53 protein-coding genes and 1 pseudogene (2 of these 54 only partly in view) are annotated in these 56,806 nt (G+C 64.2%); 28 read left to right on the forward strand and 26 right to left on the reverse strand.

What is annotated here, in order from left to right; translation table 11 throughout:
- The 11 genes from A6B35_RS23410 to A6B35_RS23455 form a co-directional block, all read left to right on the forward strand.
- Positions 1–1,660: the end of an alpha-2-macroglobulin family protein gene (locus A6B35_RS23410; RefSeq protein WP_006202823.1), read on the forward strand. Its footprint begins 3,821 nt before the window's first position; the window shows 1,660 of its 5,481 coding nt (coding positions 3,822–5,481); its start codon lies off the left edge, out of view; its stop codon occupies positions 1,658–1,660.
- A 91-nt stretch (positions 1,661–1,751) separates the two neighbouring features.
- Complete coding sequence (pbpC, locus tag A6B35_RS23415) at positions 1,752–3,842, forward strand: penicillin-binding protein 1C (RefSeq protein WP_244425940.1); 2,091 nt, start codon at positions 1,752–1,754, stop codon at positions 3,840–3,842.
- Between the two features lie 18 nt (positions 3,843–3,860).
- Entirely contained in the window at positions 3,861–4,145 is a 285-nt protein-coding gene (locus A6B35_RS37220) for a M15 family metallopeptidase domain-containing protein (protein WP_280110137.1), read from the forward strand.
- Positions 4,146–4,170: 25 nt separating this feature from the next.
- Positions 4,171–4,581: a M15 family metallopeptidase gene (locus A6B35_RS37225; protein ID WP_280110136.1), complete on the forward strand. Its 411-nt coding sequence runs from the start codon at positions 4,171–4,173 to the stop codon at positions 4,579–4,581.
- A 234-nt stretch (positions 4,582–4,815) separates the two neighbouring features.
- Positions 4,816–5,844 (forward strand): sulfate ABC transporter substrate-binding protein, encoded by a 1,029-nt coding sequence (locus A6B35_RS23425; RefSeq protein ID WP_006202821.1) that lies wholly within the window; start codon positions 4,816–4,818, stop codon positions 5,842–5,844.
- 74 nt (positions 5,845–5,918) lie between these two features.
- Entirely contained in the window at positions 5,919–6,770 is an 852-nt protein-coding gene (gene cysT, locus A6B35_RS23430; protein WP_040582937.1) for a sulfate ABC transporter permease subunit CysT, read from the forward strand.
- Entirely contained in the window at positions 6,763–7,647 is an 885-nt protein-coding gene (cysW, locus tag A6B35_RS23435; RefSeq protein WP_006202819.1) for a sulfate ABC transporter permease subunit CysW, read from the forward strand. Before cysT ends, cysW begins: the two co-directional genes overlap by 8 nt.
- A gap of 13 nt (positions 7,648–7,660) precedes the next feature.
- Complete coding sequence (locus tag A6B35_RS23440; RefSeq protein ID WP_006202818.1) at positions 7,661–8,701, forward strand: sulfate/molybdate ABC transporter ATP-binding protein; 1,041 nt, start codon at positions 7,661–7,663, stop codon at positions 8,699–8,701.
- Between the two features lie 211 nt (positions 8,702–8,912).
- Positions 8,913–9,899 (forward strand): sulfate ABC transporter substrate-binding protein, encoded by a 987-nt coding sequence (locus A6B35_RS23445; RefSeq protein WP_006202817.1) that lies wholly within the window; start codon positions 8,913–8,915, stop codon positions 9,897–9,899.
- Positions 9,900–10,150: 251 nt separating this feature from the next.
- Positions 10,151–10,600 (forward strand): RrF2 family transcriptional regulator, encoded by a 450-nt coding sequence (locus A6B35_RS23450; RefSeq protein ID WP_006202816.1) that lies wholly within the window; start codon positions 10,151–10,153, stop codon positions 10,598–10,600.
- Between the two features lie 130 nt (positions 10,601–10,730).
- Complete coding sequence (locus tag A6B35_RS23455) at positions 10,731–11,882, forward strand: hypothetical protein (protein ID WP_006202815.1); 1,152 nt, start codon at positions 10,731–10,733, stop codon at positions 11,880–11,882.
- On the opposite strand, the gene A6B35_RS23460 is transcribed toward A6B35_RS23455, so the two are convergent.
- The 7 genes from A6B35_RS23460 to A6B35_RS23490 form a co-directional block, all read right to left on the reverse strand.
- Positions 11,877–12,437, reverse strand: coding sequence for a gluconokinase (locus tag A6B35_RS23460; RefSeq protein ID WP_006202814.1), 561 nt, complete (start codon positions 12,435–12,437; stop codon positions 11,877–11,879). The two genes, A6B35_RS23455 and A6B35_RS23460, sit on opposite strands and share 6 nt — an antisense overlap.
- Before the next feature lie 3 nt (positions 12,438–12,440).
- Positions 12,441–13,427, reverse strand: coding sequence for an ABC transporter permease (locus tag A6B35_RS23465; RefSeq protein WP_040582935.1), 987 nt, complete (start codon positions 13,425–13,427; stop codon positions 12,441–12,443).
- Positions 13,424–14,404: an ABC transporter permease gene (locus A6B35_RS23470; protein WP_006202812.1), complete on the reverse strand. Its 981-nt coding sequence runs from the start codon at positions 14,402–14,404 to the stop codon at positions 13,424–13,426. Before A6B35_RS23470 ends, A6B35_RS23465 begins: the two co-directional genes overlap by 4 nt.
- Positions 14,401–15,948: a sugar ABC transporter ATP-binding protein gene (locus A6B35_RS23475; protein WP_006202811.1), complete on the reverse strand. Its 1,548-nt coding sequence runs from the start codon at positions 15,946–15,948 to the stop codon at positions 14,401–14,403. Before A6B35_RS23475 ends, A6B35_RS23470 begins: the two co-directional genes overlap by 4 nt.
- Positions 15,949–16,027: 79 nt before the next feature.
- Positions 16,028–17,152, reverse strand: coding sequence for a sugar ABC transporter substrate-binding protein (locus A6B35_RS23480; RefSeq protein WP_006202810.1), 1,125 nt, complete (start codon positions 17,150–17,152; stop codon positions 16,028–16,030).
- 305 nt (positions 17,153–17,457) lie between these two features.
- Entirely contained in the window at positions 17,458–18,486 is a 1,029-nt protein-coding gene (gene gntR, locus A6B35_RS23485; protein ID WP_040582943.1) for an HTH-type transcriptional regulator GntR, read from the reverse strand.
- 152 nt (positions 18,487–18,638) lie between these two features.
- Positions 18,639–19,871, reverse strand: coding sequence for an MFS transporter (locus A6B35_RS23490; protein ID WP_006202807.1), 1,233 nt, complete (start codon positions 19,869–19,871; stop codon positions 18,639–18,641).
- A 174-nt stretch (positions 19,872–20,045) separates the two neighbouring features.
- Between A6B35_RS23490 and A6B35_RS23495 the strand changes: the two are divergent.
- Positions 20,046–20,334: pseudogene (locus tag A6B35_RS23495) on the forward strand (DUF3175 domain-containing protein).
- Positions 20,335–20,400: 66 nt separating this feature from the next.
- Here A6B35_RS23495 and A6B35_RS23500 read toward each other — a convergent pair.
- Together A6B35_RS23500 and A6B35_RS23505 are read right to left on the reverse strand one after the other, a co-directional pair.
- Positions 20,401–22,053, reverse strand: a complete 1,653-nt coding sequence (locus A6B35_RS23500) for an ABC transporter substrate-binding protein (RefSeq protein WP_006202805.1) — start codon at positions 22,051–22,053, stop codon at positions 20,401–20,403.
- Between the two features lie 155 nt (positions 22,054–22,208).
- Positions 22,209–24,206, reverse strand: coding sequence for an oxidoreductase (locus tag A6B35_RS23505; RefSeq protein WP_006202804.1), 1,998 nt, complete (start codon positions 24,204–24,206; stop codon positions 22,209–22,211).
- Positions 24,207–24,337: 131 nt separating this feature from the next.
- Here A6B35_RS23505 and A6B35_RS23510 point away from each other — a divergent pair, with 131 nt between their 5' ends.
- On the forward strand, positions 24,338–25,360 hold the full coding sequence (locus A6B35_RS23510) for a GlxA family transcriptional regulator (RefSeq protein WP_063825582.1): 1,023 nt from the start codon (positions 24,338–24,340) through the stop codon (positions 25,358–25,360).
- Between the two features lie 46 nt (positions 25,361–25,406).
- On the opposite strand, the gene A6B35_RS23515 is transcribed toward A6B35_RS23510, so the two are convergent.
- Both A6B35_RS23515 and A6B35_RS23520 read right to left on the reverse strand, forming a co-directional pair.
- A complete protein-coding gene (locus tag A6B35_RS23515) occupies positions 25,407–26,183 on the reverse strand; it encodes a FadR/GntR family transcriptional regulator (RefSeq protein WP_006202802.1) in 777 nt (258 codons plus the stop codon).
- Between the two features lie 108 nt (positions 26,184–26,291).
- A complete protein-coding gene (locus A6B35_RS23520) occupies positions 26,292–27,182 on the reverse strand; it encodes an NAD-dependent epimerase/dehydratase family protein (RefSeq protein ID WP_006202801.1) in 891 nt (296 codons plus the stop codon).
- Between the two features lie 118 nt (positions 27,183–27,300).
- Between A6B35_RS23520 and A6B35_RS23525 the strand changes: the two genes are divergently transcribed.
- Entirely contained in the window at positions 27,301–28,239 is a 939-nt protein-coding gene (locus A6B35_RS23525) for an NAD(P)-dependent oxidoreductase (protein WP_006202800.1), read from the forward strand.
- Positions 28,240–28,260: 21 nt separating this feature from the next.
- Here the strand turns inward: A6B35_RS23525 and A6B35_RS23530 are convergent, their stop codons facing one another.
- Together A6B35_RS23530 and A6B35_RS23535 are read right to left on the reverse strand one after the other, a co-directional pair.
- Entirely contained in the window at positions 28,261–29,058 is a 798-nt protein-coding gene (locus A6B35_RS23530) for a FadR/GntR family transcriptional regulator (protein ID WP_040582933.1), read from the reverse strand.
- A gap of 190 nt (positions 29,059–29,248) precedes the next feature.
- Positions 29,249–30,238: a sugar-binding protein gene (locus tag A6B35_RS23535; RefSeq protein ID WP_006202798.1), complete on the reverse strand. Its 990-nt coding sequence runs from the start codon at positions 30,236–30,238 to the stop codon at positions 29,249–29,251.
- Between the two features lie 451 nt (positions 30,239–30,689).
- Here A6B35_RS23535 and A6B35_RS23540 point away from each other — a divergent pair, with 451 nt between their 5' ends.
- The 11 genes from A6B35_RS23540 (at position 30,690) to A6B35_RS23590 (ending at position 40,882) form a co-directional block, all read left to right on the forward strand.
- Positions 30,690–31,433 carry an ATP-binding cassette domain-containing protein gene (locus A6B35_RS23540; RefSeq protein WP_006202797.1) on the forward strand — a complete coding sequence of 248 codons (744 nt, stop codon included), beginning with the start codon at positions 30,690–30,692 and terminating at the stop codon, positions 31,431–31,433.
- A 76-nt stretch (positions 31,434–31,509) separates the two neighbouring features.
- Positions 31,510–32,508, forward strand: a complete 999-nt coding sequence (locus A6B35_RS23545; RefSeq protein WP_006202796.1) for an ABC transporter permease — start codon at positions 31,510–31,512, stop codon at positions 32,506–32,508.
- Positions 32,509–32,682: 174 nt separating this feature from the next.
- Positions 32,683–33,510, forward strand: a complete 828-nt coding sequence (locus tag A6B35_RS23550) for an AraC family transcriptional regulator (protein WP_006202795.1) — start codon at positions 32,683–32,685, stop codon at positions 33,508–33,510.
- A 112-nt stretch (positions 33,511–33,622) separates the two neighbouring features.
- Positions 33,623–34,066 (forward strand): SRPBCC family protein, encoded by a 444-nt coding sequence (locus A6B35_RS23555; protein WP_006202794.1) that lies wholly within the window; start codon positions 33,623–33,625, stop codon positions 34,064–34,066.
- A gap of 17 nt (positions 34,067–34,083) precedes the next feature.
- Positions 34,084–34,878 carry an FAD binding domain-containing protein gene (locus tag A6B35_RS23560; RefSeq protein ID WP_006202793.1) on the forward strand — a complete coding sequence of 265 codons (795 nt, stop codon included), beginning with the start codon at positions 34,084–34,086 and terminating at the stop codon, positions 34,876–34,878.
- Positions 34,879–34,937: 59 nt separating this feature from the next.
- Complete coding sequence (locus A6B35_RS23565) at positions 34,938–35,420, forward strand: (2Fe-2S)-binding protein (protein ID WP_006202792.1); 483 nt, start codon at positions 34,938–34,940, stop codon at positions 35,418–35,420.
- Positions 35,421–35,430: 10 nt separating this feature from the next.
- Positions 35,431–36,798 (forward strand): xanthine dehydrogenase family protein molybdopterin-binding subunit, encoded by a 1,368-nt coding sequence (locus tag A6B35_RS37230; RefSeq protein WP_006202791.1) that lies wholly within the window; start codon positions 35,431–35,433, stop codon positions 36,796–36,798.
- Position 36,799: 1 nt separating this feature from the next.
- Positions 36,800–37,804, forward strand: coding sequence for a xanthine dehydrogenase family protein molybdopterin-binding subunit (locus tag A6B35_RS37235; protein ID WP_006202790.1), 1,005 nt, complete (start codon positions 36,800–36,802; stop codon positions 37,802–37,804).
- Between the two features lie 8 nt (positions 37,805–37,812).
- Positions 37,813–38,694, forward strand: a complete 882-nt coding sequence (locus A6B35_RS23580) for an AAA family ATPase (protein ID WP_006202789.1) — start codon at positions 37,813–37,815, stop codon at positions 38,692–38,694.
- A complete protein-coding gene (locus tag A6B35_RS23585; protein ID WP_244425939.1) occupies positions 38,691–39,995 on the forward strand; it encodes a vWA domain-containing protein in 1,305 nt (434 codons plus the stop codon). Before A6B35_RS23580 ends, A6B35_RS23585 begins: the two co-directional genes overlap by 4 nt.
- Positions 39,995–40,882 carry an amidohydrolase family protein gene (locus A6B35_RS23590; RefSeq protein ID WP_006202787.1) on the forward strand — a complete coding sequence of 296 codons (888 nt, stop codon included), beginning with the start codon at positions 39,995–39,997 and terminating at the stop codon, positions 40,880–40,882. The genes A6B35_RS23585 and A6B35_RS23590 overlap by 1 nt, the downstream gene beginning before the upstream one ends.
- A 29-nt stretch (positions 40,883–40,911) precedes the next feature.
- On the opposite strand, the gene A6B35_RS23595 is transcribed toward A6B35_RS23590, so the two are convergent.
- Positions 40,912–42,345 carry a DHA2 family efflux MFS transporter permease subunit gene (locus A6B35_RS23595; protein ID WP_040582932.1) on the reverse strand — a complete coding sequence of 478 codons (1,434 nt, stop codon included), beginning with the start codon at positions 42,343–42,345 and terminating at the stop codon, positions 40,912–40,914.
- A 115-nt stretch (positions 42,346–42,460) separates the two neighbouring features.
- Here A6B35_RS23595 and A6B35_RS23600 point away from each other — a divergent pair, with 115 nt between their 5' ends.
- Complete coding sequence (locus A6B35_RS23600) at positions 42,461–43,462, forward strand: ornithine cyclodeaminase family protein (RefSeq protein WP_006202785.1); 1,002 nt, start codon at positions 42,461–42,463, stop codon at positions 43,460–43,462.
- Positions 43,459–44,940, forward strand: coding sequence for an HAL/PAL/TAL family ammonia-lyase (locus A6B35_RS23605; protein ID WP_006202784.1), 1,482 nt, complete (start codon positions 43,459–43,461; stop codon positions 44,938–44,940). Before A6B35_RS23600 ends, A6B35_RS23605 begins: the two co-directional genes overlap by 4 nt.
- Before the next feature lie 68 nt (positions 44,941–45,008).
- Here the strand turns inward: A6B35_RS23605 and A6B35_RS23610 are convergent, their stop codons facing one another.
- From A6B35_RS23610 to A6B35_RS23665, 12 genes are all read right to left on the reverse strand, one after another.
- Positions 45,009–45,323, reverse strand: a complete 315-nt coding sequence (locus tag A6B35_RS23610) for a MocE family 2Fe-2S type ferredoxin (RefSeq protein WP_006202783.1) — start codon at positions 45,321–45,323, stop codon at positions 45,009–45,011.
- Positions 45,324–45,364: 41 nt separating this feature from the next.
- Positions 45,365–46,459 carry a fatty acid desaturase family protein gene (locus A6B35_RS23615; RefSeq protein ID WP_006202782.1) on the reverse strand — a complete coding sequence of 365 codons (1,095 nt, stop codon included), beginning with the start codon at positions 46,457–46,459 and terminating at the stop codon, positions 45,365–45,367.
- Between the two features lie 19 nt (positions 46,460–46,478).
- Positions 46,479–47,393, reverse strand: a complete 915-nt coding sequence (locus tag A6B35_RS23620; protein WP_006202781.1) for a sugar phosphate isomerase/epimerase family protein — start codon at positions 47,391–47,393, stop codon at positions 46,479–46,481.
- A gap of 57 nt (positions 47,394–47,450) precedes the next feature.
- Complete coding sequence (locus tag A6B35_RS23625) at positions 47,451–48,539, reverse strand: Gfo/Idh/MocA family protein (protein ID WP_040582930.1); 1,089 nt, start codon at positions 48,537–48,539, stop codon at positions 47,451–47,453.
- Between the two features lie 131 nt (positions 48,540–48,670).
- The gene (locus tag A6B35_RS23630) at positions 48,671–49,738 is read right to left on the reverse strand and encodes an ABC transporter ATP-binding protein (RefSeq protein ID WP_006202779.1); all 1,068 of its coding nucleotides are present in this window, start codon (positions 49,736–49,738) and stop codon (positions 48,671–48,673) included.
- Complete coding sequence (locus A6B35_RS23635; protein WP_006202778.1) at positions 49,738–50,526, reverse strand: ABC transporter permease; 789 nt, start codon at positions 50,524–50,526, stop codon at positions 49,738–49,740. Before A6B35_RS23635 ends, A6B35_RS23630 begins: the two co-directional genes overlap by 1 nt.
- Positions 50,526–51,395, reverse strand: coding sequence for an ABC transporter permease (locus A6B35_RS23640; RefSeq protein ID WP_006202777.1), 870 nt, complete (start codon positions 51,393–51,395; stop codon positions 50,526–50,528). Before A6B35_RS23640 ends, A6B35_RS23635 begins: the two co-directional genes overlap by 1 nt.
- A 68-nt stretch (positions 51,396–51,463) precedes the next feature.
- Positions 51,464–52,525: an ABC transporter substrate-binding protein gene (locus A6B35_RS23645; protein ID WP_006202776.1), complete on the reverse strand. Its 1,062-nt coding sequence runs from the start codon at positions 52,523–52,525 to the stop codon at positions 51,464–51,466.
- Positions 52,526–52,565: 40 nt separating this feature from the next.
- Entirely contained in the window at positions 52,566–53,534 is a 969-nt protein-coding gene (locus tag A6B35_RS23650) for a PfkB family carbohydrate kinase (protein ID WP_006202775.1), read from the reverse strand.
- Positions 53,531–54,571 (reverse strand): ADP-ribosylglycohydrolase family protein, encoded by a 1,041-nt coding sequence (locus tag A6B35_RS23655; protein ID WP_006202774.1) that lies wholly within the window; start codon positions 54,569–54,571, stop codon positions 53,531–53,533. Before A6B35_RS23655 ends, A6B35_RS23650 begins: the two co-directional genes overlap by 4 nt.
- 3 nt (positions 54,572–54,574) lie before the next feature.
- Entirely contained in the window at positions 54,575–55,300 is a 726-nt protein-coding gene (locus A6B35_RS23660; RefSeq protein WP_006202773.1) for a GntR family transcriptional regulator, read from the reverse strand.
- A gap of 86 nt (positions 55,301–55,386) precedes the next feature.
- The gene (locus A6B35_RS23665) at positions 55,387–56,157 is read right to left on the reverse strand and encodes an IclR family transcriptional regulator domain-containing protein (protein ID WP_006202772.1); all 771 of its coding nucleotides are present in this window, start codon (positions 56,155–56,157) and stop codon (positions 55,387–55,389) included.
- Between the two features lie 119 nt (positions 56,158–56,276).
- On the opposite strand from A6B35_RS23665, the gene A6B35_RS23670 reads away from it, so the two are divergent.
- Positions 56,277–56,806, forward strand: partial view of a CoA transferase subunit A gene (locus A6B35_RS23670; protein WP_006202771.1) — the 5' portion only. It continues 328 nt past the right edge of the window; only the first 530 of its 858 coding nucleotides appear in the window; the start codon lies at positions 56,277–56,279; its stop codon lies beyond the right edge, outside the window.

Consider the following 56,806-nt stretch of genomic DNA (forward strand, 5'->3'; position numbering starts at 1 on the left):
CAAGCGCCAGACGCTGACCGTGCCGCTGATCGCCAGGACCGCCGGCAACGCTTCACTGACCATCAAGCTCGCCCATGCCGACGGCACCAAGGTCGAGCAGACGCTCTACGTCCCGGTGCGACCACCGCAATTGCCGGTCACCACCCGCCTGGTGGTCGACCTCAAGCCCAATGTCGGGGCGCTGCGCGTCGACAATGAACTGCTGGCGGCAAGCCTGCTCGACGGCGCTTCCGTCAGCGTCGGTGTTTCGCAGGCGGCAGCCTTCGACGTGCCGTCGCTGCTGATGACGCTCGACCGCTACCCCTATGGCTGCGCCGAGCAGACGACCAGCCGCGCCCTGCCGCTGCTTTACGTCAACGAGCTGGCATCCGGCGTCGGCATGGCCAGCGACCCGGACCTGCATAAACGCGTCCAGGAGGCCATCTACAAGGTGCTGAGCTATCAGGCCTCGGCCGGCAGCTTCGGACTGTGGGGCCCGGGCTCCGGCGATCTTTGGCTGGACGCCTATGTCAGCGACTTCCTGACCCGGGCGCGCGAGCAGAAATACGACGTGCCTGCACTGGCGATGAGCCAGGCGCTAAACAATCTGCAGAACTCGCTCGGCTACGACCAGGACGTCCAGGGTCGCGGCAGCGAGATCGCCTACGCGCTCTATGTGCTCGCCCGCAACAAGGAGGCTTCGGTCGGCGACCTGCGTTACTACGCCGACACGCAGCTCGAGGCCTTCACCAGCCCGATGGCCGTCGCCCAGTTGGCGGCGAGCCTGGCGCTCTATGGCGATACGCAGCGCTCGGAAGCCACCTTCCAGGCGGCGTTCCGGCTGGCCCAGTCGGCCACCGACTACGACTACTACCGCTCGGACTACGGTTCGCCGTTGCGTGACGGCGCGGCGATGCTGGCGCTTGCCGCGGAATCGAAGCCGGTGCCGACCATCGTGCCGGCACTGACCAAGCTGGTGGCGAGGAAGCGCGCCGACGCCCGCTGGACGAGCACGCAGGACGAGTCCTGGATGCTGCTGGCGGCGCGGGCGCTGAAGGAGGGCAACGACTCGATCACGCTGACGGTCAATGGCGCCCCACATGCCGGCGGCTATTCCGACCAGCTCAGTGGCAGCGACATAGCCGACAGCCCGCTCACCATCGCCAACACCGGCAAGACGCCGCTGCAGGCGGTGGTCACCACGGTGGCCTCGCCGGTCGAGCCGCTGCCGGCCGGCGGCGACGGCTTCACCATCGAGCGCACCTACTACAAGCTCGACGGCACCGAGGCCAACGTCACCGAGGTCCAGCAGAACGAACGCTATGTGGTCGTGCTCAAGGTCTACGAGCAGAACAAGTGGCCATCGCGCCTCTTGATCACAGATCTGTTGCCGGCGGGCTTCGAGATCGACAATCCGGGTCTGGTTTCCAGCGCGCAATTGTCGAACTTCTCCTGGCTGGCGCAGACCGACGCCGCCCATCTCGAATTCCGCAACGACCGTTTCGTCGCGGCCTTCAATCCAAATGACGGTGACGGCGACCGCAGCATCGCGCTGGCCTATGTCGTGCGCGCGGTGACGCCCGGCACCTACGCCCATCCGGCGGCGACGGTCGAGGACATGTACCGGCCGCAGTATTCGGCCCGCACCGCCACCGGCATGATGGAGGTCAAGGCGCCCTAGCAATGAACAGATCGCCAGTGTTGTGGAAAGCCCCCTTCTCCCCGTCTCTATACGGGGAGAAGGTGCCGGCAGGCGGATGAGGGGCGGCACCATGCTCTCCAGAAAATTCCTGCGCCGAGCAGCGATTGCCACAGCTTCCTGCTTTGGCCTCCTTGCCCTTTCGGTCACAACCCTCTGGCATCTCGATCGCGCCTTTCCGCCACCGCTGCCTGAGAAACTCACGGTGTCGACCGAAGTGCAGGACCGCGACGGCCAGTTGCTGCGCGCCTTCGCCACGCCCGACGGCTACTGGCGGCTCGAAACCCGCCTCGACAAGGTCGACAGGCAGTTCGTCGACATGCTGGTCGCCTATGAGGACAAACGCTTCTGGGACCATGACGGCGTCGACGTGCTGGCGCTGGCCCGCGCCGCCGGCCAGTTCGTCACCAATGGCCATATCGTCTCCGGTGGCTCGACGCTGTCGATGCAGCTTGCCCGGCTGATCGAGCCGCGCGACAGCCGCAGCCTCGGCTCCAAGATCAAGCAGATGCTGCGCGCCATCCAGATCGAGCGGCGGCTCACCAAGCGCGAGATCCTCGAGCGCTATCTGACGCTGGCGCCCTATGGCGGCAATCTGGAAGGCGTGCGCGCCGCCTCGCTCGCTTACTTCGGCAAGGAGCCCAAGCGGCTCACCGTCTCGGAAGCCGCCCTGCTCGTCGCCCTGCCGCAACTGCCGGAAAGGCGCCGGCCCGACCGCAACCTCGGCATTGCGCACGCCGCCCGCGACCGCGTGCTGACCCGCATGGTTTCATCAGGCCTGCTCGGCGAACGCGAGGCCGCCCGCGCCGCGCTCGACGATGTTTCCGGTCTGCGCCGCAAATTGCCGGCACTCGCCGCTCACGCCGCCTATGCCATGCTGCCCAAGGCGGTGCCCGGCAAGCCGCTGCAGCTGACGATCCGCAAAAGCGTCCAGCAAGGGCTGGAGCAGGTGGCCAAGGAGGCGGCTGCCAAGCTCGGCCCGCGCCTGTCGGTGGCCATGGTGATGGCCGACTCCCGCACCGGCGACATCCTCGGCGAGGTCGGTTCGGCCGATTTCTTCGATGCCAGCCGGTCCGGCTGGATTGACATGACCAGGATCGTCCGCTCGCCGGGTTCGACGCTGAAGCCTTTCATCTATGGCCTCGCCTTCGAGCAGGGGCTGGTGGCGCAGGAAACCATCATCGAGGATAGCCCGGCCGACTTCTCCGGTTATAGGCCAAAGAATTTCGACATGGGCTACCAGGGCGACGTCAGCATCCGCCAGGCGCTGCAGCTGTCGCTCAACGTGCCGGCGATCCGCGTGCTCGACGCGGTCGGCCCGGCGCGGCTGACGGCGCGCTTCCGCCAGGCCGGCGTCAGCCCGGTGCTGTCGATCAACGAGGCGCCGGGCCTGGCGATCGGCCTCGGCGGCGTCGGCGTGACGCTGCGCGACCTTGTCCAGCTCTATACGGGGCTCGCCAATGGCGGCAAGGCGCACACGCTGCATGACGGCACCGAGCCGGCCAATGCCGAACGCTCCACCGCCACCATCCTCGACGACCAGGCGAATTGGCAGATCACCGACATATTGTCGGGTGTAAAGCCGCCCGAAGGCGCCTCCCAGCGCGGCATCGCCTACAAGACCGGCACCTCCTATGGCTACCGCGACGCCTGGTCGGTCGGCTTCGACGGCCGCTACGTGCTGGGTGTCTGGGTCGGCCGCGCCGATGCCGGCGCTGTGCCGGGCCTCTCCGGCTATGTTTCGGCGGCGCCGATCCTGTTCGATGGCTTCGTCCGCTCCGGGCTCGCCACCGTGCCGCTGCCGGGGCGGCCGGCCGGTGTGTTCAGCCCCAGGCGCGAGGATCTGCCGGTGACGCTGGCGCGCTTCGGCGCCGTCACCGAGGGACTGGCGCAGGCAGCACCCACCGAGCCCGCGCCGACGATCATCTTTCCGCCTGACGGCGCCCGCGTCGATCTCGGTGCGAACTCGGCCGATGCCTCGCCGCTGGTGCTGAAACTGCAAGGCGGCCGCGCGCCGTTCCGCTGGCTGGCCAACGGCAAGCCACTGACCGGCATCGACCGCCGCCGCACCGCGACCTGGCTGCCTGACGGCGCCGGCTATTCGACGCTCACCGTGATCGACGCCGCCGGACGCGCGGCAAGCGTGAAGGTGTTCGTCGAGTGAAAGTGCCCGTTGAATAGAATGCGCCAAACGATTCAGCGCATTGGGCTTTGCGCCCTGCTGCCCCTCGCCTGCACCCTTCCGGCCTCCGCCGATCCCCTCCCGGCCGGCTTCGTCCGCCTTGCCGATGTCGATCCCTCGATCCGCCAGGACATCCGCTATGCCGGCCTCGAAAATTTCCTGCATCGCAAAGCCAATGGCTATGACGCCCCGGCCTGCATCCTTACCCGGCAGGCGGCGGCGGCTTTATCCGGCGTGCAAAAGGCGCTCACCTCCGAGAAGCTGACGCTGGTCGTCTTCGACTGACCGGCCGGCGCGCGCCGTCACCGATATGAGCGAATGGACAAGAAAGGGCGGACCGCCCGATCCGCAATGGTATCCGGCGGTCAAGCGCAGAGACCTCATCGCCAAGGGTTATGTCGGCGAACTGTCCACCCATTCGCGCGGTTCGACGGTCGACGTCGCCATCGCCCATGCCGATCGCGAGAGCGCGCCGAAGCCCGCCTGCGGCGCGCCCGATGCCGACACGCTCGATTTCGGCACCGGCTTCGACTGCTTCGATCCGACGAGCGAAACCGCTCACCGCCAGCTTGCCGGCGGCGCTGCGGCAAACCGCAGAAAGCTTGTCGAGGCCATGCGTGCGGGCGGCTTCAAGAACTATGCCCGCGAATGGTGGCACTTCACGCTGGCAGACGAACCGTTTCCCAAACAGCGTTTCGACTTCCCCGTCAGGGCAGAATAACAACTGGTCGCCGCGAAGGTGAACCTCCGGCCGGCTGGCCTTGCCTTAGGCGCGACCCGTTTCTAAATAGCGTCGAACCGACGCGGAATCGACACAGGCTAATATGAGGAAAATGTTTCCTCAGGAGGCCGATCCCCGGCGAAAAATTGCTTCAAGAGGGCAAAAAAGGCAACGTTGAATGCATCTAATTTCTATCAATTCGGTAGAGTTCGGCCATCATCAACGGAGGCGGAAATGACCAACCCTCATTTCAGGAAACTGCTCGGCGCACTGGTCGCCACATCTGTCCAGTTCGGCACGCTCGGTTTCGCGTTTGCCGACACAACCCTTCTCAACGTGTCGTATGACCCGACACGCGAGCTCTACAAGGCCTATGACGAGGCGTTCGCCGCCCATTGGAAGGCCGAGACCGGCGAGACCGTGACCATCCAGCAGTCGCATGGCGGATCGGGCGCCCAGGCGCGCGCCGTGATCGACGGCCTCGATGCCGACGTGGTGACGTTGGCGCTCGAAGGCGACATCAACGCCATCGTCTCGAAATCGCAGAAGATCAATCCGGACTGGCGCACGAAATTCGAGAACAATTCCGCCCCCTACACCTCGACCATCATCTTCTTGGTCCGCAAGGGCAACCCGAAGGGCATCCACGACTGGAACGACCTGGTCAAGGAAGGCGTCCAGGTTATCACGCCGAACCCGAAAACCTCAGGCGGCGCACGCTGGAACTACCTCGCCGCCTGGTCCTATGCCAATGCCAATGATGGCGGCGACGAAGCCAAGACCAAGGAATTCGTCGGCAAGCTCTACTCCAATGTCCCGGTGCTCGACACCGGCGCGCGCGGCTCGACGGTGACCTTTGCGCAAAAAGGTCTCGGCGACGTGCTGATTGCCTGGGAGAACGAAGCCTATCTGGCGCTTGACGAATTCGGCGCCGAAAATTTCGACATCGTCTATCCGCCGACCTCGATCCTGGCCGAGCCGCCTGTCGCGGTGGTGGACGCCAATGTCGACGCCAAGGGCACGCGCAAGGTCGCTGAGGCCTATCTGGGCTGGCTCTACTCCAAGGAAGGTCAAACGCTGATCGCCAAGAACCATTACCGTCCGGCAAAGCCCGATCTGGTGCCGGCGGAAGACCTCGCCAAACTGCCCGCGATCAAGCTCGTCACCATCGACGATCCGCTTTTTGGCGGTTGGAAGAAGGCACAGCCTTACCATTTCGGCGACGGTGGTATATTCGACCAGATCTACAAGCCGGCCCAGTGAGGCGCGGCGGCCGCAAGGCCGCGATATCACCGACGGCAATCTGGTCTGAATAAGAAGGGACGAACCAGACTTCCATGACTACAGCACCCGCCCAGGCGGGGTGGCGGTTCAGACAGCCGAGTGTCATTCCGGGTTTCGGATTGACGCTCGGCTTCTCGCTTGCCTACCTCACGCTCATCATCCTTATTCCGCTCTCGGGGCTGGTCTGGCGCTCGGCAGCGCTTGGCTGGACCGATTTCTGGGCGATCGTTGCCGACCGCCGCACCATCAACGCGCTCGAAATCAGTTTCGGCACCGCCTTTGCCGCCGCCGCCGTCAACGTCGTCTTCGGCACGCTCGTCGCCTGGGTGCTGGTGCGCTACCGCTTTCCCGGCCGCCGCATCGTCGATGCCATGGTCGACCTGCCTTTCGCGCTGCCCACCGCCGTGGCCGGCATCGCGCTCACTACGCTCTACGCGCCCAATGGCTGGATCGGCAAATTGCTGATGCCGCTCGGCATCAAGGTCGCCTACACCCCGCTCGGCATTGTCATTGCGCTCGTCTTCATCGGCCTGCCTTTCGTCGTGCGCACCGTGCAGCCGATCATGGAGGAGATCGACAAGGAGGTGGAAGAGGCCGCCGCCACGCTCGGCGCCAGCCGCTTCCAGATCATCACCCGCATCCTGTTTCCCGGCCTGGCGCCGGCGATCGTCACCGGCTTCTCGCTGGCCTTCGCGCGTGGCGTCGGCGAGTACGGCTCCGTCATCTTCATCGCCGGCAATCTGCCGTTCAAGTCGGAGATTGCACCGCTTTTGATCGTCATCCGGCTGGAGGAATACAACTACCCGGCGGCGACCGCGATCGCCGCGATTATGCTGGCGCTGTCGTTCCTGATGTTGCTCGTCATCAACCTGGTGCAGTCGTGGAGCCGCAAGCGCTATGGCTGACCCCGAGATCAAATCCTACGAGCCGCATCACGAAAGCCAGTCGGCGGCGGTGACCGAAAGCCGGCCGGTGCGGGCGGTGCTGATGGCCGTGGCCTTCGCCTTCCTCGGCGTCTTCCTGCTCCTGCCGCTGATCGTCGTCTTCAACGAAGCCCTGGCCAAGGGCGTCGGTGCCTACACCGAGGCACTGTCCAGCCCCGACACGCGCTCGGCGATCCGCCTGACGCTGCTGGTGGCGGCGATCTCGGTGCCGCTCAACATCGTCTTCGGCATCTCGGCCGCTTGGGCGATTGCCAAGTTCGAGTTCAAGGGCAAGGCCTTCCTGACCACCCTTATCGACCTGCCCTTCTCGGTCTCGCCGGTCATTTCCGGCCTGGTCTATGTGTTGCTGTTCGGGGCTCAAGGGTTGCTCGGCGGCTGGCTGAAGGCGCATGGCATCGTCATCCTGTTTGCCGTGCCGGGCATCGTGCTCGCCACCGTCTTCGTCACCTTTCCCTTCGTCGCCCGCGAGTTGATCCCGCTGATGCAGGAACAGGGCAATGGCGACGAGGAGGCAGCACTTTCGCTGGGCGCCAATGGCTGGCAGACCTTCTGGTACGTCACGCTGCCCAACGTCAAATGGGGATTGCTCTACGGCGTGCTGCTGTGCAATGCCCGCGCCATGGGTGAGTTCGGCGCGGTGTCGGTGGTGTCTGGACATATACGCGGCCTGACCAACACCATGCCGCTGCATGTCGAAATCCTCTACAACGAGTACAATGCCGTCGGCGCCTTTGCCGTCGCTTCGCTGCTTGCCGGCCTTGCGCTGGTCACGCTGGTCTTGAAAACACTTCTCGAGATGCGCTACGGCGCCGAGATCGCCGCGACGCGCGGGCACTGAAAAGGGACGGTTGATGGAAGTTCGCGTTGCCAACGTACGCAAGGAGTTTGACCGTTTTCCGGCCCTCCACGACGTATCGCTCGACATCAAGTCCGGCGAACTGATCGCGTTGCTCGGGCCGTCCGGTTCCGGCAAGACCACCCTGCTCCGACTGATTGCCGGACTGGAGCGGCCGACCAAGGGGGCGATCTTCTTCGGCGACGAGGACGCTTCGCAAAAGTCGATCCAGGAGCGCAATGTCGGCTTCGTCTTCCAGCACTATGCGCTGTTCCGGCATATGACGGTCGCCGACAATATCGGCTTCGGCCTGAAAGTCCGGCACGGGCCGTCGCGCCCGCCGACACAGGAGATCCGCCGCCGTGCGTCGGAACTTCTCGATCTCGTCCAGTTGTCGGGGCTGGAAAAGCGCTATCCGGCGCAGCTTTCAGGCGGCCAGCGCCAACGCGTGGCACTCGCCCGCGCCATGGCGATCGAACCCAAGGTGCTGTTGCTCGACGAGCCGTTCGGCGCGCTCGATGCCCAGGTGCGCCGGGAACTGCGCCGCTGGCTGCGCGATATCCATGACGCCACCGGCCACACCACAGTGTTCGTCACCCACGACCAGGAAGAGGCGCTGGAGCTTGCCGACCGTGTGGTGGTGATGAGCCAGGGCCGCATCGAGCAGGTCGGCAGCGCGGACGAGATCTACGACACGCCGAACTCGCCCTTCGTCTATGGCTTCATCGGCGAATCCAGTTCGCTTCCCGTCAAGGTCGACAATGGCGATATCTGGCTCGCCGACCGGCCGATCGGGCTGTCGGCGGCGCATGCGCCTTCCGGCGAAGCGATGCTTTACTTCCGTCCGCACGATGTCGAATTGGTCGACGGCTGCAGCGGTTGCATCGCCGGCACCGTCGCCGCCAGCCGCCGCGTCGCCGGCACCAGGCGGGTGGAACTCGAAATCGGCGGCGAGCGCCAGCGGGTCGAGATCGAACTGCCCGTCGACCATCCGGCGGCGCAGAAGAGCCGCGTCGCATTCCGTCCCAGGCGCTGGAAGCTCTTTCCGGCTGCTTAGGCCAGCTTGGAAATTTCCTGATGTAAGCCTAAAGCCGCCCGTTGTGGCTGCATGGGCGGTTTGACTCTGCTTGAAAGAAAATCCTATCAAGCGGCTGTTTCAGCGGCATTTTTTCCGGCAGCGGCGTCATAGCCTCGATCGCGTCTCTCGTCTCGCCGGACCCTGTCAGGCTATGTTTGCGCCCTCGCGATATTCTCAAGGAGCCTGTTTCATGAAGCGATTTTTGCTTGGCGCCGCAGCGCTTGCCGCCCTCGTTCTCGCATCCTCCCAGGCCTGGTCGGCCGACAGGCTGCTGAATGCCTCCTACGACGTCGGCCGCGAACTGTTCGTCGAAGTCAACAAGGCCTTCATCGCCGGCCATCCGGGCGTGAGCATCGACCAGTCGCATGCCGGCACCTCCGCCCAGGCCCGCGCCATCGCCGAAGGGCTGGAGGCTGACGTCGTCACGTTCAACCAGGTCATCGATGTCGATTTCCTGGTCAAGAAGGGCCTCGTCTCCGCCGACTGGCAGAAAGACTTCCCCGACAACGCCTCGCCCTTCTATTCGCTGCCGTCCTTCCTCGTGCGCGCCGGCAACCCCAAGCACATCAAGGACTGGAACGATCTGGTGCGCGACGACGTCCAGGTGATCTTCCCCAATCCGAAGACGTCGGGCAATGCGCGCTACACCTATCTCGCCGCCACCGCCTACGCCAAGGAAGCCTTCAAGGGCGACGACGCCAAGGTGAAGGAGTTCGTCACCAAGCTGTTCAGCAACGTGCCGATCTTCGACACTGGCGGCCGCGCCGCCACCACCACCTTCGTGCAGCGCGAGATCGGCGACGTGCTGATCACCTTCGAGTCGGAAACGCGCGGCATCCGCAAGGAATATGGCGACGACAAATTCGAACAGGTTACGCCTTCGGTCAGCCTGCTGGCGGAGTTCCCGGTGGCCATCGTCGACAAGGTCGCCGACGGGCACGGCACGCGCGATCTCGCCAAGTCCTATCTCGCCTTCCTCTATACGCCAGAAGGACAGGACATCGCCGCCCGCAACGGCCTGCGAGCCCGCGACGCGGCGGTGGCCGCCAAATACAAGGCCGAATTCCCCGATGTCCGCCTGCTGACGGTGGACGATGTCTTCGGCGGCTGGGCCAAGGTGCAGGCCGAGCACTTTGCCGCCGGCGGCCTGCTCGACCAGGTCTACGGCAGCCGCTAGACCGTTGCCTCATGGACTGGGCAAAACAGCCGGCTTTGCCGGCTGTCTTCGTTTCATGCGCCGGCAATCCGTCTCCGACGAAATCCCGGCGTCATCTGTGAAGAACGTTACAAAGAATCAACGCGTTTGTGCCTAACCTGCCGCCGGGGCGGATTGTTTCGCGAAACGGCCTTGCGCGGCCAGAACGTCATGATTTGCACACAAACAACCGCCAGATGCGGGTGGTTGGGGCTTCACGGGTTGATCAGGGCATGCTGACGAAAAAGGGCAAATACGGCCTCAAGGCCCTCGTGCATCTTTCCGGCCTGCCGGTCGGCCAGCTGGCCTTCGTCAACGACATCGCCGTCGCCAACAACATCCCGAAGAAATTCCTCGACGCCATTCTGGGCGAACTGCGCAATGCCGGCTTCGTCCAGAGCCGCAAGGGCAAGGAAGGCGGCTATCGCCTCGCCCGGCCGGCCTCCGAAATCAAGATCGGCCATGTCGTGCGCGTCCTCGACGGGCCGCTGGCGCCGATCCCTTGCGCCAGCCGCACGCAATATCAGCGCTGCGAGGACTGCGACGAGGCGACCTGCCAGGTCCGGCACATGATGCTGGAGGTGCGCCAGGCGATCGCTGAGGTACTCGACAACCGCAGTCTCGCCGCCATGCGCGATGCCGACAATGACGATTTCCCGGTCGAGCTTACCTCGCAGATCTGATCTGCCCGGAACCGAAGTTCCGCCTTTGCACCTGTTCGGCTCCTGACGCTCCCACCGCCGACCGATTGCGCCGCCGCAGCGGACACAGTAGAGGCTTTTCGGACGCAACCCAGGAACAGGTTCCAATCGGATGAAGCTGCCGTGGTTCGGAAAATCCCGCAGGGCCAACCGCGCACCGTCCGCCGCCAGCTACCACACTGAAATCATCGCCGACGTGCTCGTCCCTGAGCGCGGCGAGCCGGTGCGGTTCTTCAGCCGCAAGCTGGTCAGGCCCGGCAAGCTGCGCCGCTTCTCGAACCGGGATTTTCGCGAGAGCCTGCTGCTCGGGTTCTATCTCGCTGTCGCTGCTGTGCTGCCTGTCGCCTGGTGGACATCAATCTGCGGCTGGACTTCGAAGCTCCGGTTGAAGCGGCATCTCCGCAAGGACTTTTCGCGCTACGCAGCCGCGGTCCGCGCGGTGCTTGGCAGCGGCATCGACGCTGAGGCGCTGTTCCGGGGCCTGCTTGCCGCCACCCATCGCCGGCAGCTGCTGCTTGCCGCACACCTGACCGGCTGGGGCTGGTCGCCGGCGATCCGGCTGGAGGGGCTCGAAGGCCTGGTTGCTGCGCTGAAGCGCGGCCGCGGCGCCATCATCTGGTGCGATCAGTTCACCGCCCAGACCATCATCGGCAAGCGCGCATTGCACGAAGCCGGCGTCGAAGCCCACCAGGTCAGCGTCGATTTCCACGGCTTCTCGGACACGATCTTCGGCCTGCGCTTTCTGAACCGACCGCTGGTCGTGGTGGAGAACCGCTTCCTGAAGAGCAGGGTCGTGTTCGAGCGCGGCGACGCCTATCAGGTGACCGTGCGCATGCAAAGGATCCTCAGGGAAAACGGCATCATCCTGATGACCAACACCATCCACGCCGGCACGACATTCACCGAGGCCGCCATCGGCGAAAGCGGCTGGGCCCATCTGGCCTCGGCGCCGGCGAATTTCGCCGCCAGAGGCGGCACGGCGCTGTTTGCGATGTCGACCTTCGAGATCGTCCCCTTCCGCGAATACCGGGCGGTCATCAGTCCCGAACTCGTGGCGGGGGAAAGGCCGGCATCGGCCGCGCCCGCGACGAAGGACATGGCGGCAAAGAACCTGGAGTTGCAGGCGCGCTACATCCTGCTCAAGCGCGACCGCGTCCTCGAAGCGCTGAAGCTGCATCCCGAGCAGATGATGGCATGGTCCGCCGCCCCGAGGCTCACCGAGCGCTCGGACGACGTGACGGAAAGCGAGACCGGGACCTCATAAGCTCTTGCCACCCAGCAGGCCGACGGTCCCGGTGACGATATCGGAGACTCGGCCGGTGCCTTCGAGGGTCAGGGCGCGTTCATCCGGCGCCGGCGTTTCCAGGATGGCGAACTGGCTGTCGACCAGGCTTGCCGGCATGAAATGCCCCTGGCGCTGGCCGACGCGCTGCCTGGCGGTTTCGCGGTCGATCTCCAGATAGACGAAAACGATGTCGGCGCAAAAACCGCGCAACCGGTCGCGATAGCTGCGCTTCAGCGCCGAGCAGGCGGCGACGACGCTTTGTCTGCCGGCGACGGAGCCAGCGATGCGCTGGCCGATGGCGTCGAGCCAGCCTGCGCGCAGCGTATCGGTGAGTGGTTCGCCGCTCGCCATGCGAGCGACATTTTCGGGCGGATGTAGCCTGTCGCCTTCCACGAAAACCGCGCCCAGGGCTTCGGCCAGGGCCTCGCCGACGGCCGACTTGCCGCAGCCGGCGACCCCCATCACAACGATGGCCGACAGCTGTTGGGCCTCGCCTGCTCGCGCCGGTGCCGGCGGTGTTGCCTTCTCGTCCACGGCTCAGCGGCTTGCCGGCGCGCGGCCGTAGAGCAGCAGCATGGCGACGATGACGACACCGTAGATGATCTGCCGCCCCGCTTCCGGCATCTGCATGACCGAAAGAATGGACTGCAGCAGCGTGATCAGGATCACGCCGGCCACCGTGCCAAGATAGGAACCGCGCCCGCCGAGGATCGAGGTGCCGCCGAGCACCACCGCGGCGATCGACGGCAACAGATAGGCATCGCCCATCGACTGCGCCGCCTTGGAGGCATAGCCGGCCAGAAGCACGCCGCCAAAGGCAGAGAGGCCGCCGGAAACGGCAAAGGCGATCATCACCACGCGCCTTGTATCGATGCCGGAAAGGTAGGCGGCGCGCTCGCGGTTGCCGATGCCGTAGACGGTGCGGCCGAAACCGGTGCGGGTCAGCACGAAGACCATCGCCGCGCCGATCAGCGCCCAGATGATGACGGCGTTGGGAACCGCCGGGATGGCGAAGCCGGTCGCCAGGTAGCGCATCGCTCCTGTCGCCGAGTCCTGTGGCGAGAAGCCTCCGGTGTAGACCACCATCAAACCTTGCGCGACGGCGTTGGTGGCTAAGGTGATGATCATCGAGGGAATGCGCAGATAGGCGACGCCGATGCCGTTGACGATGCCGATCGCAACCCCGCAGAAAATGCCGAACGGGATGGCGAGCGCCACGCCGACCGGACCGTAAGCCGCAGCCGCGCAGGCCATCATGGCGCCGACCGCCACCGACCACGGCACTGACAGGTCGATCTGGCCGAGCAGGATGACCAGCATCATGCCGGTGGCGATGACGCCGAGGAATGACGCCACTTTGAGCTGCTGCAGGAGATATTCGGGCGACAGGAAGCTGCGCGAATAGAGGCTGCCGAGAAACAGCAAAAGCACAATGCAGGCAAAGGCAGTGACGACGGCCGGATCAGCGCGGCGGATGAATTTGGGCATACGGTTGGCGATGCCGTTCATCGTCGTCTCGCTCACAGGAACCACTCCAGCCGGTTGCGGACCCTGAAAAGGGCGAAGGCGCCAAGGCTGACCGCGATCAGGAGAATGACGCCCTGGAACAGCGGCTGCCAGAGCGGGTCGAAATCGAAGACGAAGAGCAGGTCGCCGATGGTGCGGAAGGCGAGCGCGCCGAAGATCGCGCCAATGGCGCTGCCCTTGCCTCCGAACAGCGAGACCCCGCCGAGCACCACGGCAGCGATCGAAAACAGCGTGTAGGCGTTGCCGCTGGCATAGGCAGCATCGCCCGTATAGGTGAAGAAGGTGAGGAACAGTCCGCCGATCGCCGCCAGCAGCCCGGCAAGCGCATAGGCCGCGAATTTTCCACGACGGATCGGCACCCCGGACATGTAGGCCGCCGTTTCCGAGGAGCCGGCCGCGTAAGCCGCGCGACCGAGCACCGAGCGGCTGAACGGCACCCAGACGACAAGCACGACGGCGAGCAGCACGACCAGGCTTGCCGGCACGACGCCGAACAGGCGCCCGGTCAGCGCGTCGGCAAGATCCTCATTGACCGAACCGCCCGGAAATGGCCGCAGCAGCAGCGCGATGCCGAAATAGACGGCACCGGTGGCGATGGTGGCGACGATCGGCTGCAGGCGCCCGTAGATGACGATGGCGCCGTTGATCGCCCCGCACAGCAGCCCGGTGCCAAGCACGGCAACGACCCCGAAAGCGGTCTCGATGCCGGTGCCGATGACCAGCCAGGACGCCAGGCAGTTGGTCAGCGTGAAGATCATGCCGACCGAGAGGTCGATGCCGGCGGTGATCACCACCAGCGTCTGCGCCATGGCGACGAAGGCCAGCAGCACGCCCTTGTTCGAGGCCGTCTGGACGACATTGGCGGTGAAGCCCGCCGGATGGTTCGTCGTGTAGATGACGAACATGGCGATGAAGATGCCGAACGCCAGCAGCGTTCCGCGCTGTTCGGCAAGCCAGTAGCGCCAATCTTTCACGCGTCCGCTCCCTGTCTTGGGCCGGCGTTCTCGCCGTGGATGTTGAGCGCGCTTGATATCAGCGCCCGCTCGGTGATCTCCGCGCCGACCAGCTCGCGCTTGACCGCGCCGTCATAGAGCACCAGCACCTTGTCGCAGCAGCCGATCAACTCGTCATAATCGGTCGAGTAGAACAGGATCGCAGCACCCGCCTCGGCAAGCTTGCGCATCAGCTGATAGAGCTCCTGCTTGGTGCCGACATCGATGCCGCGCGTCGGATCGTTGAGCAGGATGATGCGCGGCTGCCGCATCAGCCATTTGGCGATGACGACCTTCTGCTGGTTGCCGCCGGACAGCGCCCCGACCGGAATGTCGAGGCCGGCCGTCTTGATCGCCAGCAGTCCCACCATGTCGTCGATCAGCCGCTGTTCGGCGGCACGGTCGATGACGCCAGCTTTGGACAGCCGGTCGAGCGCGGCGAAGGAGAGGTTCTCGCGCACCGTCATCGGCAGCATCAGGCCTTCGGTCTTGCGATCCTCCGGGATCAGCGCCATGCCGACCCGGTCGTCGCGCGCCGCGGCCGGGCTGGCGATCGCCACCGGTCTGCCGTCGATCAATATCTGTCCGGAAAGGCCGCGCAGCACGCCGAAGAAGGCGAGCAGCAGCTCGCGCTGGCCCTGACCGTCGAGCCCGCCGAGGCCGACGACCTCGCCGGCGCCGACCGTGAGCGAGACATTGTCCAGCCGGTCGGCCCAGGACAGTTTTCGCGCTTCCAGAACCGGAGCGGCATCGGACGCGGCGCGCACCGGTTTCGGCGGAAAGATATGGCTGTATTCGCGGCCGATCATCAGCTCGACGACTTCGTTGTCGCTCTTCGAACCGGCCGCATAGGACGCAACGTTGCGGCCGTTGCGGAACACGGTGCACTGGTCGGCAAGCTCGGCGATTTCGTTCATCCGGTGCGAGATGTAGAGCAGCGCCAGCCCCTCCTCCCGCAGTCGCTTCAGCACCTCGAAGATTTTGGCGACATCGGTCGCGGTCAACGCCGAAGTTGCTTCGTCGAGGATCAGGATGCGCGGCTTCCTGGCCAGTGCCTTGGCGATTTCGACCATCTGCCGTCTTGAGAGCGGAAGATCCTTGACCAGCGCCAGCGGATGGATGTCGGCGCCGCCCGCCCGCGCCAGCGCTTCTTCCGCGATGCGCCGCTGCGCCTTGCGGTCGATCATGCCGAAACGCGTTGGCGGATCGGAGATGACGATGTTGTCGGCGACGCTGAGTTCGGGAACCAGCGACAGTTCCTGGAAGATGCAGACGATGCCGGCCTTGTTGGCCGCCGCCGGCGAGGCGAAATTCACCTCGTTTCCGTCCAGAATCATGCGACCCTCGTCGGGCGCCACGACGCCGGCCATGACCTTGATCAGCGTCGATTTGCCGGCGCCGTTCTCGCCGAGGATGGCGTGGATGCTGCCTGGCGTGACCGAAAGCTCGGCCTTTTCCAGCGCCCGCACGCCGCCGTAGCGCTTGGAAATGCCTTCCATGCGAAAGAGCGGAACCGCACCGTCCATCGGTCCTCCGAGGCAGTTTTAGGATTGAGATTGCAAGCGACCGGCGCCGCGGGAGATCCCGCGGCGCCGAGCGTGCAGTCTATTGGTCCGCTTTGGTCTGGCCCATGATTTCCTGCGCGGTGAAGTTGATGCCGCAGGTCGGGAAGGCATTGCCGACGAAGAAATTGTCGGACTGGTCGGGGAAGTAGTCCTGGCCTTCCTTGAAGTTCGGATCCTCGACGATGGCCAAAGGCAGCTTCACCGACTGCGGCACGACCTCGCCCTCGAGTGCGGCGATCGCCGTCTTGATGGCAACCGCCACCTGGGCGGGGCCAGTGCCGGCCGAAGAGCATTTCAACCCGTCGGCTGCATGCGCCGCGCAGAATTTGCGGAAGCCGTTCTCGGTCTCGCCGCCGAAGGGCACGAAAGCGTGCTTGGCATCGATCATCGCCTGCACGATGCCGGTGTCGCCGCCCTGTCCGGTAATGGCGTCGAAGGGTCCGTTGGTGGCGATGGCATCGGCCGTGGCCTTCTGCGCCACGCCGTCGTCCCACTTGCCGACGACCTCGGTCACCTCCCACTTCTTGCCGGAAGCGCCGAAGACTTCATGGATGCCGTTGTGGCGGTCGGTGTCGACTGACGTGCCGGCAACCCCGCGCACTTCGAGCACCTTGCCGCCATTCGGCACGTGCTTGACCAGCCAGTTGGCCCACAATTCGCCAAGGCCTTTCTGGTCGACATTGACGTTGATGGCGTCCTTGGTGTCGAGAATGTTGTCGAAGGCGACCAGCACGACGCCGGCCTCCTTGGCGCGCTTGATGACCGGCCCGAAAGCGGTCGGGTTCTGCGCGTTGACGACGATCGCATCAAAACCGGAATCAATGAAGTTGTTGATCGCGGAGATCTGCGCCGGCACGTCCTCACCGGTCGATACGACCTTGAATTCCTTCAATTTCGCCGCGACGTCCTTTTGTGCGGCATAGGCCTTTGCCGTCTGGATCATCTGGATGCGCCAGGTGTTGGCGATATAGCCGTTGGCCAGCGCGACGCGGTAGGGGCCTTCCTTCTTGGGGAACTTGAAGAACTGCGTGTCGGCCGCCCAGGGCGCGAAGCAGTCCGGCTCGGCGGCCGGGCCCTTGACGATTTCAGGTTCGGCGATCGCCGACGAACTCAACATGACGAATGCAGTGGCGGCAACGATGCCACCAACGAGTGACTTGATCATCGATATTCCTCCCAGTTGCAGTTCTTGTTGGTATGTGTCGTGACGTCTCGCGCCTGACTTGGCCAAGGCACCTCCCGCCTTGCCAACCGCGCCTTCCGGGTGGCCGCATGCCGACCCGATCCCCTCCTCAATCGCCGCTCAGGCGAATGCAAAAACTATCATATTATACATAATAAACAAGCTTAAACTGTCGCTTATATATAATAAACAGTCTTTGACTTTGCTTCGAGGTCTCGTGCGAAGGAGATGGTAGCGCTACCAAGAAACTGTGTAAACCGGCATTCGCACAGTCGCTTCTGCGTGTTTCAACGCGCAGTGCTCTCGCGGCGCCTGAGCTCGAAACCGAGATCGACGATCCGTTGTTCCGGCCTCTTCCTCGAGATCGCCGCCAGCGCCATAGCAACCGCGCGTCGGCCGATTTCGTAGCGGGGCGTGCGGATGCTGGTGATCGACGGAAACGCCGACTGCATCATGTCGAGATCGTTGAAACCGGTGATGCCGATGGTCTTCGGCACCGCGATGGCGGCACGGTGGCACTCGAACAGCACACCGAGAGCGATGTCGTCATTGTTGCAGAAAACCCCCTCGAGCGTCGGCACCTTTGCCAGTGCATCGCGAAACAGCTCGCGGCCGAGCGGTACGCTGGAGGGCACCGGCGTGGTTGTCACCAGCCGAGGATCGAACAGGCCGGCTGTCTCCATCGCCGTACGATAGCCGGCCAGGCGCCGCTGCGAGCGCGGGTCCATGCGCGCGCCGATGAAGCCGATCCGGCGGTAACCCGCTTCGATCATGTGCTCCGTTGCGGCACGGCCGCCTTCCAGATGCGAGAAGCCGACCAGCATGTCGACCGGATCGGGCCCGGTCTCCATCACCTGCACGACCGGACAGCCGGCCGTCTCGAGCAATCTGCGCGCAGTCGGCGTTTGGTCGATGCCCGCCACGATCAGCGCCGCCGGACGCTGCGGACCGAACACCTGCAACAGGCGCTCTTCCTCGAGGCCGGAATAGTGGGTGTTGCCGAGCTGGATGCGGAACGGACTGTCCGACAGGCTGTCGTAGATGCCGCGCACCACCTCGGCGAAGACGTTGTTGGTCAGCGACGGCACCAGCACGCCGAACACCTCGGCGCGCGCCGAGGCGAGTGCACGCGCGTTCGGGTCGGGCACATAGCCAAGTTCGTCGACGGCAGCCTGGATCTGGCGGCGCAGATCTTCCGAGACGCGTCCCGGTTCGCGCAGCGCCCGCGATACTGTGATGGCGCCGACGCCGGCCCTGCGCGCCACATCGGCGATGGTCGGCCGGCCGCCGCCACGGCGCGAGCGCGTTTTGCTCACGGCCTCGTTTCCGGCAGCATCACCCTTCTCGCCATGTCCATTCCGGCTTCCCTCGCCACGCCGTGTCAGCTTGGCGTCGCGCAGCGCTCGCCCATTGTCAAGCCAATGGCCCGGCTGGGCGGCTGGGACATCGAGCCTGTCGGCGTCGGCCCTCAGGCCATCGCCACCGCGCTGCGCTGCGCCTTCCACATCAGGAGCAAGATCGCCGCCAGATTCACCAGGTTCCAGGCGATGCCATTCAAGAAGGCGGCGGCATAGGAGCCGGTGAGGTCATAGATCCAGCCCGACATCCAGCCGCCGACCGCCATGCCGAAAATGGTCGCCATCATGACGATGCCGACGCGCTGGCCGGCCTCCTTCGCCGGCATGTAGTCGCGCACGATGATGGCATAGCAGGGCACGATGCCGCCTTGCGACAGGCCGAAGACCAGCGAGACGACGTAAAGCGAGGCAAGCCCGTCAAAGGGGATGTAGAACAGCAGCGACAGGCATTGCAGCACCGAGCCGATCAGCAGCGTCTTCACCGCACCGAAGCGATCGGCGAGGAAGCCGGACGCGAGCCGGCTGACCACACCCGCCGCCAGCATGATCGACAGCATGTCGGCGCCATGCGCCACGCCGTAGCCGAGATCCATGCAATAGGCGACGATATGGACCTGCGGCATCGACATCGCCATGCAGCAGCCGAAACCGGCGACGACCAGCAGCACCTGCAGGGCCGCCGGCGACAGCGAGATCGGCCGGACCGGCCGGCTGCCGGGCGAGCCGGGCGCGGCTTCGCGGGGCGCGCCGCGCCTCAGCATCAGCACCAGCGGCACCATGGTGGCGAGGCAGACGACGCCGATCGCGGCATAGGTGAAGCGCCAGCCTTCTTCCTTCATGAGCATCGGCATGACGAACGGCCAGATCGCGCCGGCGAGGTAGTTGCCCGAAGCAGCCGCCGTCACCGCGACGCCGCGGCGTCGGCTGAACCAGTGCGAGATGTCGGCGATCAGCGGGCCGAAGATCGCCGACGTGCCGACGCCGATCAGCAGCCCTTGGACGAGCGTGAACTGAAGGATCGATGTGGTCAGCGACGCCAAGAGGAAACCGGCGCCGAGCGCGATCGCCGCGATCAGCGCTGGGATCCAGTAGCCCATGCGGTCGATCGCGCGTCCGACCAGGACATTGCCGGCGGCGAAGCCGACCATGGTCGCGGTGTAGGGCACCGATGCGGCGGCACGGTCGACGCCGAACTCCGCCTGCACGGCGGGCAGCACCACGACCACCGCCCACATACCGACACCGCCGATCGTCGACAGCAGCATCGAAATGCCGAGCCGGGTCCATGCATAGGCGCTGTCGATGCCAGGGCTGTTTGCCTGGCTGGATACGATTGGGGTCAAGGCGTTTCCTGTCCGCGGTGCTGCAGATCGACCGGTTCCGCGCCACTATCGGCGCATTCGCCGCTGCGAGCAGCGCCACGACGGGCAATTCCGTGACGCCAGGAATGCGGCTCGAGCGATTGCGGGAACCCGCCACACCGCCTGACGTTTCCCGACACGGAAGGAGTTCCTGTCATGACCGCGAAAAGAAAATGGTTCGGCCGAAGTGACCGGGCACAGCGATGCGATGGACCTTGAGGAGCACATCTTCGAATCCGGCGATGCGAAGAAGATCGCGGCTTCGCTCAAGCGGTCGGCCGAGCACAGCAACCGCCGCAAGGCCGAGCCGTTCCAGTCCGCCATGTCGATGCTGAATTTCTACATCAACCGCGCCGGCAGGAACCTGCCTGATTCGCGCAAGAAGGTGTTGGAGAAGGTCAAGGAGGAACTGCGCGCCGCGTTCGGGCGCCCAAAACAGGACTAAAGTGGCAGCCGCGAAATTTCCTTCGCAAGGAAGGGTATTTTTCGCGGCCGCCACGTGGCCTTTTCGTCAGGCCTGCTCCAGCCAGACCTTCTGCAGATCTATCTGGAACGTGGGGTGAATGGAGTAGTTCTTCACCTTCTCGCTCATGTGATTGTAGAGCTTTTGCCAATAGGGCTGGATGATGATCCCCGAGTCCTGAATGATGGCCTCGACCTCCTTCATCACCTCGCGGCGTTTTTCGGGGGCGCTCACCGACAGAGCCTCCTGGAGCTTCTTGTCGAACTCCGGATTGGAGTAGCTTGTCTCGTTCCAGGCCTCGCCGGAACGATAGGCCAGCGCCAGAACCTGGACTCCAAGCGGGCGCATGTACCAGACCGTCAAGGAGTAAGGATACTTCGTCCAGTCGTTCCAGAAGGTCGAGCCAGGCAGTACCGTGCGCTTGACCTTGATGCCCGCGTCGCGAAGCTGGGCAGCGATCGCATCGCCGGTGCTCTTGTTCCAATCATCGTCCACGGTGATCAACTCGTGCTCGAAATCGGCCTGGCCGGCCTCGGCCATGAGTTTCTTGGCCCCTTCCACGTCGCGGGCTTTCTTAGGCAGGGGGAAGTATTCGGGATGAATTGGGCTGACATGATGATTTTCGCCCACTGTGCCGCGCCCGGCATAGCCGAGTTGCAGCACGACGTTGTTGTCGACTGCCATCTGGAGCGCGTTGCGCACTCGCTTGTCGTCGTAGGGCTTTTGCGTGACGTTGGTGCGCGCAACGAGCGTAGTCGCGGTCTGGATCTCTGTTTTCTTGAGCCCAAGCCCGTCCAGGATCTCGACATAGTCCGCCCCGGTTTCATTGTTGAGATCGACCTCACCCGACTCGAACGCGTTCACCATTGCGTTTGGATCGGTGCCGTAGTCGATGAACTCGACCCCATCGAGCAGCGCCTCGCCGCCCCACCACTTGCCGTTCTCGCGCCGCTTGAGGACTGCCTTTTGGCCAACGTCGTAGGAGACGAGCTCGAATGCACCCGTGCCAATCGGTTTTGTGGCCGGGTCGGCGCCATCGGCGTCAAAATTGCGGTGCACGATCAAGGCAGGATAATCGGTAAGATTGGCGATGAGCGCGATATCCGAGGCGCCCAGCGAGAGCTTGACCGTGTGATCATCGACCTTGGTAACGCCGCCCTCGCGCGCCTTGCCGGTGTTCTGGTCGATCAGGCTGTTGACGCGTGCCGCCATGGAATTGCCGGACGCCTTCTTGTCGCACCACCGGTTGAAATTGTAGATGACATCGTCGGCATTGAACGCGTCGCCATTGTTCCAGGTTACGCCCTTGCGGACATGGAGCACGTATTCGGTGGCGTCGCCGTTGACTTCCCAACTCTCTAGAAGGACCGGCTCGAAGGTGAATTCGCGGGTATATTTGACCAGCGGCTCCAGCCAGGTGCGGCTGATATTGGCCATTTCGACCCAATCATAGGTACGCGGGTCCTTCTGTTGTTTCACGACCATGGCAATGCGAAGCGTTCCGCCCTTCTTGCCTTCCTCGGCAAAGGCGGGGACCGGCACAGCCAGGCCAAGCATGCCATAGGCCAGCGCGGTCGATGCGCCGAAGGTGCTGGCCATCGCGAGGAACTCGCGCCGGTCCATAAGGCCCTCGCGAACGTCCTTGGCCGTGCTCGTGACTACTTCCGGAACGTGGGCTCCGCCGCTTCTGAAAAACTTCATTTTGGATCTCCCATTGTTTGTGTTTAGCGCATTGCCCAACCAATCGTTGAACCCCGGAATATTCCGCCCGGGTCTCGGATCTCAGGACCGTCACTGCACGGAAACCGCGCCTCGTCGGCCGAGGATCTGGTCTGCCATTTGGCAGTTGGAGCAGTCTAAATGGATTGGCCGAGCACCCTCCCCTCGTAGATTGCCGCCACAGCTAGCCGCGGTGCCAAGGCGTCGCCGATCACCTTCGGCTGCAATGCGGGTATCTGCTCCGCAAGATCGTCCAGCACCCATGTGTCCGAGACGTTGGTGGTCGCAAGGACGAGGGTGTCGGCCTTGATCACGGTTTCGGTCCCATCGAGATGGCACCTGACAGTGGCTCCGTCGCCGTGCCATTCCTTGACCACCGTGTCTGTTATCCAGCCACCGCCCCCGATCTTCAGCCGAGCTCGCGCAACGCCGTCGCTTTCCGTTCGCTGCAGGTAACGGCCGAGGACCGGCCATGCCGTGATAACCGTCACACGGTGTCCGCGTGCTGCGATTTCGAGGGCCGTGCCAAGCCCGCGCCAGTCGCCCGTGTCGTCGATGAGAAGGACATGGTCGCCCAACCGCGCCGTCCTCGTCATCACGTCCTCGACGGACCAGACATTCGGCAAGTCCGCCCCTGGCAGACGATCCTGCCCCGGCAAGCCGCGCTGGAAGCCTGTCCCGGCAGGTTGCGAACCGGTCGCGATGACGATTTCATCAACGTCGTGCCCGGCGATCTCCGCAGCGTCGAGCGGCGAATTCAGCAGCACGCGTACTCCCAGCCGGGTCAGCTGTCGTTCGTACCAATCGACCAACTCTACGATCTGCGACCGGCGCGGCTGCATGCCGGCCAGCCTGAACTGGCCGCCGAGCTGCGGGGCGGCTTCTGCGAGCGTGACGCTATGGCCACGCTCGGCCGCGACGCGAGCCGTTTCGAGTCCGGCCGGTCCGCCTCCCACCACCAGCACGCGCTTCGGCGTTGTGGCCGGGATGAACGTGTCGCCTCCCCATTCGAATTCACGGCCGGCAGACGGATTGACGAGGCACGAGATCCAATAGTCCCTGGAGCGTCTTCCCCAGCACATCTGGTTGCAGGAGATGCAGCCCCGGATCTCGGTGTCGCGGCCGCTCGCAACTTTCTTGACCCAGTACGGATCCGCGATCTGGCCTCGCACGATACTGACCATGTCCGCCTGTCGCGATGATATGACTTCATTTGCGTTCTCGGGCGTTCGGATGTGGCTCTCTGCCTGGACGCGTATGTGCTTGCAGACCTCCTTCAGCGCCTGCGCATTGGGAGCGCCGAGTTTGTCGGCGAAGAGAAACGTGGGCATGACTGAGGCGTGGTCGAAATAGCTGCCGGTGCCGCAAGTGATGTAGTCGATCAGAGCACGCGTATCGTGGTACGCGGCGATTTCCTGCAGAAGTTCGGTACCCATTCCGATGTCGACTGAGGTATCGATGCTCGAGGCGAGCCCGATAATGAATTCATCGCCCGCGGTCGCACGAATGCGCGAGGTGATCTCGGTCGAGAACCGCATCCTGTTTTCGAACGAGCCGCCCCATCGGTCGTCGCGGCGGTTTGACCAGGGCAGCCAGAACTGTTCGATGAGCGAGTTGTAGGGCCCGAACAGCTCCACCCCATCGAAGCCGCACGCCTTCGCCCGCACAGCCGCGCGAACGAAGCCCTCTATTATCTCCTCGATCTCGGCTTCTCGCATGCGGTGACTGCCGTCTCCGTCGTGATAGGACGGGAGCCCGGAGGGGGACCAGTTCGCGCTATACGAATTATCGAAATCGCCATGCTGTCCAACATGATAGAGCTGATGGACCATGACCGCCCCCTCGGCCTTGCATGCCTCGGTAATCGCACTGAATCCGGGTATTACGGCGTCATCGTCATGGCGGAAATTGCCTCGCGTCAGACGGGCGGTCTGATGAACCGGCATCGGCTCGACCACGATCATGGCAGCGCCACCGCGGGCGCGTTCCCGATAGTAGCCCAAATGGCGCGAGCCGGGCAGTCCATCCTCGGCCATGTTCGCGGTGTGCGCTCCGAAAGTAATGCGATTGCGCAGCGTTTTGTGGCGCAATTGGAGCGGCTCGAGAATCCTATGAAAGGCCGGCTTCAAAGTCATGCCAATCTGTCCGGTATCGTGGACACAGGTTAGGTGTGACTAATACGATTAGCGGCGCGCGACGCTGGAGGATTGTGATTCCGGCTCATTTTTCATAATATTTGAATCGTGAGGCGGATTGGGAGCGCGCGTTGACCTCTACGCTAAGGGTGCCGAACCGAACGGCCCTTCCTTACCTTCGCGTCGGCTTGATCCTTTGTCCGAGCTTCACGCTGACGCCAATGGCCAGCTTTGTCGACGCTCTTCGACTTGCCGCGGATAAGCAGGACCATAGCCGTCAGGTCTATTTCGCCTGGGATTTCATCTCGGCGGGGCCGTCACCTGTACGCGCCAGCTGCGGACTGGAAATGACGCCGACAGGGAATCTGGACGATCCCGAGGCGTACGATTGCATCGCGGTCTGCGGCGGGTTGATACGTGACCTTGGAGGCATTCATCAGGCGACGTTTGAATATCTGCGTGCCGCAAACGCCCGCGGAATCCCTCTTGTCGGTCTATGCACGGGCAGCTTCGTCCTGGCCCAGGCAGGGCTCCTGGAGCATCGCGAATGCGCATTGCATTTCGATACGTTGGGCGAGTTCTTGAGCAGGTTTCCAAACAGCAATCCCGCGACGAGCCAGAATTACATCATCGATGGCAACATCATCACATGCCCGGGCAGCATCGTCGCCATCGACATCGCGGTGTTCCTGATCGCGCGATACAGCGATGCGGGCCGGGCCCGGAAAGCACTGAACTATCTTCTCTTCAAACCGGAAGAATCCCGGATCGTCCTCAAGGCGAAGCCCTACGAGGAAGCCCTTGGCAGCGCCGCGCGACTGACGGTGGAGGCCGTGAAGACGATGGAGACCCGCATCGATTCGCCATGTTCGATCGAGGATCTGGCGCTGTCGCTGAACACCACGAAAACACGCTTGAACCGCGCCTTCCATGCCGACCTTCAGATGGCCCCTGCAGCATTCTGGCGACAGATTCGCTTGATGGCGGCGCGCGAACTCCTGGACAGTCGCCGGCGCAACGTGACCGAAATCGCCTACGAAACAGGTTTCAGCGACACAGCTCATTTCTGCAGCGCATTCAAGAAGCACTATTCTGTGACACCTCGGGAGTTCAGGCGAATTATGCAGAAAGATGCTGCAGGATCAGGCGAATAGAGTAAGGCAGCGACTGCTCGGGCCTTACTTTCGACGATCTCGTCGCCTATCTCGACTTGATGACCTCGTCGGTGTTGGCGAGCAGCTTGCGCACCGCGGCGCGCGCCGCATCCGGCCGCTGCAGGCGGATGTTCTTCTCTATCGCCTCGTGCAGCTTCTGCGCATGTTGCAGATCGTCCAGCTCGCGCGTCGTATAGGCGAACAGATGATCAAATGCCGATTCGATCAGCACGCCGAGCGGCACCAGCAGGTCGTTGCCGGAAGCCCTCAATATGGCAAGGTGGAAGCGCGTGTCGGCGCGCGTGCGCTCCTGCAGGCTGGGGGCCTCGCCCATCTCCCGGCAGGCCTGGCTGATCTCGGCCATCTGCTCGTCGGTGCGCCGCATGGCGGCATAGGCGGTCGCTTCCGGCTCGATGATATGGCGGAATTCCTGCACCGTCTTCAGGAACACTTCGCGGTCGGGCGAGGTCGCGTACCAGGCGAGCACGTCGCGGTCGAGCAGGTTCCAGCGCTCCTTCGGCTCAACCCAGCTGCCGATCTTCGGGCGCGACGCCAGAAGGCTCTTCGCCATCAGCATCTTGATCGCCTCGCGCACCGCCGAGCGGCTGACGTCGAAGGTCTCCGACCATTTGGCTTCGTTGGGCAGGATGGTGCCCGGCGGATAGTCGCCGCGCACGATCCGAAGTCCGATCTCGCTGGCCAAAGAAGCATGCACGCTGGAGCCGGGAATGCGAGCCGCATCGGCCCGGCGAACGGCAGCCGGACGCTCGGCGGATGCCGCCTTGGCCGGCGTCTTTTCGTTGTTCGGCTTCCCGTCCCGCATGTGGTTCACAAAGTCTGGATTTCGAAAGCTGTCAAGCCGCCGACAGGCGCCGGAGCGCAATGCGGGCGGCTATACACAGATCAGTCCGGCGTCATGGCCCGGCTAGGCCTATTTGACGTATTTGCGCCAGCTATGTTCGGGGCGGAAGCCGAGCATGTCGCGCGCCTTGCGGTTGGAAAGCAGCGTCTCGTATTCGCCGAGTTCAGCCTTGACCGGCACGTTGGGGTAGAAGCGCTGCAAAAGCTCCGCGGTCGGCAGATCGGACGAGGTGTCGTCATTGGCGGCGTTGAACACCTGGTAGCCGAGCCCGTCCTTCTCGATGGCGCGCAAGGTGATCTGGCCAAGGTCGCGCGCATCGACATAGCTCCAGGCGATCCGCTTGCGGAAGCCCGGATCGGCAAACCATTTCGGGAACAGCGAATATTCATGCGGCTCGATGACGTTGCCGATGCGCAAGGCGTAGATGTCGGTGCTGTTGCGCTGCGCGAACGCGCGCGCCGTCTTCTCGTTGACCACCTTGGACAGTGCATAGCTGTCCATCGGATCGACGTCGTACTCCTCGTCGAGCGGGAAATATTTAGGGTCGCGCGGCTCGTTGGCGAACACCACGCCATAGGTCGTCTCGCTGGAGGCGATCACCACCTTGCGGATGCCGAGCTTCACCGCCGCTTCGATGACATTGTAAGTGCCGAGCGCGTTGATGCGGAACACCTCGTTGTCGGTCGTGATCATGATGCGCGGAATGGCGGCGAAATGCACCACGGCATCGACCGGCTGCGGACGCAGCGACGGATCGAACTCGTGCAGGCCCGTATAGCTGGACAGCGCGTTGAACACCTGGCCGCTGTCGGTGATGTCGGTGATCAAAGTGCGCACCTTCGGGTTGTCGAGCGGCTTGGTGTCGATGTTGAGCACCTGGCAGCCATGCTCGACCAGATATTGCACGACATGGCGGCCGGCCTTGCCGCTGCCGCCGGTGAACATGATCCGCTTCGTCATTTTGCTCTCCACATTGCTTGGGGATTATGTGTATTGTCAGACAATATTGCATTCTGCAACCGCATGCGGCAAGAACGACGGCGCCATTATCGATAATTTCCAGACAGGACGAAACGACATGAGCACGACTGCCGCTAGCGAGAAGATCGGTTTCATCGGCCTTGGCCTGATGGGGCACGGCATCGCCAAGAACATCGTCGACAAGGGCTATGCGCTGACATTCCTTGGCCGCAAGAACCGCAAACCGGCGGAGGACCTGCTCGGCCGTGGTGCCAAGGAAGCGGCGACGTCGAGCGAAGTCGCCGCCGCATCCGACATCGTCTTCATCTGCGTCACCGGCTCGCGCGAGGTCGAAGCCATCATCCGCGGTCCCGGTGGCCTCAAGGAGGGCCTGAAGAAAGGCTCCGTCGTCGTCGATTGCTCGACCTCGGATCCGGTCTCGACGATAGCGCTTGCCGCCGAACTCGAGGCGCTTGACGTCGACTATGTCGACGCGCCGCTCAGCCGCACGCCGAAGGAAGCCTGGGAAGGCACGCTCGACACCATGGTCGGAGCCTCCGACGCACTCTTCGCCCGGCTGAAGCCGGTGCTCGAGACCTGGGCCGGGCGCATCGTCCATATCGGCGGCACCGGCGACGGCCACCGCATGAAATTGCTCAACAATTTCATCTCGCTGGGCTACGCCGCGATCTACTCCGAAGCGCTCGCGTTGGCCGAGAAGGTCGGCATCTCGCCGCCGCGCTTCGACAGCGTCATCCGCAACGGCCGCATGGATTGCGGCTTCTACCAGACCTTCATGCGCTGGACGCTGGAAGGCGACCGCGACGCGCATAAATTCTCCATCGCCAACGCCTTCAAGGACCTCACCTATCTCGAATCGATGGCGGGCGCCGCCGGCATCGCCAACCCGCTCGGCAACGCCACCAAGAATTCCTTCGCCGGCGCCTTCGCCGCCGGCCCGGCCGAACAATTCGTGCCGATGCTGGCGACGCATGTCGCCAAGGTCAACGGCATCGACCTGATGCCGAGCAAGGACGGCAAGAAGCAGACGATCTGAGGCGCTCTCTCCTTGAGCACGTTAGCGCCGTGATCGCCCGATCACCTCGTCGGTGTTGGCGAGCAACCTGCGCACGGCGTTGCGGGCCGCGTCCGGCCGCTGCAGCCGGATGTTCTTCTCGATCGCCTCGTGCAGCTTCTGAGCCAGGCGCTGATCGCTGGTTTCGCGGGTGACGAAAACAAAGAGGTGGTCGAGCGCCGATTCGATGAGCACGCCGAGCGGCACCAGCAGATCGTTGCCGGAAGCACGCAGGATGGCGAGGTGGAAGCGCGTGTCGGCGCGCGTGCGCTCCTGCAAATTCGTAGCCTGCCCCATCTCCCGGCAGGCCTGGCTGATCTCCACCATCTGTTCTTCGCTGCGCCGCATGGCGGCGTAGGCGCTGGCTTCCGGTTCGATGATGTGGCGGAATTCCTGCACGGTGCGCAGGAACAATTCGCGGTCCGGCGCGGTCGCGTACCAGGCGAGCACGTCGCGGTCGAGCAGGTTCCAGCGCTCCTTCGGCTCGACCCAACTGCCGATCTTGGGGCGCGATGCCAGAAGGCTCTTCGCCATCAGCATCTTGATCGCCTCGCGCACTGCCGAACGGCTGACGTTGAAGGTTTCCGACCATTTCGCTTCGTTCGGCAGAATTGTACCCGGCGGATAGTCGCCACGCACGATCCGAAGGCCGATCTCGCTCGCCAGCGAGGCATGTACGCTCGATCCCGGGTTCCATGCCACATCCGGCCGTCGAACGGCGACAGCGGGGGGGCTGGCTGGAGGAGAGCCGGCTGGCACCCCTGCCCTGGCGGATCGCTTTCTTGACTTGTCGTCCGGCATCGGCGTTCCGGCATCGGCAGTCTGTCGTTGGGAAAACTGTCCGGAATTGTCCGCGCCCGCGGAGATAGGCCGAAAAGCGAGAAGTATGGGCGCGTCAAAGCCGGAGCACGCTGCCCCGACAATGCTGCCTTGTCCTTGTTCTGAAGGAAAGTGACGGGGCGCCCTTCGAAGGGCGCCCCGAGATCGAGGCCTACTTCTGGATGCAGGTGTCGACCGTGTCCTTGGTGCATTCGTCGAGGCCGGTGAAGACCGGATCGTCGACCTTCTTGCCCTCGATCAGGTCGATCATCACCGATGGCGCCTTGTAGCCCATCTCGAACGGCCGCTGGCCGACCAGTGCGGTGACGAGGCCCTCACGAGCGATCGCCACTTCGTCACCGATCGTATCGGCGGCGCCGATGACGAAGGCGTTGCTGGCGATCTTGTCGGCCATCGGCTTGAACAGATCGCGGTAGGGTTGCGGTGCACCGAACAGCGGCCATCCGCCCATAATACCGAAAGCGTCGAGGTCGGGGTTGGCGGCGAGGATGTCGGTCATCGCCTGCACGCCCTTGGCGCCGTCGTCATTGGTGAACACCGGGCAGCCGGCGACTTCCGTCCAGCCACCTTCGCCGGCGAGCGCCGCGAGGCCTTCCTTGCCCGAAAGCGCGTCGCGCATACCCTGCGCACGGCGCAGGATGTTGTCGGCAGCCGGATTGCCCTCGATGGTGCAGATCTTGCCGCCGTTCGGCTTGCCCTTCTTGATGTACTCACCGATCTTGAAACCCATCAGGTAGTTGTCGGTACCGAGGTAGGTCTTGCGCAGGCCGGCATCTTCCTTGGCCAGGTCGGCGTCGATTGTCATGATCGGGATCGACGGATTGGCGCTCTTGATCGTCTGCGCGATCAGCGGCGCGTTGGACGGCGAAATCGCCATTGCCACCGTGTCGGGCTTGCTCAGCATATCCTGGACGATCTGCGCTTCGCCGGCCTCGTCGGAGGTCGAAGCCGGACCGGTGTAGAAGCACTCATACTCCGAGCTGGCGTTTTCCTTGTTCCATTTCTGGCAACCTTGATTGATGGCCTCGAAGAACGGATTGTCGAGACCTTTCACGACGATGACGAGCTGTTTCTTGGCCAAAGCCGGCCCGGCGCCCAACGCCATGACGGCGACAGCGGCGAGCAAAAGTGATTTCCTCATGTCAGTCCTCCCTTGAAACAGACGGGCACGGCGTGCCCGCCACACAGATCAACCCGGACCGAGCGATGACAGAGGGTCGTTTCACGAGCACTCTTGCCGCAAGGCCAGGTCGATAAGCATTTCCAGATACGGTCCTGGACGGCGCCCCCAAAGGGGCATTGCCGAATCCAGGGACCCCATAACCTCCACTGATCCCATCCGGCGGACCGGCCGATGGATCGGCATAATCTCCTCCGACGCTTAGCTAATATCGGCGTGCCGCCAACGTCAATTGCTATTTGTCCTACAAAACGGATTTTTGGAAAAAGATGCGTTCAATTCGTCCGACAAATGATTGACGCTTGCATGAGCATTCGCGTAAATGCGTGAAATCGCCCTTCCCGGGAGGAGCTGGGAGAGCGAGGCCGCGGGGACAACCGCAGGCCAGGAAACATGGGAGGCATGAAGGCTGGTGGCGGTTCTCGAACTCACCAACATCTCGAAACATTTCGGCGCCATCCAGGCGGTCAACGACGTGTCGCTGTCGATCGAGCCAGGGCAGGTCGTCGGCCTGATGGGCGACAACGGCGCCGGCAAGTCGACGCTGGTCAAGATGATCGCCGGCAATTTCCGCCCGAGCCACGGCACCATGCAGATGGACGGCAAGGAGCTGATCCTGCACAAGCCGGTGGAGGCGCGCCAGCACGGCATCGAGATCGTCCACCAGGACCTGGCGCTGTGCAACAATTTGACCGCCGCCGCCAACGTCTATCTCGGCCGCGAGTTGCGCCGGGGCGTCGGACCGTTCCGCATCCTCGACTATGCCGCGATGTACAAGCGCGCCGGCCAGATCTTCGCCGAGCTGAAGTCGGAGACCCGACCTCGCGACCTCGTCAAGCAGATGTCGGGTGGCCAGCGGCAAGCTGTGGCGATCGCCCGCACCATGCTTTCGCAAGCCAAGATCGTGCTGATGGACGAGCCGACCGCGGCGATTTCGGTGCGCCAGGTGGCCGAGGTGCTGAACCTCATCCGCCATCTGCGCGACCAGGGCATCGCGGTCGTGCTGATCAGCCACCGCATGCCTGACGTCTTTGACGTTGCCGACCGCGTCATCGTTATGCGACGCGGCAGGAAGGTCGCCGACAAGACGATCGCGTCGAGTTCGCCCGAGGAAGTCACCGGGCTGATCACCGGCGCCATCGAACAAGTATTGTGAAATTGATGCGTCCGGAATTTCGCAACCGCGAATGCGCCGGGTTGGCGCGGTCCGCAGCCGCCAGGAAAGGTCGATAATGGCAGTCACCCTTGATCAGACGATCGCGCAGAAACAGCACACCTTGCTGTCACGGATATTTGCCAGCCAGACCTTCTGGGTGGTGATCGCCGTCATCCTCGCCTGTCTGTTCCTGTCATTTGCCACCGATGCCTTCGCCACGCAGAAGAACCTTTACAACATCACCCGCAACATCACCTTCGTTGCCATCATCGCACTCGGCATGACCTTCGTCATCATCACCGGCGGCATCGACCTGTCGGTCGGCTCGGTGCTTTGCTTGTGTTCTATGGTCCTCGCGGTCACCATGCATGCCGGCTACAGCATCGAGGTCGGCATCGCCGTCTCGATCGCGACGGCGCTCATCATCGGCGCCTTCAACGGCATATTGATCGCCTATCTCGGCTTTCCGCCCTTTGTGGTGACGCTCGGCATGCTGTCGATCGCGCGCAGCCTGGCCATGGTCGCCTCCAACAACACGGTCGTCTTCCAGTTCGGACCGGACCACGACAAGCTTCTGGCACTCGGCGGTGGCGCCTGGGTGTTCGGCATCGCCAACCCGGTGCTCTACATGATCCTGCTGGCGCTGATCACCGGCTTCATTCTGCGCTGGACCAAGTTCGGACGCCACATCTTCGCCATCGGCGGCAATGAGCACGCGGCGACGCTCACCGGTGTTCCTGTCAAGCAGATCAAAGTCGCGGTCTACATGATCTCGGCGCTGGCGGCCGGCATCGCCGGCATCATCCAGACCGGCTGGCTGGGCGCCGTCACCACCAATCTCGGCACAGGCATGGAGCTGCAGGTCATCGCCGCCACCGTCATTGGCGGCGCCAATCTTGCCGGCGGCGTCGGCACCGCCTTCGGCGCCATTGTCGGCGCGGCGCTGATCGAGGTCATCCGCAACAGCCTCGGCCTGCTCGGCATCAACGCCTTCTGGCAAGGCGTGTTCATCGGCGGCGCCATCCTGCTGGCGGTCCTGTTCGACCGCATCCGCAACTTCAGGCGCAACGACTAGCTCTCGACCGGGGCCGTTGTACCATCCGGCTCCTATCGCTCAGTCTGAAAATCGGCCGGCCCAAGGCATGGCGCGCCCAGGTCTCGTGCCTACGCCTTGACGCGGGCACGACCCCCGCCGCACTATCCACTCAGCAGACGAAGGGAGGCCAGTCGCCTGCGGGAGGATATACCCATGACGGAAGCGATCAGGCTCTATTGGGGCCGGTTCGGACATGTTTCTGTCCTGAATGTCGCCAATGACTTCGTCACCCATGCCCATGTCGAGGCGCATCTGATCATCTGGCTGGAAGGCACGGCCGGCGAGATGACCATCGGCCGCGAGACGGTGCGGCTCGGCCCCACCACCGCCGCCGGCATCAACTCCTTCCAGCCGCACAGCCATGCTCTGTCCCATGACGGCAGGCCGGGTCTGTTCCTTGCCTTCTACATCGATCCCGACTGGGCGCGCCGGCGCCGCGACCTGCCCTCGTCCGCGCCGCTGTTCGCACAGGCGGCGATCACGCTGGAGCCCTGGCTGCACCAGGCGGCGGCCAGCCTGCTCGATCACCTCAGCGACAATGAGAGCATCGACGACGTCGCCAATTACGAGATCGAGCGCTTCATCGACAGCGTGCTCGACGCCGCCGACGCCTCGGCCCCGCAAGTGTCGCGCGGACGCGTCAACACCATGCAGGATTTCCGCGTCCGCAAGGCGATCCAGCTGATGAAGGCCAATGTCTGCGAGCGCATCTGTTTCGACGACGTGGCGCGCAGCGTCGGCTTGTCACGGCCGCATTTCTTCGCCCTGTTCAAGGAACACACCAATCTGACGCCCAATGTCTACTGGAACACGCTGCGCATGGAGGAAGCGGTGCGGCAGTTGCAGTGGTCGGAGGCGCCGCTGATCTCGGTCGCCTGCAATCTCGGCTTCACCACCCAGGGCAATTTCTCGCGCTTCTTCCGCGACCATGTCGGCGTCCCGCCGACGCTCTACCGCGAGGCCGCGCGCGCTGCCGCCTGAAGCAGGCGGCCCTTTTTCAGACTATTTGATACGCGATCAAGACGCATTGATAAGCGCTGCCGGCCGCACCGCCCTACCCTTGATGCAGATGTCTTCGCAAGGGAACGAGCTTATGGCGAAAGTCAACATATCCAGCGTCATCGACGCGCCGGTCGAAAAGGTCTGGGCGTTGATACGCGACTTCAACGGCCTGCCGAGCTGGCATCCGCGTATGGTCGAGAGCCATATCGAGGACGGCAAGGACGCAAGCACGATCGGCTGCGTGCGCAACTTCGAGCTCGTCAGCGGCGCTCGCATCCGTGAAAAGCTCCTCGATTTTTCCGACCAGAATTTCCTCGTCAGCTACTCCATCCTCGAAACGCCGCAGCCGATCACCAACCACAAGGCGACGCTGCAGCTGCGGCGCATCACCGACGGCGACCGCACCTATGCCGAATGGAGCGCGAGCTTCGACGCGGCACCCGAGGAGGCCGACAAGCTGGCCGAAGGCATGGGCGCCAATGTCTTCCAGGGCGGCTTCAACGCCTTGAAGACCCACTTCGCCGGCCAAGGCTGAAAACCCAGGAGCGCGCCATGACGCTTGCGCTGCAGACCTTTTCGACGGTGAAAGACGCCAATGCCGCGCTGCAGGCCGCCGGCACGCGCTATCTCGGCGGCGGCACGCTGGTCGTGCGCGCCGCCAACGAAGGCGATATTTCTGTCTCCAGCCTGGTGCGCGTTACCGAGACCTCCCTGCAGGCGATCGCCGTTTCCGGCGGCGAGGCTCGGCTCGGCGCCTCCGTCACCATGGCGGCGATCGCCCGTCATCCCGAGCTTGCCGCGCTCGCACCGGCCGCGCGTGCCGTCGGCGGGCCGGCGATCCGCAACATGGCGACCGTCGGCGGCAATCTGTTCGCGCCGGCGCCCTATGGCGACTTCACCGTCGCGCTGCTTGCGCTGGATGCCATTATTGTCACCGAGGACAGCGAGGTGCCGATCCAGACCTTTTTGGCCGGGCGCGACGCCAGCCGCGCCATCGTCACCGGAATCACCTTCGTTTTGCCCCGCGCGGAGAGCTTCCGCTTTCTCAAAGTGTCGCGGGTCAAGCCGAAAGGGGTTTCGGTGCTGAGCATCGCCACGCACCTGCAGCGGGCGGCCGACGGCACGGTGACGTCCGCGCGGATCGCCCTTGGCTGCATGGCCGACCGGCCGATGCGCGCCAGGGCGACCGAGAAGGCGCTGCTCGGCTGCAAATTGACCGCTGAGGAGATCGCGCCGGCGCTCGCCGCCGCCGGTGAAGGCACGTCGCCGATCACCGATCCGGTCGCCAGCGCCTGGTATCGCAACGAAGTTCTGCCGGTCCATCTTGGCCGGCTGCTGCTCGCATAACATCGGCCGGGGGGCGCGCGCCTGTCCGATGCTTCGGGCAGGCGCGCTGGGAGGAAAAAATGGCAAAGGTTCCGGTTCAGTTCACGCTCAACGGCGCGGAAAAGGCCGAATTCGTCGACAGCGGCACGACGCTGCTGCACGCGCTACGCGACAAGATCGGCGACACCTCGCCGAAAGGCGGCTGCCATCAAGGCACCTGCGGCGCTTGCTCGGTCATCATCGACGGTGAGCTCCGGCTCTCCTGCCTGACCCTGGCCGAAACCTGCAACGGCGCCGAAATCAGGACAACGTCGGGCCTCGCCGAAGCCGGCGTCCTGCATCCGCTGCAGCGCGCCTTCCTCGATGCCTTTGCCACGCAATGCGGCTTCTGCACGCCGGGCATGATCATGGCCGCCAAGGTGCTGCTCGACCACACGCCCAACCCCAGCCGCGAAGAGGTGGTCGAGGCGCTGTCCAGCAACATCTGCCGCTGCACCGGCTACGAGCCGATCATCCAGGCGGTGCTGCGTGCGGCCCGCGCCAATTCGCAGAACGCGGCCTGAGGGAAGCAAAATGGAACTGCGCAAGAACTATTTCGCCGATGTCCGCAAGGACGGCCTCAACGAGATCGGCCAGCCGAGGCCGCGCCTGGATTCGCCCGGCCATGTCACCGGCAAGACCGCCTATTTCGCCGACCGCAATTTTCCGGACATGCTGCACCTGAAGATGGTCCGCAGCCCGCACCATCACGCCCGTATCCGCTCCATCGACACATCGGCAGCGGAGAAACATCCGGGCGTGGTGAAAATCCTCACCGCCAAGGACGTGCCGCACAATGTCTACACCATCCTGATCCTGATCCAGATCGGCCCCGAGGACGAAACCGTGCTCGCCGACGGCAAGGTGCGCTGGAAGGGCGAGGCGGTGGTCGCGGTACTGGCCGAGACCGAACGCGCGGCGCAAGAGGCGGCCGCCAAGGTCAAGGTCGACTACGAGGTGCTGCCGGCCGTCTTCGACATGGAGGAAGCGCTGAAACCCGGCGCACCTCTGGTCAACGAATATCACGGCCAGAACCACTATCTCTATGACAGCGGCGAATGCCGCAAGGTGCGCTTCGGCGATGTCGAGGCCGGCTTCGCCGGCGCCGATCACATCCTCGAACAGAGCTACCAGTCCTCGCCGATCGAGCACGCACCGACCGAGACCACGGGCTGCGTCGTGGCGCCCGAAGGCAATGACCGCTTCACCTGCTACACCAACACCCAGGCAATGTTCTTCACCCTCGACAACACTTCGATCATCCTGCAGATGCCGGGCAGCAAATTGCATTTCGTCGGCGGCACCGTCGGCGGCGGTTTCGGTGGCAAGGTCGACGTCATCGTGGAGCCGATCGCCATCCTCGGTGCCAAACTAACCGGACGCCCGGTCTGTTTCATCTACAGCCGTGAGGAGGAGATGCAAATATCGTCACCCCGCGCCGCCGAAAAGGTCGTCATCAAGGACGGCGTCATGAAGGACGGCCGCATCGTAGCGCGCAAGGTCACCGGCTACACCGATGCCGGCGCCTATTCGCGCCATTCGCCCTATGGCGCGCAGAAAGGTGCGGCGCACTATCCCGGCCCCTATACGATCCCCAATGTCTGGATCGACACCTATTGCGTCTACACCAACCGCACGCCCTCCTCGGCCATGCGCGGCTTCGGCGTCACCATCGGCGACTTCGCGCTGGAGGTGCAGATGGACAAGCTGGCGCGGCTGATCGGCATGGACCCGCTCGAATTCCGCTTCGTCAACGCCTATCGCGACGGCGACATGAAGGCACATCGGCAACCTACGGAAGGGGCAGCACTTATCGAGTGCATGCAGGAAGCCTCGCGCGCCGCCAACTGGCCGGTGGCGGAAGAATTCATGGCTATGTCCTCCTATACGAAGGGAGCTTGAGATGGCGATCAGGCGCGGACGCGGCGTCGCCGCGATCAACTATCCGACCGGCATGAATCTCGGCGGCGACCCGACCCAGGCGCTGGTGCATTCGACGCCGACCGGCAATTTCATGGTCACGCTCTCCAGCGTCGATCTCGGCCAGGGCATGAAGCAGATCATGGCGCAGATTTGCGCCGAGACGATCGGCGTGCCGACCGACCGCGTCAGCATCGACACCGCCGACACTGATACCGGTCCGCACTGCATGGGCACTTTCGCCTCGCGCGGCACCCATCGCGCCGGCAACGCCGTCATCCAGGCCGCCAAGGAAGCCCGCCAGGTGATGCTGGAAGTGGCGGCCGAGGAGCTGGAGGTCAACGCGTCGGACCTCGAAACCGACGGCCAGGGCAACATTCTGGTCAAGGGTGCGCCGCAGAAATCGATCTCGATTTTCGATGTCGCGTTGTCGGCACATTTCAAGCGCGGCCGCTCGATCTCCGGCCGCGGCATGTTCCTGATTCCGCGCTCCTATCCGGAGAAGGAAACCGGCGCGATGAAGCCGTCGACCTGCTACGCGCATGCCTGCACGGTGGCCGAGGTCGAGGTCGACGACGAGACCGGCGAGGTCACCGTGCTGACAGTAAAAAACGTCTTCGAGATCGGCCGCGCGCTGAACCCGAAAATGGTCGAGCAGCAACTGGTCGGCGGTTCCTGGATGGGCATCAGCCACGCGCTCTATGAGACCACCGAGCCCTATTATCCGAACCGCGATCATGGCGGCACCGACTTCAACCAGTATTTGATGCCGGGGCCGGGCGATCTTGCAGAAACCGAGATCATCGTGCTGGAGCGGCCGTCGGCCGACGGACCGTTTGGCGCCAAGGGGCCGGGCGAAATGTGCGCCAATCCGCAAATCCCGGCCGTGGCCAATGCCGTGTTCGACGCCGTCGGCGTGCGCATCGACACGTTGCCGATCACGCCGGAACGCATCCTGCGCGCGCTCAAGGCGCAGGCCGCGAGCTGAGGGGCGAAATGCCTGATCCAAGCGCCGAGACTGTCGTGACCTCGCCGGAGGCGGTGGTGGCGCGGCTTGCCGCTTCGCGCTATCTGGCCGATGAGAGCCTTGCGACCGCCATCTTTCTGGCGATCCGGCTGGGCAAGCCGCTGCTGCTCGAAGGTGCGCCCGGCGTCGGCAAGACGGAGGCTGCCAAGGCGATCGCCGAATTGCTCGGCCGCGAACTGGTGCGGTTGCAATGCTACGAAGGCATCGACGCCGCGCATGCGCTCTACGAATGGAACTACCAGCGTCAATTGCTCGCCATACGTCATGCCGGCGAGCACGAGATCGACATCTACGACGACCGGTTCCTGATCGCCCGGCCGCTGCTGCAGGTGCTGCGGGCGCCGGAGCAGCGCGTGCTGCTGGTCGACGAGATCGACCGCTCCGATCATGAATTCGAAGCGCTGCTTCTGGAATTCCTCTCCGATTTCCAGATCAGCATTCCCGAGCGCGGCACGATCCGCGCCGCGACGCAGCCGATCGTCATCCTGACCTCCAACCGCACGCGGGAACTCGCCGAAGCGTTGCGCCGGCGCTGTGTCTATCACTGGATCGGCTATCCCGACGCCACACGTGAGGCCGAGATCATCATGCTGCGCACTGGTGATGTCGCTGAGGCCACCGCGCGTGCCGTGGCCAATGCCGTGCAGACCATCCGCGCCCGCCCGCTGGCGAAGCCCCCGGGCATCGCTGAGGCTGTCGAATGGGCCAACGCCGCCACCATCCTCGAAAAAGGCGGCAGCCCGTGGCCGGAAGCCTTCCGCCGCGCCATCGGCGTGCTGATCAAGGACGAGGAGGATCTGTCTTCGATCGCGCCGGAGCTCGGCCGTATCGTCGAGGAGGCTCTGGCGTGAGCCGCGACCTCACCGACCCCTTCTCCCCGTTCACGGGGAGAAGGTGCCCCGAAGGGGCGGATGAGGGGCAGCGCCATGATGGGCAGAAGGTGGCGCTGCCCCTCACCTGCCTGCCGGCATCGGGGGTCGAGCCGCCTGTCTCGACCCGTCCTTCGGACCCCCGTGAACGGGGAGAGGAGAGCTTGCCCCGCGCCGCCGCGCCGCTTCTCGGCTTTGCCCGGCTGCTGCGCCGTTGCGGCTTCGCCATCGCGCCGCAGCAGATTTCCAGCTTCATGCAGGCGATCACGCTGCTCGGGCCCCGCTCGATGGCCGATATCCGCGAGGCGGCATTGGCCACGCTTGCCCCCTCGCCCGACCGCCGCGACGAGTTCGAGACGCATTTCCGCAGCTATTTCTATGGCAATGGCGCACCCGCGATCGAAGGTGAGAGCGACGAAGAAACCCGCATCAAGGATGATCGCGGCATGCGCGAGGAAGAGAACCAGACCACCCGCCAGGAGAAAGGCGGCGAACTTTCCTCGGCGATCGAACAGTTGAGCAGCCGCGACTTCCAGCTTGACAGCGACAGCCTCGCCCCCTTCCGACGCAAGCTCGCCTCCGCTCTGCCCGCCCGTCGCTCCTTCCGCACCATCCGCACGCGCTCGCGCGGCACGCTCGACCTGCGCCGCTCGCTCAGCGAAATCGTCAGTGCCGATGGCGATATCCCCTCGCCGCTCCTGCGCCGCCGCCAGACCATACCGCGCAAGCTGCTGCTTTTGATCGATGTCTCCGGCTCGATGAAGCTGCACACGGCCGACTACCTCCGGCTGGCCCATGCCGCCGTGCAGGGCGCCGGCCGCGCCGAAGTGTTCACCTTCGGCACGCGGCTCACCCGCATCACCTCGGCGCTACGCATCCGCGACCGCGGCCAGGCACTGGCTCGCGCGGCCGCACAGGTCGACGACTGGGATGGCGGGACGAGAATGGGACCGACGCTGCTCGCCTTCCTCTCGGTGCCTCGCTTTTCCGCCTTTGCGCGCGGGGCGGCGGTGGTCATCCTGTCGGACGCGCTGGAGCGCGGCGACCATGCCGAATTGGAGACCGCGATGCGCCGGCTGAGCGCCCGCGCCTTCCGGCTGTCGCTGGCAACGCCGCTGGCTGGCGATCCGCGCTTTCGCCCAGCGACGGCGGCACTCCGCGCCGTCCTGCCGGTGCTCGACGATCTGTTTGACGGCTCGTCGGTGAAAAGCCTCACCGATTTCATCCTGTCGCTCGCCCGCCCCGCCCCGGCGGCCGCAGCCATCTGGAAGGGGGTTTCGTGATGCAGAAAGCGATCGACGCGCATTTCCACATCTGGCGCCAAAAGGACCAGCCCTGGCTGGTCGGACCGATGGTGCCGCGCATTTTTGGTCCCTACGAGCCGATCCGCCGCGACTATCCGATCGAGGAATTCCTGGCCGACCAGAAGGGCGCCGGCGTCGAGAAGGCTGTCTATGTCCAGACCAACTGGGCCAAGGAAGACTTCGAAAACGAGGTCGCCTTCCTGCAGAAGACCGCGGAAGAAACCGGCTGGCCGCATGCCATCGTCGGCTATGCCGACATGACGGTCGACGATGTCCGCCACCAGATCGACCGGTTGAAAAAGTATCCGCTGCTGCGCGGCGTGCGCATGCAGCTTCACTGGCACGAGACACCAGCCTTCCGCTTCGCCACCTCGGCCGACCAAGTCATCGACCCCAAGGTGCGGACAAATGTGGCGCGGCTGAAAGACTATGGCCTGTCCTTCGACCTGCAGCTTTTCCCGGCACAGATGAAAGATGGGCTGACGCTGGTCGGCGAGAACCCCGACACCAATTTCATCCTCACCCATGCCGGCATGCTGACCGCCATGGAGCCGGAAACCACCGAGGCCTGGAAGGCCGGCCTGCGCGCTTTGTCCGCCGCGCCCAATTTCTACGCCAAGCTCTCCGGCCTCGGCACCTTCGTCCACCGCAACGACCCGGCGCTGATTGGCTATATCGTCGACAATGCGATCGACATCCTTGGTTCGGATCACCTGATGTTCGGCTCGAACTTTCCGATCGAAAAACTCTGGACCAGCCACGCCGAACTGATCAAGGCGCACCGCGCGGCGGTGGCGAAACATGGCGCGGCGGCAGCGGCGGATGTTTTTTGGAACACGGCGGAGCGGGTTTATCGGCCGGTCTAGCGTGGCGCGTCGGTGCAAAAAATTCGACGTCAATTGTCCAGCGCATGGCCCGAAACTTCGGCGCCCGCGCTGCGCGGCAATGCCAGGAAACGGAACGCGGCGGCCAGCCCGATCACGCCGATCACAAGGAAGGCTATCCGGAAGTCGACGAGATCGAGCGCCGGTTGGCCTCTGGCGATCTGCGACAAATTGAGGATCGCCGCCGCGACCGCAACGCCGAACAGCATCGCCACCTGCTGCAGCATGCTGGACAGGGTCGCCGCGGAACTGCGCTGCGTGGCCGCGATGTCGGCGAAGGCCAGCGTGTTGAGCGCGGTGAACTGCATGGAGCGCGAAAGGCCGGCGATCAGCATCAGCGCCACCACCAGGGCTTGCGGTGTCTGCGGCGAGATCGCCGCGCAGCCGATGATCGACAGGGAGGCGACCACGCCGTTGACGACCATCACCGAGCGAAAACCGAAGCGCCTCAGCGTCGGCGTCGTCACCGCTTTCATGCCGAGATTGCCGAGGAAATAGGCGAGGATCATCATGCCGGCATCGATCGGGCTGAGGCCGAAGCCGACCTGGAACAGCAGCGGCAACAGGAACGGCGTGGCGTTGATCGCCACCCGGAAGATGGTGCCGGCCGACAATGTCGAGAGGGCGAAGGTCAGCACCTTGAACGATGAAAGATCGAGCAGCGGATGCGGCGTGCGCAAGAGGTGGCGCACTGCCAACCAGCCGATCAGGCTACCAAGGGCGAGCAGCATCACGGTCGGCAAGACGCCATCCTCCGCATGCGCGATACGCTCGAGGCCATAGAGCAGGCAAGCGAGCCCCGCCGATGTCAGGAAAAAGCCCGGCCAGTCGAGCGGTTTGGGTTCGGCTTCCCGATCGCCGGGAACGAAGCGGGCGACCAGCACCAGGCCCGCCAGCCCAAGCGGAATGTTGATGAAGAAGTTCCAGTGCCAGGAGAGCGCAGTGGTGATGAAGCCACCGAGCACCGGCCCGACCACCGGCGCAAACAGCGCCGGCCAGGTGATCAGCGCGGTGGCGTTGAGCAATTCCGATTTGGAGGCGTTGCGCAGCACCAGGATGCGACCGACCGGCGTCATCAACGCACTGCCGAGGCCCTGCACCGCGCGCGCGGCGACGAATTCGGTCAAATTCTCCGAGAAGCCGCAGGCGATCGAGGCCAGCGTGAACAGCGCTATCGCCGCAAGGAAGATGTTGCGTGCCCCGAACCGGTCGGCGAGCCAGCCGGACAGCGGCACGAAGACCGCCATGGTCAGCATGTAGACGGTAATGCCGATGCTCATCGCCACCGCCGGCACGCCGAAGCTGGCTCCCATCTGCGGCAGCGAGGTCGAGATGATCGTCGAATCCAGCAGCTGCATGAAGAAGGCGATGGCGACGATCAGCGCCACGCGCCGCGAATTCGTGGCCGTTTTTGACGAAACTTCACTTTCGGGGATGGCAGTCATGACGAACCGGTTTGAACAGCATTTGGCCGACTGCGTCCAGATATCGACTAACAAACTTTCGTGTCGCCTCGCCGCCTGCTATGGCATGAAGGGGGCTCCCGGGAACCACGCACGCATGAAGCCCATCTATATCGACTACCTTAACGCCCTCGACATCGAGGCGCTTGCCATGACCGATGCCGAAATCATCGGCGCGGTCGAGGCCGGGCTCGTCGCCCAGGGCAACGGCCAGACCGTGATCGAGCCGCGTGTCCATCTCGAGCCCGACCCGTCCTTCCATGGCCATTTCAATGTTCTGCGCGGCTACGTCGCGCCGCTCGATGCGGCCGGCGTCAAGATCGTCGGCGACTATGTCGACAACTACAAGCATGGCCTGCCCTCGGAGTTCGGCATCCTGAACCTGTTCGATCCGCGCACCGGCACGCCGCGCGCGATCCTGGACGCCACCGTCATTACCGACATGCGCACCGGAGCGATCACCGCCATCGGCGCGAAACATCTGGCGAAGAAGACATCGAAGGTGCTCGCCCATATCGGCGCGCGCGGCACCGCCTACTGGAACGTACGTCTGCTCGATCATCTCTTCGACTTCAACGAGATCCGCGTCCATTCGCGCCGGCCCGAAAGCCGCGACGGCTTTGCCGCCAAACTGGCGGCCGACCTTGGCAAGCCGGTCACGGCGGTGGCCGACTGGAAGACCTGCGTCGAAGGCGCCGACATCGTCGTCGAAGCCTCGCGGCTGCCGGAACCGCAGCCGCTGCTCAAGACCGAATGGATCAAGCGTGGCGCGCTGGTCGTGCCTTACGGCACGATGAGCGCAGTGGAGCTGTCGCTGACCGACATCATGCAGAAAATCGTCGTCGATGACTGGGGCCAGTGCAAGGGCGGCAAGTTCGGTTCGCTGCGCGCCCATGTCGAGACCGGACGGCTGAGCGAGAAGTCGCTGCATGCCGAACTCGGCCAGATCGCCGCCGGGCTGAAAGCCGGACGTCAGAGCGACGGCGAGACGATCCTGTTCTGGCATCGCGGCCTGTCGCTGTCCGACATCGCGCTCGGCAAGGCGATGCTGGCCAAGGCCCAGGCGCAAGGCATCGGCCAAAGGTTGCGTTTCGCATGAGCCCGCTCGTTCTCACCGGCGCCGGCGTCAGCATCGAGGACGTCGCATCCGTCGCCCGCGAGGGATGCAAGGTGGAGGTTACGCCCACTGTCTTGGAGCGGCTGGTCAAGGCGCGCAAGGTGCTCGATGACGCCGCGGCCGCCGGCCAGCAGATCTACGGTCTCAACACCGGGCTCGGCGCCAATCTCGGCACCTCGATCAGCGGCGACGCCAGCGCCTTCCAGCGCCAGCTTCTCGACGGCCGCAGTGGTGCGGTCGGCGAGCCTTTACCCTTCGAAACCGTGCGCGCCGTCATGTTTGCCCGGGTGGCGATGCTTGCGGCGGGCGGCTCCGGCCTGTCGCCGCATGTGTTCGTAGCCTTGCTCGACGCGCTCAATGCCGGTGTCCATCCGGTCATGCCGTCGCTTGCTTCGATCGGCGCCGGCGACCTGGTGCTGATGGCGGCGCTCGGCCGCATGCTGATCGGCGAAGGTGAAGCCGACTATCAGGGCCGGCGCATGCCCTCGGCCAAGGCGCTGATGATGGCGCGCCTCGCGCCCGTAAGCCTGGCACCCAAGGACGGGCTGTCGCTGATCAATGCCTCGGCCGGCTCCACCGGCAGCGGCGCGCTGGCGCTCGCCGATGCGCTCTCTGCCTTCGCCCAACAGCAGCAGGCCGGCGCTCTGACCATGGAAGGCATCGGCGCCAACCACACCATCCTCGACCCGCGCCTGCATCTGGCGCGGCCCGCCGCTTGCCAGCAATTGGCGGCAAAGGGCCTGCGCGAATTGCTTGCCCGCAATGAGCCCCCCGCGCCGACGACCTTGCAGGATCCCCTGTCGATCCGCTGTATGCCGTCGATCCACGGCGCGCTGATCCAGGCGATCGATCACGCGCGGCTGGCCGCCGAGATCGAACTCAATTCAGCTGCCGACAATCCGCTGGTGCTGGGCGAAGACGAATTGGTGCTGTCGACCGGCAACTTCCACACCGCGTCGCTGGCATTGGGCTTCGAGACTCTCGGCCTCGCCATTGCGCAAGCGGCCGCCGCCTGCGCCGCCCGCTTCATCCAGCTCACCGGCCCCGGCCGCAACGGCTTGCCGAAATATCTGTCGCCGCTCGGCGGCGCCTCGGCCGGCTTCGTGCCGCTGCAAAAGACAGTGGCGGCGATCCTGGCCGCGCTCCGTCACAAGGCCAACCCGGTGATGCTCGACTTCCTGCCGGTCTCGGAAGGCGTCGAGGACCATGCCACGCAAACTCTGCTGGCCGTTTCGAAATGCGCCGACATGATCGCGCTGTGGCGGCGGTTGATCGCCTTCGAACTGATGGCCGCCGCACAGGCGATAGACCTGCGTGAAGGACTGATGCTGGCGCCGGCCACCGGCGTCATCCATGCGGCCGTGCGCACGCACGTACCGAAACTCACCGAGGACAGGCCGCTCGGCGTCGAGGCCGAGGCGCTCTACGCCGCGCTCGCCAAGGGGAGCTGGCAGGCGTAGCTGCTGTCAGCGAGCCGAACCAAGCGCCCCGCGCTCACCTCGTGCCGTCCTTGCGGTTTGGGACGCGATCAATCGATCTCGATCATGACCTTGCCGGCCTCGACCTTGACCGGGTAGGTCCTGAGGTTGACGCACACCGGAGCCCCCTTGGCCTGCCCGGTCTTGTAGTTGAAGCGGCCATTGTGCTTGGGGCATTCGATGATCTCGTCCATGACGAGGCCGTCGGCGAGATGCGCCTTCTCACGCGTGCAGAAGCCGTCCGTGGCGAAAAACTGATCGTCCGGCGAGCGGTATATCGCAAAGCTGCGGCCGCCATGATCGAAGCGGATAACATCCTCCTCGTCGACATCGTCCACGGCGCACGCAGCGACCCATTCGGCCATCTTTTTCTCCCGGTCTTGACCCCATAATCGCCGGCGAAAACCTATTCGGCCGCCGCCGACATATCGGCCTCGTGGAACTCGCCGCGATAGGGCCGTGCCGTCGGCGGCAATTCGCGCTTGAGGTAATAGTCCTCGTATCTCAGCTGCCTCAGCAGCACCGGCCAGACCTCCCGATAGGCATGCCAGATCGACGGGTTCGCCACGGGCAGATCGTGCTTGATCAGGTCGTGCAGCCTGGGCAGCGCGTGGTAGGGTACCATCGGGAACATGTGGTGCTCCACGTGGTAATTCATATTCCAGTAGATGAAGCGGCTGATCGGGTTCATGTAGACGGTGCGGGTGTTCAGCCTGTGGTCGACGACATTGTCGGCGAGCCCGATATGCTGCAGCAGGCCGGTCATCACCATGTGCCAGGTGCCGTAGAGGCGCGGCAGGTCGATCAGCACCAGCGGCAGCCATGACTTAAGCGCGATCGCGATAGCGATCGTCGCCACGTACACAGCGATATGCCAGCGCGCCGCCAAGACCGCTTTCCCCTGCTCCATCTCGGGCACGTAGCTCTTCTCGTCGTCCGACAGCCTGCCCAACGCCTGGCGCAGCAGCGCCGGCAGTGAGTAGCGGAAATCGAGTATGCCGGTGAAGGCCAATCCCGCCTTCAGCAGGTCCGGCGGCCGCATCACCGCGATCTCGGCGTCGCGCCCGACGATGATGGTGTCGGTGTGGTGGCGGGCATGGCTCCAGCGCCATGTAACCGGATTGCGCATCACCATGAAGCTGGCGATCTGGTAGACGACATCGTTCATCCAGCGCGTGCGGAAGGCGGTGCCATGGCCGCATTCGTGCCAGCGCGAGTCGCTGGAGGAGCCGTAGAGCACGCCATAGACGACCAGGAACGGCACGACCCACCAGGTGCTCCAGAACCAGATGATGCCGGCCGCCGAGCCCAGTATGGCTGATATCCAGATGATCGTGTCGCGGATCGCCGGACCGTCCGAGCGCTGCATCAATTCCTTCATCGCCTTGCGCGAGACGTCGGTGTGGTACCATTCGGCCGAGGCAAGCCCGGTCTCGATCGCCCGGCGGGTGCTTTCGCCGACCAGGCTGTAATCGCGTTTCGTCTTGGCCGTCGTCGCCATTGTCACCTCCCGCCGGCCCTCAAAGGCCGTTGGCGCGGAATTTCCCATCGAGGAAAGTTTTCGCGCGCGGCACATCGTCTTCGGTCAGATGCTCGATGATGACCGGGATGTTCGGGTGCTTGTCGCTGAGCCGCTTCAGATAAAGGTCATAGTTGAGCGAGCCGAGACCGGGTGCCGGCAGCTCGATCTCGCCGACGCCGCGGAACGTCAGCCCCTCATGCGCATCCTCGTCGCCGATGTCGGCATGCTTCTCGGACTTGTCGCTGCCGGCGCGCTTGACGTCCTTGGCATGCGCGATCCTGATCTTGTCGGTCAGCGTGTCGAACACCTGGTTCAGCACCTGGTCCATGCGGTCGATGTTGTGCGCCTCGAAATAGTTTGTCGGATCCATCAGCAGACCGAGCCCGGGATGGTCGACCTGGGCGAACATCCTCACCGTCTCCTCGACCGAACCGACGACGTTGTTGACATAGGTTTCGAGCAGGAAGACCGCACCATGGTCATAGGCGGTCTGGGCGAGGTCGGAGAGCACGTTCCGGCATTCCTCGAACCCTTCCTCGGTTTTGTTCCTGGGGTGATGCACCCAATCGGACTCGGTGTTGTAGGTGCCGGTCTCCGAGATCACATAAGGCGAGCCAAACTCGCGCGCGTTGCGGATAATCTCTTTGAGATAGGCAAGCCGCTTCTCGCGCTCGGCTCTGTCCGGATGGATGATGTTGGTGTAGCCCGACAAGCAGCAGATCGGCAAATCGTGGTCGCGGAACGTATCGCGGACCTTTCTTGCCTTGTCCTTCGTGATCTGCCCGGCCGAGAGGTCGATTTCCTTGAAATGCAGGTCGAGCTGCACCGTGTTGAAGCCGAGGGCGCGAATGCGCCTGGCGACCTCCTCCAGCTCGTAGGGGAAATAGCCGGTGAAGATACCTGCCTGCATCATGATGTGAACTCCTCCCAGTAAGCGATTCAGCTGCCACGCTATTCGGCAGCCAGATGTTCAATCGGTCGATATCTCGGACAGCTTTACGGTGCGGCCGTCCGCCATAGAGCGGTAGCCGGCCTCGACCAGCGCCATGGTCTTGACGTTGTCGGCGACCGACAGCGCGGGCGGCGTGCCCGTCTTCACCGCATGCTGCAGCTGTTCCATGACGCCGATGAAGGCATGCGGGAACCACATCGTGTCCCAGCGGGGCGTCACCCATTCGCCGCCCGTCGTCTCTGTCGAGGCGTAGGTCAGCGTCGAGGCCACGCCCTTCGGCCAGCCGATCGTGCCCTTGGCCACGCCCTTGGTGCCGTCGACGCGCCAGTTGATGTGCTGGTCGTCGTGATAGCCCTCCTGGCGCGGACCGGACCAGACATCCTCCAGCGATACGGCGAGCACGCCTGAGGGAAACCGCAGCGTCGAAACCGTGATGCCGTCTGAGTGGTCGAACTTGGTGCGCGGGTCCTTGCGTGTCAGCGTGGTGATCTCCTGGGGGTCGCCGAACAGGAAGCGCAGCACGTCGAGGTGGTGCACGCTCATATTGGCCAATGTCAGCCGGTCGTAGTCGGCGAGGAAGGTCTGCCAGTGCGGGATCGCATGCATGTCGATCTGCGCGAAGACGATGTCGCCAAGCGCGCCATTGTCGATGATCTGCTTGAGCACGCGCATCGACTGGTCGTAGCGCATGTTCTGGTTGACCGAGAGGATCTTGCCGGACTTGGCCGCTTCGTCACGCAGCGTGATCGCTTCCTCGACCGAAAGCGCCAGGGGCTTCTGCGCCAGGATCGCCTTGATATGCTTTTGCTTCAGGGCGTGGCGGATCAGCGCCGGCTGCTGATCGGGCGGAAAGGCAAGATCAACGATCTCGACGCGGCTATCCTCGATCAGCTGCTCCGGCGTGTCGTGAACGGTCGCTATGGCCCAGCGGTCGGCGACCTTCTGGGCATTGGCCCTGGTGCGCGAAGCGATCGCGACGACCGGAAAGCCGGCTTGCTCGTAGGCAGTGAGATGGCATTCGGCCATGATCATGCCGGCGCCGATGCAGCCGATCCGGTATTCGCTGGTGCGAACCTTCACATCCGGTTCGAAACCCATGCTTGCCATCCACTCCTCCCGTCGAGGACTGGATATAACGCCATGGCCCCTGCATCAGCCAAGCCCGGCACCATCATTTCCCATCAGGACCGGAGAGTGCCAATTCCGACATCGGGCTGATCGGACACGCGACAATGCCGCTAGACTGCGGCGATCAGCACCGTGCTCTCCGGCGACCAGCGCAGCACCACGTCCTGGCCTTCGGCAAGCCGCTCGGCGCCGGTGTTCTGGATGATCACCTTGAGCGTCTGACCGTCACGGTCGACGAAATAGGTGCTGTTGCTGCCGGCGAAGATGCGCTTGGAAACCTGGCCATTGAGGACGTTGGCGCCGCCTGCGTCGGACCTTCCCGCGCCGGTCGAAATCTGGATGCGTTCCGGCCGCACGGCGCAGCTCGCCCTGGCGCCGGCGGTAAGCTTCGCGCCGGCGCCAGCGGCGATCGCTGTGCCGTCTGAAAGGCGAATACCATCGCCGGTCGCATCGCCGCGAAAAATGTTGGCGTCGCCGAGGAAGGTGGCGGCGAACTCGCTTTGCGGCCTGTCGTAGATCTCCTCGGGCGGCCCTTCCTGCACCAGCCGGCCGTCGCGCAAGATGCCGATGCGGTCGCTCATCGTCAGCGCTTCTTCCTGGTCGTGGGTGACGAAGATGGTGGTGATGCCAATCTCACGCTGGATGCGCTTCAACTCGATCTGCATGTCGACGCGCAGCGCCTTGTCGAGCGCGCCGAGCGGCTCGTCGAGCAGCAGCACACGCGGCTTGGTGACGATGGCGCGGGCAAGCGCGACGCGCTGGCGCTGGCCGCCGGAAAGCTGGTGCGGACGGCGCCCGCCGAGCTTGCTGAGTTGCACCAGGTCCAGCGCGCGCTGCACCTCCGTGGCGGTGGTGGCCTTCGGCTCGCCGCGCACCGAAAGGCCGAAGGCGACATTGTCGGCGACGCTCATATTGGGAAACAGCGCGTAGTTCTGGAACACCATGCCGATGCGCCGTTTCTCGACCGGCACCCGCTCGACGCTTTCTCCGCCGATGGCGATGCGGCCCGAGTCCGGAAAGTCGAACCCGGCGATCTGCCTGAGCAGCGTGGTCTTGCCGCTGCCCGACGGCCCGAGCAGTGCATAAAAACCGCCATCGGCGAAATCGATGGAGACGTCGTCCAGCGCCTTGTGCGCGCCGAAGCTGCGGGAGACGTTCGATACCTGGACACCGGCCATTATTTCTCTCCGCCGAATTTGAAGAACCGCGCCGTGAGCAGCATCAGCGCCATCGAGACGACGATGATGATCGTCGAGACCGCGTTGATCTCGGGCGTGAAACCCTTGCGGATCGCCGCGTAGATTTCGACCGGCAGCGTCGTCTGGCCCGGCGTCGACAGGAAGTAGGAGACGACGAACTGGTCGAACGACACTGCAAAGGCGAACAGGCCGCCGGCAATCACGCCCGGCATGATCCATGGCAGCGTCACGCGGCTGGTCACCTGCCATTGGTTGGCGCCGAGCGAGCGCGCCGCCTCTTCCAGTTCCGGCGCGAAGGTCTGTAGCCGCGCCGACACCACGACGATGACATAGGGCAGCGCCAGCGCCACATGGCCGAGCAGGATCGCAAACAGGCCGCGCCCGATGCCGACGCCGAAGAAGAAGATCAGCATCGCCGTGCCGGTGATCAGCCACGGAATGGCGATCGGCGGGAACAGCAGCGCCTGCAGGAATTTCTTGCCGCGGAAGTCGTAGCGATAGAGCGCCAGCGATGCCGCCGAGCCGAGCACCGTGCAGATGAGCGTGGTGATGACGGCGATCTCGATGCTGTTCCAGGTGGCCGCGATCAGCTGGTCGTTCTGCCATAGCGCGGCGTACCATTCCGTCGTCCATTCGAACGGCAGTTGATAGAAAGGCGAGACGTTGAACGACATCAGCGCCATGATGATGATCGGCAGATAGAGGAAGGCGAGCAGCAGCCAGATATAGAGGCGGCCGAGCCCTTCAAGGATGCGGGTCGTCGCCATCACGCAGCCCTCCGCAACACAGGCGAGGCGACCGCCAGGATGACCAGCACAACGGCCAGCAGGATGAAGGACAAGGCCGCGCCCAGCGGCCAGTTGAATACGGCGACGAACTGGTCTTCGATGACCGTGCCGTAGAACGTGCCGGTGCGGCCGCCAAGGATGCGCGGCTCCATGAACGAGCCGACGACCGGCACGAAGATCAGAGCCGCGCCCGCCACCAGTCCCGGCATCGACAGCGGGATGATGATCCGCTTCAGCACTTGCAGCCGCGTCGCGCCGAGCGAGCGCCCGGCCTCGATGAGCGAGTCGTCGATGGCCTGCAGCGTCAGATAGCAGGTCAGCACCATGTAGGGCACGTAGGAGTGCACCAGGCCGATGATGACGGCCGGGTAGGAATACATCAGGTCGATGTTGATCTTGAACGGCAGCACGGCGTTGAGCGCGGTGTCGAGGATGCCGCCTTCGCGCAGCACCATCGCCCAGGAGAAGATGCGCACCAGCCCGTTCGACCAGAACGGCAGGATGACGAGCAGGAAGATCGCCTCGCGGCTGCGGCCCTTCAGCACCTTGGCCAGCACGTAAGCGGCTGGGTAGCCGATGACGATGCACCACAGCGTCACCTCGAGACCGAGGCGCAGCGAAGCCAAGAGCAGCGTCAGGTAGAGGCTCTGCGAGAAGAAGGCGGCATAGTTGCCGAGCGTGAACGCCCACGGCTTTCCCGACAGCGACAGCTCGGTCATGAATGAGAAGAAGACCATGGCCGACAAAGGCAGGAAGATCGCCACCGTCAGCCAGAGATAGGCAGGCGCCAGCAGCGGCAAGGCCGATCTCAGCCCGCTGCGCGTCGCGGTCGCACCCTGTGCTGCCATGATGCCTCTCCTCCCCAGGATCGGAAGAACCAGCCGGCGAGGATCGCCGGCTGGTCCGGACGTCGGCTTTACTTCACGTCGACCTTGAGCTGCTGCCACAGCGCCAGATAGGCCTCGCGCTGCGCGTCGGTGATCGGCGCCTGGAACTGGATGCGCTTGGCCACCTCGGGATCACCCATGACCTTGCGGTTGAAGGCATCCTCGGGAAGCGCGGCAACTGCCTTGGTGTTGGCCGACACCGGCGCGCCGACCTTGGTGACCCATTCGACATAAAATGTCGGATCGATCATGTAGTTGATGAAGGCCTCGGCGCCCTCGACATTCTTGGAACCGACCGGGATGGAAAAGGCATCGAGCCAGGCGACAGCGCCCTCCTGCGGGATGACCAGCGAGACCGGCAGCTTGAAGTGGGTCTTGGCGCGATCGGCCGAGCCGCTCCAATAGGTGCCGATGTCGATCTGATTGGAGGCGACCATCTGGTTCCAGTCGTTCTCCGAACTCCAGAAGGTCTTGATCTGTGGCATCAGCGAGGTCAGCTTCGCCTTGACCGCTTCCATATCCTTGATGTCGTTGATGTTCTGTCCCGTGGCGATGGCGCCGAACTGGACAGCTTCGACGGCGTCGTCACGAATGACGACACGGCCCTTATGCGCGGCATCCCACATAACGGCGATGCTCGGCGGCGGCTTGTCGAAGGACTTTTCGTTGATGGCCAGAGCGGTCAGGCCCCACACCCACGGCACGCCGTAGACCTTGCCGTCATGGTCAAGCATCGGCGAGCCCGCCTTGTCCGGGCTGATGTCGGCATAGTTGGATAGCTTCGACACGTCGATCGGCTGGATCAGCTTTTCCGCCATCGCCTGGTCGTTGAAGGCAGCGTTGATCATGACGACGTCGTAGAGGCCGGGATTGGTCCGGAGCTTGGTCAGCATTTCCTGTTCGGAATTGAAGAAGTCGTTGACGACCTTGTTGCCGGTCGCCTTCTCGAAGGCGGCGATCGCCCACGGCTCGTCGGCGCCATAACCCTTCCAGTTGAGCACGTGCACTTCGGCCGCACTGGCGGCCAGCGTGAGCGCGGAGGTGAAGACGGCGGTCGCCGTCAGCAGGATAGTCAGTCTGGGTATGCGCATGTTCGTTCCTCTCATTGTTTGCCCGCTTGGCGGGGCTTGTTTAGGCCTCTTGCTTCCGGCCATGCACGGTCGACGATCGATCGTGATGGCTGAGGAATTCCTGGATCTCCTCGTCGTTCGGCGCCGACGATCCCCCGTGCCGGGTGACCGAGAGCGCCGCCGCCGCATTGGCGTAGCGTGCCGCTTCGAAAGCCGGCACGCCGCGCGACAGCGAGCTGACAAAGGCACCGATATGGGTGTCGCCGGCGCCATTGGTGTCGAGGGCGGCGACCTTGAAGCCGGGAACCGTCTTCGTGCTGCCGTCGGCCAGCCGCACGAAGCATCCCTTGGCGCCGGCGCGGATGACGACGCCTTCGGCCCTTGGGCAATGGCTGGAAAGCAGCCGGGCGGCGAGTGCTTCGACATCACCCAGACCAGCGATCTCGGCCGCCTCCGTCATGTTGCAGCTCAGCCAGGTGATGCGGGCAAGCACCCGGTCGAGAACGGTACGCGGAATGTCTGCGACGACCGGGGTCGGGTCAAAGACGAAGGGTATGTTTACAGGCAGCGCCTCGATCCAGTCGGCCAGCGCATTGCGGCTGCCGGGATAGCTCAGCGTATACCCGGACGCGAACACCCAATCCCCCAGCGCAACCCGGACTGGCGCCATCATCGCCAGGCTGAGCACGCTCTCGGCGCCGGGCCACGACACGAAGGTGCGTTCGGCGTCGCTGCTGATCATGGCGACGCAATTGCCGCTGTCCATCGCGGGTGATGCCGGCGTCAGCGTTTCGATGCTTTCGGCGGCGAAGGCGGCGCGCAGAAAGTCGCCATTCGGCCCGCTGCCGAGTTGGCCGCCGAAAACGACAGTCATGCCGGTGCGGCTGGCCGCGACCATCATGTTGAAACCGCCGCCCGCGACCTGGGCAAAGCTCGATGCGGTTTTCTCCGTGCCAGGCGCCGGCAAGGCGTCGATGCGGTAGACATAATCGACAACCGCGCTGCCGATATGGACGAGACGCCCGCTCATGCCGCCGCATCCTTGCCGGACTTCATCTTCGTTGCGCGCGCTGCGACAAGGTCGGAAGCCAGCGCACGAACCTGCCCGATGTCGATGCCGACGAGCCTGGAAATGCGTTCTTGCGGCAAACGGGAGAAGGCGGCGCAAGCGCCGGCCATGCCGGCGGCGATGGCGCCGATCGTGTCGGTGTCGCCTCCGAGATTGGCGCTGATGACGGCCGCCTGCCACGGATCGCCTGCGGCGACCTCGAGCACGGCGAAGGCCGCCGGAACCGATTCCTGGCTGGCGACGCCGGTGCCGACCAGATCGACGATCAGCCGGATGGCGTCCTTCACCGTTCTGCCGCGCACAAGCTCCTGCGCCCACACGATGCGCGCGGCGATGTCGCCGCCTGTCACCCAATGCCCAAGTGCGGCACCCTGCCCGGCAGCCGCGACGGCACTATCGGAAGCGGCGCGCCAGTCACTACCGGCAACGCCGCGGCTGACGGCGGCGGCGACAGCGGCGGCCGAGGCGATGGCGATCGAGGTGTTGTGCGTAGCCCGGCAGGTTTCGGCCACCTTGGCGACAAAAGCGTCGAGCGGCGCCAGCGGCATCATGATGCCAACCGGCGCGATGCGCATAGCCGCGCCATTGGTGTCGCCGCCCCGCCCGGCCTCTTCCGGCGGCACGCCATTGTTGATGGCATCGATGGCGCGCTTGGTCGATGGACCCAAAAGGTCATAGCTGCCGCGCGCCTTGACCTCGCGTTCCCAGTCGAGCAGCGCATTGACCCAGCGCGCATGGTCAAAGCGGTCGCCGGAATCGACCAGGATGCGGCCGAGCAACAGCGCCTGTTCGGTGTCGTCGGTGATGGTGCCCGCCAGCAAACCCTTCGACACCGGATGATCGGCGACGGGGGCAACAAAATCCTCGACATGGCCGTAGAGCGCTGCGATGCGAGCCGGCGACAAAAGCTGTGTCGGCATGCCGAGCGCATCTCCGAGCGCCCCGCCGACAAGCGCGCCCATGGCGCGATCGAGCATATCCTTGGCGGTGTCCGGCATCGCTCAGAATCTCATATGCAGCGCAAAATGCGCCGGGTTGAGCAGACTGGTGACATATTCGATCGGCCGGTCGTCGGCCGCCCGCGTCAGCCTGCGACCGCGCAGGAAGGGCGTGCCTTGCGGGCAACCGAGAATGGCCGCATCCTCGGCATTCAGCATTTCGATGCCGACCCATTCCTCGCCATGGTCGGGAATGAGACCGGCGCCGCGCAGGGTCTGGTGCAGCGAACCCTCGCGCAGGCCACGCAGCGGCACGTCCTCCAGCTCGGGCGACAGCGGCAGGCGGCTGCGTTCGATCGAAATCGCATGGCCGTCGCTGGCGTTGGTGCGCACCCGGTCGACAGCGATGAAGAAGGGGCTCTCAATGCCGAGCAGCGCCGCAAGGTCGGCGTCCTCGATCACCTCCAGCCGCAGCGTCCGCGTCTCGGCATTGGCGCCGGCATTGGCAAGCGCCCGCGACCAGCCGATCGCATCGTCGACCGGCTTGCCGTCGAAAGTGACGAACGAGCCGATGCCGACCTTGGTGGTGATCAGCCCGCGGCTGGACAGCTCCTCGAGGCCTTTGCGGACGGTGTTGCGGCTGACGGAAAAGCGCTGGACGAGCTCGTTCTCGCTCTGCAGGCGATCACCGAAACCGAGCACGCCGGAGCGGATTTCATGCTCGAGAACGGTGGCGATCTGCTCAGGCTTGCCCGTGCCGGGAGACAGTTGAACCGCGCGCCGCTTCATATGGGTACCTGTTCAGTAAACCTGTATAATCCTGTTCAATATTGGATTTTGACCACCTCGTCAATCGCTAACGATTCGCGTGTTCGTCAGACGAAGAAGAACTCCTCGATGCGCTGTTTCGCACGAAGCAGCGCAGGCAGGATCTCGCGCTCCATCGCCTCGACGGAGAAACGGGCCGACTGGGTCGAGACATTGATCGCTGCCACAGTTTTCCCGGTGCGGTCGCAGATCGGCACGGCGATCGAGCGCAGGCCGAGCTCCAGTTCCTCATCGACGATGGCGAAGTCATCCGCCCTTGCAGCGTCGATCGCTTTGCCCAGCGCGGCACGATTGGTGATCGTCTTCGGCGTCCGCCGCTCGATCTTTGCTTCGGCAAGGAAGGACTTCAGTTCGTCCGTGCCCAGCCCGGAAAGCAGCACGCGCCCCATCGAGGTGCAATATGCCGGCAGCCTTGTACCGACATCGAGCGACACACTGAGTATGCGGCGGCCGGGAATGCGGGCGACATAGACCACATCCTCGCCCGACAGCACCGCCGCGTTGCAGGCCTCGTCGAACTGCCCCGCCACCTCGCGCATGATGGGTGCCGCGAAGGTCCACAGCGACGCGCCGCCGAGCCAGGTGCGGGCGACGGTCAGCAGGCGCGGCGACAGCGAGAACAGCCGGCCGGACTGCGTCGCATAGCCGGTCGCGGTTAGCGTCAGCAGGAAACGGCGAGCACCGGCGCGGGTCAGCCCCGCCTCCTCCGCCATCTCGGTCAGCGTCATGCCGGCGGGATGCCGGGCCAGGATTTCCATCACCGCAAGCCCGCGTTCGAGCGAGCCGACATGGTCACGCGAAACGCCTTGTTCGTCCATGTGGCCTCCGCAAACACTGCCGCGCCGGGATTGACTCGATGCGGCCATCCGACATAAAAGTATCTCATAGCAAACATATGTTCGAAATACGAACTTTTTCGAAGTCCGGAGTTGCCGCGATGGTGAAGTTCCTGCCCCTCAAAGAGGCCGTGACCGAGAATCTGCATGATGGCGACACGGTCGCCTTCGAGGGTTTCACCCATCTGATCCCGACGGCGGCTGCGCATGAGGCGATCCGCCAGGGATTTCGCGACCTGACGCTGATCCGCATGACCCCCGACCTGATCTATGACCAGATGATCGGCATGGGCATGGCGAGGAAGATCATCTTCTCCTATGTCGGCAATCCCGGTGTCGGCCTGCTCAGGCGCGCCCGTGACGCCATCGAGAACGGCTTTCCCAGGTCGATCGAGATTGAAGAGCATAGCCATGCCGGCATGGCCAACGCCTATGAAGCAGGTGCGGCCGGCCTGCCCTGCGCAGTGTTCCGCGGCTATCGCGGCGCCGGCTTGGCGTCGGTCAACCCGAACATCCGCTCGGTCACTTGTCCCTTCACCGGCGAGGTGCTTGCCGCCGTTCCGGCCATTCGGCCCGACGTCAGCTTCATCCATGCGCAGAAGGCCGACAGTAAAGGCAATGTGCTGGTCGA

The organism is Mesorhizobium amorphae CCNWGS0123, from assembly GCF_001686985.1.
GTDB classification, from domain to species: Bacteria; Pseudomonadota; Alphaproteobacteria; order Rhizobiales; family Rhizobiaceae; genus Mesorhizobium; species Mesorhizobium amorphae.

Bases quoted from the DNA above. Each gene is read 5' to 3' on its own strand.
- A6B35_RS37220 (WP_280110137.1), top strand. From the start codon at position 3,861: ATGCGCCAAACGATTCAGCGCATTGGGCTTTGCGCCCTGCTGCCCCTC.
- A6B35_RS23640 (WP_006202777.1), bottom strand. From the start codon at position 51,395: ATGGCAGCACAGGGTGCGACCGCGACGCGCAGCGGGCTGAGATCGGCC.
- A6B35_RS23665 (WP_006202772.1), bottom strand. From the start codon at position 56,157: ATGGACGAACAAGGCGTTTCGCGTGACCATGTCGGCTCGCTCGAACGC.
- A6B35_RS23500 (WP_006202805.1), bottom strand. From the start codon at position 22,053: ATGAAGTTTTTCAGAAGCGGCGGAGCCCACGTTCCGGAAGTAGTCACG.
- A6B35_RS23650 (WP_006202775.1), bottom strand. From the start codon at position 53,534: ATGAGCGGGCGTCTCGTCCATATCGGCAGCGCGGTTGTCGATTATGTC.
- A6B35_RS23620 (WP_006202781.1), bottom strand. From the start codon at position 47,393: ATGATGCAGGCAGGTATCTTCACCGGCTATTTCCCCTACGAGCTGGAG.
- A6B35_RS23545 (WP_006202796.1), top strand. From the start codon at position 31,510: ATGGCAGTCACCCTTGATCAGACGATCGCGCAGAAACAGCACACCTTG.
- A6B35_RS23480 (WP_006202810.1), bottom strand. From the start codon at position 17,152: ATGATCAAGTCACTCGTTGGTGGCATCGTTGCCGCCACTGCATTCGTC.
- A6B35_RS23550 (WP_006202795.1), top strand. From the start codon at position 32,683: ATGACGGAAGCGATCAGGCTCTATTGGGGCCGGTTCGGACATGTTTCT.
- A6B35_RS23445 (WP_006202817.1), top strand. From the start codon at position 8,913: ATGAAGCGATTTTTGCTTGGCGCCGCAGCGCTTGCCGCCCTCGTTCTC.
- A6B35_RS23535 (WP_006202798.1), bottom strand. From the start codon at position 30,238: ATGAGGAAATCACTTTTGCTCGCCGCTGTCGCCGTCATGGCGTTGGGC.
- A6B35_RS23655 (WP_006202774.1), bottom strand. From the start codon at position 54,571: ATGCCGGACACCGCCAAGGATATGCTCGATCGCGCCATGGGCGCGCTT.
- A6B35_RS23475 (WP_006202811.1), bottom strand. From the start codon at position 15,948: ATGGACGGTGCGGTTCCGCTCTTTCGCATGGAAGGCATTTCCAAGCGC.
- A6B35_RS23450 (WP_006202816.1), top strand. From the start codon at position 10,151: ATGCTGACGAAAAAGGGCAAATACGGCCTCAAGGCCCTCGTGCATCTT.
- A6B35_RS23610 (WP_006202783.1), bottom strand. From the start codon at position 45,323: ATGGCCGAATGGGTCGCTGCGTGCGCCGTGGACGATGTCGACGAGGAG.
- A6B35_RS23530 (WP_040582933.1), bottom strand. From the start codon at position 29,058: ATGCCGGACGACAAGTCAAGAAAGCGATCCGCCAGGGCAGGGGTGCCA.
- A6B35_RS37225 (WP_280110136.1), top strand. From the start codon at position 4,171: ATGAGCGAATGGACAAGAAAGGGCGGACCGCCCGATCCGCAATGGTAT.
- A6B35_RS23600 (WP_006202785.1), top strand. From the start codon at position 42,461: ATGAAGCCCATCTATATCGACTACCTTAACGCCCTCGACATCGAGGCG.
- A6B35_RS37235 (WP_006202790.1), top strand. From the start codon at position 36,800: ATGGCGATCAGGCGCGGACGCGGCGTCGCCGCGATCAACTATCCGACC.
- A6B35_RS23645 (WP_006202776.1), bottom strand. From the start codon at position 52,525: ATGCGCATACCCAGACTGACTATCCTGCTGACGGCGACCGCCGTCTTC.
- A6B35_RS23635 (WP_006202778.1), bottom strand. From the start codon at position 50,526: ATGGCGACGACCCGCATCCTTGAAGGGCTCGGCCGCCTCTATATCTGG.
- A6B35_RS23505 (WP_006202804.1), bottom strand. From the start codon at position 24,206: ATGACTTTGAAGCCGGCCTTTCATAGGATTCTCGAGCCGCTCCAATTG.
- pbpC (WP_244425940.1), top strand. From the start codon at position 1,752: ATGCTCTCCAGAAAATTCCTGCGCCGAGCAGCGATTGCCACAGCTTCC.
- cysT (WP_040582937.1), top strand. From the start codon at position 5,919: ATGACTACAGCACCCGCCCAGGCGGGGTGGCGGTTCAGACAGCCGAGT.
- A6B35_RS23580 (WP_006202789.1), top strand. From the start codon at position 37,813: ATGCCTGATCCAAGCGCCGAGACTGTCGTGACCTCGCCGGAGGCGGTG.
- A6B35_RS23565 (WP_006202792.1), top strand. From the start codon at position 34,938: ATGGCAAAGGTTCCGGTTCAGTTCACGCTCAACGGCGCGGAAAAGGCC.
- A6B35_RS23455 (WP_006202815.1), top strand. From the start codon at position 10,731: ATGAAGCTGCCGTGGTTCGGAAAATCCCGCAGGGCCAACCGCGCACCG.
- A6B35_RS23560 (WP_006202793.1), top strand. From the start codon at position 34,084: ATGACGCTTGCGCTGCAGACCTTTTCGACGGTGAAAGACGCCAATGCC.
- A6B35_RS23520 (WP_006202801.1), bottom strand. From the start codon at position 27,182: ATGACGAAGCGGATCATGTTCACCGGCGGCAGCGGCAAGGCCGGCCGC.
- A6B35_RS23440 (WP_006202818.1), top strand. From the start codon at position 7,661: ATGGAAGTTCGCGTTGCCAACGTACGCAAGGAGTTTGACCGTTTTCCG.
- A6B35_RS23555 (WP_006202794.1), top strand. From the start codon at position 33,623: ATGGCGAAAGTCAACATATCCAGCGTCATCGACGCGCCGGTCGAAAAG.
- A6B35_RS23425 (WP_006202821.1), top strand. From the start codon at position 4,816: ATGACCAACCCTCATTTCAGGAAACTGCTCGGCGCACTGGTCGCCACA.
- A6B35_RS23590 (WP_006202787.1), top strand. From the start codon at position 39,995: ATGCAGAAAGCGATCGACGCGCATTTCCACATCTGGCGCCAAAAGGAC.
- A6B35_RS23595 (WP_040582932.1), bottom strand. From the start codon at position 42,345: ATGACTGCCATCCCCGAAAGTGAAGTTTCGTCAAAAACGGCCACGAAT.
- A6B35_RS37230 (WP_006202791.1), top strand. From the start codon at position 35,431: ATGGAACTGCGCAAGAACTATTTCGCCGATGTCCGCAAGGACGGCCTC.
- A6B35_RS23605 (WP_006202784.1), top strand. From the start codon at position 43,459: ATGAGCCCGCTCGTTCTCACCGGCGCCGGCGTCAGCATCGAGGACGTC.
- A6B35_RS23630 (WP_006202779.1), bottom strand. From the start codon at position 49,738: ATGGCCGGTGTCCAGGTATCGAACGTCTCCCGCAGCTTCGGCGCGCAC.
- A6B35_RS23660 (WP_006202773.1), bottom strand. From the start codon at position 55,300: ATGAAGCGGCGCGCGGTTCAACTGTCTCCCGGCACGGGCAAGCCTGAG.
- A6B35_RS23625 (WP_040582930.1), bottom strand. From the start codon at position 48,539: ATGGCAAGCATGGGTTTCGAACCGGATGTGAAGGTTCGCACCAGCGAA.
- cysW (WP_006202819.1), top strand. From the start codon at position 6,763: ATGGCTGACCCCGAGATCAAATCCTACGAGCCGCATCACGAAAGCCAG.
- A6B35_RS23515 (WP_006202802.1), bottom strand. From the start codon at position 26,183: ATGCGGGACGGGAAGCCGAACAACGAAAAGACGCCGGCCAAGGCGGCA.
- A6B35_RS23525 (WP_006202800.1), top strand. From the start codon at position 27,301: ATGAGCACGACTGCCGCTAGCGAGAAGATCGGTTTCATCGGCCTTGGC.
- A6B35_RS23615 (WP_006202782.1), bottom strand. From the start codon at position 46,459: ATGGCGACGACGGCCAAGACGAAACGCGATTACAGCCTGGTCGGCGAA.